Origin of the sequence: Spirillospora albida, from assembly GCF_000718255.1 — a bacterium.
In the GTDB taxonomy this organism is placed as follows: Bacteria; Actinomycetota; Actinomycetes; order Streptosporangiales; family Streptosporangiaceae; genus Spirillospora; species Spirillospora albida.
On sequence record NZ_JOFJ01000018.1, the window covers coordinates 112,274 to 166,336 of the forward strand.

A 54,063-nucleotide genomic window follows, 5' to 3' on the forward strand; every position below is an offset into this window, starting at 1 on the left:
GCTGGCTTCCGCTGGCCGAGGCCGCCACGAGGGAGCCGGTCTCGGTGACGGCGGCGACACTGCCCACGATGACATCGGGGGTGGACATCAGCCGCCAGATCTCGCGCATCCGGGTGGTGCGGTCCATGGCCAGGCCGCGTGGCTTGACGGCGTCGTAGCGCCCGCTGGAGTTGATGTCCTCCTCGATGCCGGACAGGCGGAGGGTCTCGCTGGCCCCGGTGAACACGCTGGCCCCCTCGGGTATGAGCTGTTCGACGCGGGTACGCGCGGCGGCGGCGTCGTCGAGGATCTCCACGGTGAAGCCGTGTTCCGTCAACGCGGCGGCCGCCCGCTCCAGTCGCTGCGGGGATGCCGGGCCGGTGAAGGGTGATGCCGGCATTGCGGTGGTCATGATGCCTCCGAGTTCCTGTTCGCTGATGATGCGTCCATCTCGGCAGTACGACGACACAGCCCTTCCGGATGTGAGGTGGCGTGCCGACCTCACAGTTCGGCGTGCTGTCTCGTCTAACAGGTGAGGGCAGATGCGACCAAGGGAGCCGCCGACACCATGACCACCCGATCCGAGCCCGGGCAGCCCGATCCCGGCCTGAGCGCGATCATGAGCGAGCGGCGTCGGTTGCTCGATCTCGCCTACCGGCTGCTGGGCTCCACGGCTGAGGCCGAGGATGTCGTCCAGGAGACCTGCGCCCGCTGGTACGCCATGTCCGAGCGGCAGCAGGACGCCATCGAGTCCCCCGGCGCCTGGCTGACGAGGGTCGCCGGCCGCATCTGCCTGGACGTGCTCGGCTCGGCACGCGCGAGGCGGGAGCGGTATGTGGGCGAGTGGATCCCCGAGCCGCTGCCCGAGTCCACGGAATGGAACGGCGGGCGGCCGGGCGGCGCGGCCGCCGACCCCGCAGACCGGATCACCCTGGACGAGTCGGTCAGCATGGCGTTCCTGGTCGTGCTCGAATCGATGACCCCGGCCGAGCGCGTCGCGTTCATCCTGCACGATGTCTTCTGCCACCCCTTCGCCGAAGTGGCCGAGATCGTGGGCCGGACTCCGGAGGCATGCCGCCAGCTCGCCTCCTCGGCCCGCCGCCGCGTTCGCGATTCGCGGGGTCGCGCGCGTCCGACGACCCGGCAGGCCGCCATCGTCAGGGACTTCAAGCGGGCCTGGGAGGCCAAGGACATCGACGCCCTGATCGGCCTGCTCGACCCCGGCGCCACGGCGGTCGCCGACGGCGGCGGCCTCGCCGCCACCTTCCCGGCCCCCATCGAAGGCGGCGAGCAGATCGCGCGCGCCTGGGTCGAGCTCGCCGACCGGAGGTCCGCCGACATGACGGTCGTGGAGTGCAAGGTCAACGGCCGGCCCGGTCTGGTGGCCCAGCAGGACGGCGTCACCGTGACGGTGTTCGCGTTCGAGGTCGCGGGCGACCGGATCGAACGCATCTGGGTCGTGCGCAACCCGCAGAAACTCCGTCGTTGGACGACGGGCTGATACGCGCCCTCGCAGCGATAGTTCGCGGCCCGAACTATGGACGCTAGTCTGGCCGTGTGGATGAGCATGAGGACGGCCCCTTGGGGGTTGTGGCCGCTCTGGTGCGGTCGGCTTTTCTGGTGAACGCCGTGTACGCGGAATCGGCGCGGGAGCACGGGCTGACCTCGCAGCAGGGGCAGTTGCTGTGCGTCCTGATGGGGCGTCCGTACGGGATGGGCGAGCTGGGCGCGACGCTGGGGCTGGCCAAGTCGAGCCTCACCGGGCTGGTGGACCGGACCGAGCGCAACGGCCTGATCGGGCGTGAGCCGGACCCGCGGGACACCCGGGCCGTGCGGGTCTCGCTGACCGGCGAGGGGGCCCGTCTGGCGGAGGGGTTCTACGCCGAGACGTGCCGGCGGATCGGGGAGCTGCCGTCCGGGCTGGGGGCCGACGAGCGGGCCGCGCTCGCCCGTCTGCTGGGACGCGTCGTCCTGGACAACGAGGTCCCCGTGGTCTTTCCGGAAGGTTGAAGTTCGTACTACGAACTAATATGGTTCGTGGAACGAACTAACTTTCTGGAGGGTGGAACATGAGCCTTGCCGACGTCGTCTTCGGATTCGGGGCGCACACCGGGCTCGGCGAGATACCCGAACTGCTGCGCATGGCCCGACAGGCCGACCGGGAGGGGCTCGACCTCTTCTCGCTGTCGGACCACCCCTACATCGGCGGACGCGTCGACGCCTACGCCGCCCTCGGGTTCGTCCTCGGCGGCACCGAGCGCCTCGCCGGCCTCGCCAACGTCACGAACCTGCCGACGCGGCCCGCCGCGATGCTGGCCCGCACCGTCACCTCACTGTCGGCCCTGTCCGGCGGACGCGTCGTCCTCGGCATGGGGGCGGGCGGCCTGTGGGACCGGATCGCCGACATGGGGGTGCCGCCGCTGGCGCCGGGCGCCGCCGTCGAGGCGTTCGAGGAGGCCATCACGCTGGTGAGGCTGCTGTCGGGCGGGGGAGAGCCGGTCACGTTCGAGGGGCGGTACTACCGCGTCGAGGCGATCGAGCCCGCGCCGGTCCCCGCTCCGCCCGTCTGGACCGGCTCGGTCGGCCCGCGCTCCCTGCGCGCCACCGGCCGGGTCGCCGACGGCTGGATCCCCGGGCACGCGGCGGACTGGCTGAGCGAGCGGTACCGGACGTCCCGTCCCCTCATCGACGCGGCGGCGGAGTCGGCGGGACGCGACCCGCGCGACGTCCGCACCGTCTACAACCTGCCCGGACGCATCACCGACCGCCCCCTGCCCGCGACCCGCGATCGTGACGGCCGCTGGATCGGCGGCTCCGTGGCGCAGTGGGCGGAGGAGCTGACCTCGGCGGTCGTGGAGCACGGCGCGTCGGGGTTCATCCTGTTCCCGCCCGGCCACGCCGCGCACGACGACGTCTCCCTGGGCCGCTGGGCCGCCGAGATCGCGCCGGCCGTCCGTGAGGGCGTTAGGCGGTGCGGGGTTGGTGTTGGAGGGTGATGAGGGTGTCGATGTCTTGGGGTGGGAGGGGTTTGGCGAAGTGGTAACCCTGGGCGAGGCGGTAGCCCATTTGGTAGAGGCGGTGGGCTTGGGGGGCGGTTTCGACGCCTTCGGCGACGGTGGTGAGGTTGAGGGCGTGGGCGATTTGGGCGATGGAGGTGGCGATGGCGGCTTGGAGGGCGAGGCCGTCGTCGAAGACGGCGGTTTCGGTGATTTCGATGAGTAGGTGGTGGGGGTGGAGGCCGGTTTGGGTGAGGGTGTCGGCGACGGTTTGGGCGAATGAGGGTTCGCGGAGTTGGCGGGCGGAGACGTTGACGGCGAGGTGGCCGGGTGCGGCGGTGCCGTGGGTGTGTTGCCAGTGGACCATCTGGTGGCACGCTTCCCGCAGGACCCAGGCGCCGATTTGGACGATGGTGCCGTTGCGTTCGGCGAGGGGGATGAATTCGGCGGGTGAGATGAGTCCTCGTTCGGGGTGGGTCCAGCGGATGAGGGTTTCCACGCCGTACAGGTCGCCGTCGGGGAGTGTGACGACGGGTTGGTAGACCAGGAACAGTTCACCGCGGGTGAAGCCGTGTTGGAGGTCGGCGCCGAGGCGGGCGCGTTCGTCGGCGCGGGCGTCCATGTCGGGGTTATACGGCCGGTGGCCGCCCTTGCCGTTCTCTTTCACGGTGTACATGGCGACGTCGGCGCGGCGCAGGAGCTCGGTGGCGTCGGCGCTGCCCGATGCTTGGGCCAGGCCGATGCTGGCGTGGACGAGGAGGTCGTGGCCGTGGGCGTTGACGATGCCGGTGAGGGCGGTGGAGATGCGGTCGAGGATGGTGTGGATCTGGTCGGTGGAGAGGTCGTGGAGGAGGATGGCGAATTCGTCGCCGCCCAGGCGGGCGACCATGTCGCCGGGGCGTACGCAGTTGCGCAGGCGGCCTGCGATGGCGATGAGGAGGGCGTCGCCGACGGCGTGGCCGAGGCGGTCGTTGATGGTTTTGAAGTCGTCCAGGTCGATCAGGGCCAGGGCGACCCGGTGGCCGCCGGGGCCGGCCAGGGCGTGCTGGGTGTGCTCGACCAGCAGCGCCCGGTTCGCCAGCTCGGTCAGCGCGTCATGGCCCGCCTGGTGCGCCAGTTCCTCCTGCACACGATGAATCTCGGTGATGTCGCGGATGTTGCTGACGATGCCGTTCACGGCGGGATCGGCGTAGGAGTTGGTGGCGTACAGCTCGGTCAGCCGCCATGATCCGTCGCCGTGCCGCATGCGGACCTGGCAGGTGTACGTGCCGCCGGGGTCGGCCAGCAGCCGTGCGGAATGGTCCGCCATGATCGGGATGTCGTCGGGGTGGACGGCCTCCATGAAGTGGCGGCCGATCCAGTCCTCGGGCTTCTCGCCAAGGACACGTTCGATGCCGGGACTGATGTAGAGGATCTTGCCGCCCTCGCCGACGATCGTCGTGACGTCGGAGGAGTAGCGCTGCAGCGCGCGGAAGCGGCGCTCGTAGCGGGCCAGCTCGCCCATGCTCGCGTCCAGGCGGTCCAGCAGGCTCCCGATGAGGCTGTAGGACCGGCGGCGGGGCCGCTCGCGTACCGGTGCGGAGGCCGACCGGCGCTGGCGGTCGGCGCCCAGCAGGATGAAGAGCACCACCACGGGCATCGAGAGCTGGGGGTTGGCGAGATACGGCCGGGTCTCCATGAAGGGGACGAGGAGGCCGCCGGTGGCGGGGGCGAAGAAGGCCGCGCCCGCGAGCAGGCCCAGGGCGCGGTGGTCCAGCGGCCCGATGCCGGTGAGGGCGACCTTGGCGACGGCAACGGCGGTGATGGAGCTCAGCCCGATCACCACGAGCATGCCGCCCTTGGCCTCGATGATCGCCGCGCCCTGCCGGTTGAGGTCGTACCAGACGAACAGGCTGGCGCCGAGGAAGGTGATGCCCGCGTCCAGCCCGAGCGCCAGCCACTCCTTCCGCGTCCGCGGGCCGATCGGGATCATCAGCAGCGCCCACGTGACCATCAGAAGGCAGCCCAGGTAGACGCTCATGGCGAGGGCGCCGATGTGCGGTCCGGGGACGCCCCGCCCGGGGAGCGAGTCGGCCGCGTCCAGGACGATGCCCGCGGTGGCGACCCCCACCGCCAGGCCGATCCGCCACCAGAACAGCCGCGTCGCGCCGGTCATCTCCCGGCGGCTCCGCAGGCAGGCGTACGTGCCGATCATCGAGGCCAGGACGGCCGGCGCCCACGCGAGGACGGGGGTCGCGGTGTCGTGCACCGGCCCGAGGAGCAGCGGCAGGCTGACGGCGGTGAGCATGACGACCAGCAGGATCGGCGTGCGGCCGCTCGAGGCGGTCTCCGCCCGCGCGGTGGCTTTCGCCTCGGCCATCGTCGAAATCCGCTTCGTCGGAGAGAACATCGTGTGTTGGACCATCGGCGTCCGGGACACCGACCTGAGAGTCAGGCGATGCGTGGTTCGCACTGGCGGAGGATGAGCGCGTCGATCTCCTCGGGCGGGAGGGGCTTGGCGAAGTGGTAGCCCTGCGCGAGGCGGTAGCCCATCTGGTAGAGGCGGTGGGCCTGGGCGGCGGTCTCGACGCCCTCCGCGACGGTGTGCAGGTCGAGTGCCTGCGCGATCTGGGCGATGGAGGTGGCGATGGCGGCCTGCCCGACGGTGCCGGTGACCTCGTCGACGAACAGCTTGTCGACTTTCAGGACGTCGACGGGGCAGGTGCGCAGCAGGCCGAGGGAGGAGTGGCCGGTGCCGAAGTCGTCCAGGGCGATCTTCACTCCGAGGGCCTGCACCGCCCTGACGGTCTCGACCGCGAGGCCGCCGTCGAACACGGCGGTCTCGGTGATCTCCATGAGGAGCTCGGCGGGGTCGAGACCCGTCTCGGCGAGGGCGTCGGCCACCGTCTGGGCGAACGACGGCTCGCGCAGCTGCCGGGCCGACACGTTCACCGCGAGGTGGCGCGGGGCCGCCGCGCCGTGAGCCTCCTGCCAGCGGACCATCTGCCGGCACGCCTCCCGCAGCACCCACGCCCCGATCTGGACGATGGTGCCGTTGCGTTCGGCGACCGGGACGAACTCCACCGGTGACACCAGGCCGCGTTCGGGGTGCCGCCATCGGATGAGGGTCTCGACACCGTAGAGGCCCCCGTCGGGGAGCGTCACGACGGGCTGGTAGGCGAGGAACAGTTCGCCGCGCGCGAACCCGTGCTGGAGGTCGGCGCCGAGGCGGGCGCGCTCGTCGGCGCGGGCGTCCATGTCCGCGGTGTAGCGCAGGTGGCCCCGCTTGCCGCCCTCCTTCACCATGTACATGGCGACGTCGGCGCGGCGGAGGAGCTCGGTGGCGTCGGTGCCGTCGGACGCCTCGACCAGGCCGATGCTGGCGTGCACGAGCAGGTCGTGCCCGAGCGCGTTGACGATGCCGCTGAGGGCGGTGGAGATCCGGTCCAGGACGCCGTCGATCTCGTCGGAGCCGATGTCGCGGAGCAGGACGGCGAACTCGTCGCCGCCCAGCCGCGCGACCGTGTCGCCCGGCCGCACGCAGTTGCGCAGCCGGCCCGCGATCGCGACCAGCAGGGCGTCGCCGACGGTGTGGCCGAGCCGGTCGTTGATGGCCTTGAAGTCGTCCAGATCGATCATGGCGAGCGCGACGCCGCGTCCGCGGCTGTCCACGACCGCCGCCTCGGCGCGCTCGACGAGCAGCGCCCGGTTCGCGAGCTGCGTCAGCGCGTCGTGGCCCGCCTGGTGGGCGAGCTCCTCCTGGACGCGGCGGATCTCAGTGATGTCGCGGACGTTGCTGACGATGCCGTCCACGGCGGGGTCGCCGATGGAGTTGGTGGCGTGCAGCTCCGTCCACCGCCACGACCCGTCGGCGTGCCGCATGCGGACCTGGCAGACGTAGGTCCCGCCGGGGTCGGCCAGCAGTTTCCCGATGTGGTCGTTCATGATCTGGCCGTCGCCGGGGTGGATCGCTTCCAGGAAGTTCCGGCCGACCCACTCCTCGGCCGTCCTGCCCGTGACCTGCACGACGTTCGGGCTGACGTAGGTGAGCGTCCCGTCGGCGGCGACGATCGCCGTGACGTCGGACGAGTAGCGCAGCAGCGCCCGGAACCGGCGCTCGTAGCGCGAGCGGTCGAGCAGCAGGCTGGAGACCTCGCGGAACGCGACGACCTGCCGCACCACGATCAGCGCCGCCATCAGCATCACCCCGATGGCGATGGCCGGCTCGCCGGGATTGCCCGTCGCCCGCGCGACGATCACCAGGAGGTTGGCGGCACCGAACATGATGTAGGGCAGTCGGCTGTAGGACCGGCGTCGGCGCTCCGGCGCCGGGTCCGCGGCGGCCCTGAGCTGGCGGTCGGCGCCCAAAGCGACGAGGAGGGCCACCAGCGGGACCGCGAGCTGAGGGCCGGCGAGATGCGGCCGGGTCTCGGCGAGGGGGGTGATGAGGCTGCCGATGGCCGCGCCGAGGAAGGCCGCGGCTCCGAGCCAGCCCAGGGCGCGGCGGTCCAGCGGCCCGGTGCCGGTGAGCGCGATCTTGACGGCGGCCACGGCGACGATGCCGCCCATCGAGATCACCGAGAGCGCGGCGAGCCGGGTGTCGGTGGCGGAGACCAGCCCCCCGCCCTGCCTGCCGAGGTGGTATCCGAGGAACAGCGTGCCGCCGAGGACGGTGATGCCCGCGTCCAGCGCGAGCGTCACCCATTCGCGCCGCGACCGGCTGCCGGCCGGGATCATCAGCAGCGCCCAGACCACCATCAGGAGGCAGCACACGTAGACGGCCATGGCGAGGGGACCGATCTCGGCCCGGGGAGCGCCCGGCCCGAGGAGCGTGTCGCACGCGTCCGCGAACACGCCGACGGCGGCCATGCCCAGCAGCAGGCCGATCCGCCGCCAGAACAGACGCGTCGGCCCGGTCATGTCCCGGGCGCTCCGCAGGCAGCCGCAGGCGGCGATCGCGGGGGACAGGACCGCCGGCGCCCACGCGACGGCGGGCACGCCCGTGCCGTCGATCGTCCAGAGGAACCAGAGGGCGCCGGCGACGGCGAGCAGGCCGAGCGGCAGGAGCGGCGCGTGCCCGGAGCGGCGCCGGTGCGCGGCCGGCGGCCGGTCGGGCGTCGTCGTGGCCGTCTCGTCGGAGGTCGCTGGAAACATGGTGCTCTCCCATCGGCGGCGGGACCGCGAACCTGAGGGGCCCGCCGAGGTGGGAGACCTCACGCCGATCGGGGCATGTTCGGCGGCTCCGGGACGCTGATATCTGGAGACGGAACCGACCACCCCGGGGAGACCGAATGCCGATCAAGCGCCCGTCGTTCCTGCCGTCCCGGGAGGCTCTCGAGCAGCAGGCACTGGACCGCTCCACCAGCAAGACCCGGCCCGGTTCCCAGTTCGATCACCCGACGGCGAAGTACCTGTTCATCGTCGCCTTCGCCGTGACCGTCGCGGCGCACGTGGTCGGCGGCGTGCTGTTCGCCCTGATCAAGTTCTGAGCCCGGGTCAGACCGGCCGGTGCGCGGCCTCGCGGAGGATGAGGGCGTCGATCTCCTCCGGCGACAGGGGCTTGGCGAAGTAGTAGCCCTGCGCCAGGCGGTAGCCCATCTGGTAGAGGCGGCGCGACTGCGCGGCGGTCTCCACGCCCTCCGCGACCGTCGTGAGGTCGAGCGCCTGCGCGATCTGGGCGATGGAGGTGGCGATGGCGGCCTGCCCGACGGTGCCGGTGACCTCGTCGACGAACAGCTTGTCGACCTTCAGGACGTCGACGGGGCAGGTGCGCAGCAGGCCGAGGGAGGAGTGGCCGGTGCCGAAGTCGTCCAGCGCGATCTTCACTCCGAGGGCCTGCACCGCCCTGACGGTCTCGACCGCCAGGCCGCCGTCGAACACCGCGGTCTCGGTGATCTCCACGAGCAGGTCGGCCGGCTCCATGCCCGTCTCGGCCAGGACGTCCGCGACCGTGTCCACGAGCGACGGGTCGCGCAGCTGCCGGGCCGACACGTTCACCGCGAGGTGGCGCGGGGCCGCCGCGCCGTGCGCCTCGCGCCAGCGGACCATCTGCCGGCACGCCTCCCGCAGCACCCACGCCCCGATCTGGACGATCGTGCCGTTGCGTTCGGCGACCGGGACGAACTCCACCGGTGACACCAGCCCCCGCTCGGGGTGCCGCCACCGGATGAGGGTCTCCACGCCGTAGAGGCCGCCGTCCGGGAGCGTCACCACCGGCTGGTAGACCAGGAAAAGCTCACCGCGTGCGAAGCCGCGCTGCAGGTCCGCGCCGAGGCGGGCGCGCTCGTCGGCGCGGGCGTCCATGGTCGCGGCGTAGCGCCGGTACCCGCTCTTGCCGCCCTCCTTCACCGCGTACATCGCGACGTCCGCGCGGCGCATCAGCTCGGTGGCGTCGGTGCCGCCGGACGCCTCGGCCAGCCCGATGCTGGCGTGCACGAGCAGGTCGTGCCCGAGCGCGTTGACGATGCCGCTCAGCGCGCACGAGATCCGGTCCAGGACGCCGTCGATCTCGTCGGCGGAGACGTCCCACAGCAGGACGGCGAACTCGTCGCCGCCCAGCCGCGCGACCGTGTCGCCCGGCCGCACGCAGTTGCGCAGCCGGCCCGCGATCGCCACGAGCAGCGCGTCGCCGACCGCGTGGCCCAGCCGGTCGTTGATCGCCTTGAAGTCGTCCAGATCGATCAGGGCGACCGCGATGCCGTCCCCGCCGGTTCCGGCGAGGGCGCTCTCGATGCGCTCCACGAGCAGCGCCCGGTTCGCCAGGTGCGTCAGCGCGTCGTGCCCCGCCTGGTGGACCAGCTCCTCCTGGACACGGACGATGTCGGTGATGTCACGAAGGTTGCTGACGATCCCGCCGACGCTGGAGTCGCCGTAAGAGTTGGTGGAATGGACCTCCATGCACCGGTACGTCCCGTCCGTTCGGGCCATGCGGACCTGGAAGGTGTAGGTGCCGCCCGGGTCCTTCAGCATCATCGCGACGTTGTCGTTCATGATCTGGACGTCGTCCGGGTGGAGGCGGTTCATGTAGTGCGTGCCGACCCACTCCTCGGCCGGGCCGCCCAGCACGCGCTCGATGTTCGGGCTGACGTACGTGATCCTCGCGTCCGGGCCGACGATCGTCGTGATGTCGGACGAGTAGCGCTGGAGCGCGCGGAACCGGCGCTCGTAGCGCCCCAGCTCCGCCATGCTCGCGTCCAGGCGGGCCAGCAGGCTGCCGATGTCGCAGAACGCGATGATCTGCCGCATCACGACCAGGCCCGTCAGCAGGATCACCCCGATGGTGACGGCCCGGTGCGGGCCCTCCCCGGACCACTCCGAGATCACCAGCAGCACATGGACGCCGCCGACCGCGATGTAGGGCAGCCAGCTGTACGCGTGGCGGCGGCGGCGCCGGCCGGCCGGCGCCGCAGCCATCTGGCGCCGCAGCCCCACGGCGACGAGCAGGCACGCCACCGGCAGCGCGAGATGGGTGGACGCGAGGTGCGGACGGCCGTCGATGACGGGGGCGAGGACGCCGCCGGTGATGGAGGCGAGCAGGACGCCGATGCCCAGCGCCCAGAGGGCGCCGCGGTCCATCGGCCCGGCGCCGGTGAGCGCGAGCTTGATGGTGATCAAGACGACGGCCCAGCTCAGCGCGACGACGGAGGCCGAGGAGCCCACCGCCCCCGTCGTCTCGGCCATCTGCGCGCCCTTGAGGCTGAGGTAGTACCAGACGTACAGGCCGGCGCCCACGATGAAGATCCCCGCGTCCAGCCCGAGCGTGAGCCACTCGTTCCGCGACCGCCGCGGAACGGGGATCATCAGCAGCGCCCCGACGAGCAGCAGGATGCAGACGATGTAGACGCCCATGGTGAGCGGGCCGATGTAGGCGCGGGGAGCGCCCGGACCGAACAGGGTGTCGCCGGCGTCGGAGACGACGCCGAGGGCGACCAGGCCCAGCACCAGGCCGATGCGCCGCCAGAAGAGCCGGACGGGCCGGCTCAGCCCCGGCGCGCGGGCGCATTGCAGGCAGCCGTGCGAGACGAGGAGCGTGCACACGACGGGCGGGATCCACGCCACGAACGGCATGGACGTGCCGTCGACCGTCCAGAGGAACCACAGCGCGCTGAAGGCGGTGAGCAGCGCGATCGGCAGGATGGGCGCGCGCAGGGCAGGACCGGTCGCCGGCCCGGTGGCCTCACCCAGATCCTTCGCCATGGCCGCCCTTCCAGAGGCATCGCGAACCCATCGGCCGCCGCCAGGCGATCCTGAGGTTCCCGGCGCTACGGCCGGACGGATCCGTCGATGAGCAGCCGGAGGGCGCCGCGGACGATGTCCTCGCGGTCCCTGCCGTCCGGGGTGTCGGAGAGCTTCCCGCAGGAGGCCGTGACGGTGCGCAGGACCATCCAGGCCCGCAGCTGGTCCTGGAGGCGGGTGGAGCGTCCGGCGAGCGCGTCCAGTAGGTGCTCGCGCTGGCCGTGGGTGGGGATGAACGGTGCGGTGCCGACGGCGTCCGCCAGCTCCGTGAGCAGCAGCGCGACCTCCCGCCGGTAGCGCAGGGCGAGGTCGACGAACCCGGTGACGGCCGCCTCGGCGACCCGGTCGTCGGGCAGGTCGGCGAGCCGCTCGGCCAGCGCGTTGCCCGCCTCGATCGCCGGGTCCAGCGCCTCGGCGAGGAGCCCGCCCTTGGAGCCGAAGTGGAACAGCAGGGTCTGCTTCGCGCAGCCCGCCTCGACGGCGATGTCCTGCAGCGAGGTGTTCCGGTAGCCGCGCTCGGCGAACAGGCGCAGCGCCTCCTCCAGGAGGCGGTCGCGCAGCGCGTCGCCGATGCGGGTCATCTCGTCGTCCGTCACGGCGCCCCATTCGGCACCCGCCCGCCCCGGCTGAGCGAAAGCCCCCCGGTGCCCGGAGATCATCCGCCGGCCGGCACCCCGGCGACCGTCACTGTGACGCCTGGCGGCGCTGTTCCCACAGGGCGGCGACGGCGTTGAGTTCGTGCTGGAAGCGGTCGAGGCCCGCGAAGGCGCGCTCGTCCAGGAACACCAGGATCCTGCGGCGGCGCTGCGGGCCGATGGAGACGGTCACCACGTAGCGCGAACCGACCTGTATGCCGTAGGCCGTATTGACGACCTTCCGGTCGGTCAGCTCGAACTCGTGGACGTCCGACCACAAGTGGTGGCGGCGGACGAGAAAGCCCTGACGCGTGATCCCGTCCTCGGCCACGACCGTCCCCACGCGCAGGATCCGGACGACCACGAGGGCGATGACCGCCAGCCACGCGACCGTGACCATGGTCGCCGTCGATTCGGCCAGCCCGATGCCGAGGGGGAGCCCGTAGGCCAGCACACCGTTCACGGACGCCGCCATGAGCGTGTACAAGGTCAGGCTCTTCGGAATCCGGTACCTCCTCGGTAGCTCCATCGATGCGGACCCCGCCTTCTTCTCCCAGGTGTCCCCCGCGTCGCCATCGGTCCGATACTCCAACGGCTACGGCGATCCGCAAAGGGGGCGTTGTTCGGCGTCCGAGAGCCGGGCACGGGCTTGCTTATAGGAAGCTATCTTCCTATTCTTGGTCCATGCCACGACGCAAACCGGGGGCCCTGGTCCCCCTGGAGACCGAGATCCTCGAGGCGGCGCTGTCGATGCAGCGGTCGGGGCAGGCCGCCTTCCACGGGTTCGGTCTCGCCCAGACCATGCGGGAGCAGAGTTCCTCCCGCTCGCTGACCAGCCACGGAACCCTCTACAAGGCCCTGGGCCGGCTGGAGGAGTTCGGCCTGCTCACCTCCCACTGGGAGGATGCCGCGGCGGTCGAGGGGCGGCCCCGCCGCCGCCTGTACGAACTCACCGGCGAGGGCGTCCGAGTGGCCGCCGCCGCGGCCCGTCCGGTTCCGGGACGCCTCCCGCGCGCCGCAGGGGAGCCCGCATGACACCCGAACGCATGGCCTGGCTGGTGACCCGGTGGGTGCGGTTCTACACGCGGGATCTGCCCGCGCCGATCGCCGAGCGCCGCGTCGACGAGATCGCCGCCGATCTGCACGACCACATCGCCCACGAACGCGACCGGGGGACCGGGGAGCGGCGCATCGCCCTCGCTCTCGCGTCCCGCATGGTCCGCGGCCTGGCCGCCGACGCCACGTGGCGCGGACGGCACGCCGGGGCGGCCGCCGGCCGCACCGCACCACCGGAGGTGGCAATGAGGAACAAGGTCGCGTACCGGCTCGCCGTCGGTGCCACGATCATGGCGATGCTCTTCCTCGTCTGGCTGATGGGCGCCGTCGGCGTCATCGGCGTCGAGGGCGACCGCGCCGACCTGATGTACTTCGGGGTGATCGCCCTCGGCTTCGTCGGCGCCGCCATCGCGCGGTTCCGCCCGCGCGGAATGGTGTTCGTCCTGCTCGCGATGGCCGCGGGACAGGCGCTGGTCGCCGTGGCGGCGCTCCTCGCCGGGAAGCACCGCTCGCCGGTCACGTCCGTCTACGAGCTTCTCGGGCTGAACGGGATGTTCATCGTGCTCTTCGCCGGCGCGGCCTGGCTCTTCCACCGCGCCACCCCCGACCGCCCCCGCCGCGAGGCAACGAAACCGGGTTCGTGAGCCGAGCTCAGACGATGGACGAACCCGCCGCCTGTTCGCTTCTTGGGAGCCCGGAAGCTCAGAGGTCGTGGTCGCTTGCGCGGATGTCGCGAGTGAGCGCGCCGAACACGGCCCGTCCGAGGATGAGCATGGGGCCGTCCGGGTCCTTGGAGTCGCGCACCGCCACGGTCGAGGCGATCCCCGCCACCTCGACACAGTCACCCCCTTGACCGGTGCTGTGGCTGCTCTTGCGCCACCGGGCGATCGTCAGGTCCGGGATGCTCATTTGTAGTCCTCCTGGATCTTCCTGATCAACGCGAGAGACTCGTCCTTGGGAAGGGCCTCCCCCATTACCAGGTCGAAGCGTACTCGGAATTCCGCGACCGTTGCCAGGTCCTCGATCACCTGGCTGATTTCAGGACCCTCGTGATAGGCGATGTCCCCACCGCCGGGAAGCGTCAGGACGGTGAATGAGCCGTCGAGTCCCGCATAGGTCACCGAAGTAAAGGGCAGCACCCGAATCTCGGTGCGCGGATCGGTGGTGGCGATCTCTTGCAGCAGCTCGAGCTGCTCTTTCATGACGGCCGGTCCGCCCACAGCCCGTCGTAGGGCGGCCTCATCGAGCACGAACCACTTTCGTGGATTCTTGTTCTGGGTGAGATGTTTCTGTCGCGCCATCCGTGCGGCCACGTATCCGTCCAGGGCGTCCAGAGATTGTGCGGTGGTCAGAGTCCCACGTGCGTAAGCCGGTGTTTGAAGCAATCCGGGCACCACCTGGGGGTCGAACTTCCGGATGCCGTCGGCTTCGGCTTCCAGCCCTGCGTACCTCGAGAATCCGGGAGGTGTGGCGAGGTGCTTGCCTTCGCGCTTGATCTCGCGCCACATCGTCCAGAAGATTTGGGCAGGGCCGGTCTCGAAGAAGACGTCGAGGTCGTTCGCGGTCGCTTCCGACGGCGGTTTTTGTGCCGTCTCCAGTTTCTCTATCCAACCGGGTCTGCAGCCGAGTGCCTCGGCGAGCCGCGGGCGGGACAGGCCGGACGCCTCGCGGTGGGCGCGCAGGACCGCGCCGAAGTTCCGGAGCAGCGGGTCGCGGGTGTAGGTGCCGTCCTCCAGAGCCATCGGGGGGCGTCCCTTCGGTCTTGGGGGGGCCGTCTGGAATGTGACGGGCTCATGGCTGAGCGTAGCCACTCGCTGGGAAGGTGGTCCGGTGCTTCCCGAACACGCGATGGGCGGGGCTCGAGATGACCACATGGAGGTGATGGCGTCATGCGTGCTACATCGAATGGGAACGGCTGGCCGCCCAGGCATACGACATGCTCGATCCAGACGCCCAGGCGGCGATCGCCAGAGCGGTGGTACGGCTCGCCCGCCAAGGCATCCCCGACGACGCGGTGCCCGGTGACGACGGCCGATGGACCCTACGGGCAGGTGGCCACATCATCGTCTTCACCGAAAGCGATCTGGACCTCTACCTCATCGTGATCGAGCGCGACTGAGCCGGTTTCGGTATGAGCATGGCGCCGCCTCCTGGACGACGTCCGTCCCCGCGTCGAAGCACCGCCAGGTCAGTTAGCGCCAGCCGTGGGGGTTGGAGAAGGACTCGCGGGAGATGCGCGAGCCGGTGTCGGGGAAGTCTCCGAACCGCTCGCTGTGCAGGTGGGCGAAGAGATAGGGCATCCGCTCGCACCAGGCGTCCGGTACCGCCATCCGAGGGTCGCGGGTGACGGCGGTGTAGAAGTCGCGGCCCAGCGCGACGATGAAGCCGCGCGCGTAGAGGAAGCCGTCGTCGGAACCGCCCGTCACCTGGTGGACGTCGGCGCGGTCGATGTCGTGGAGCAGGCGTTCCACCGTCCGGTCGAGTGCGGTCAGTTCCTCGGGCGGCAGGTCACGGGCGGTGGTGGACAGGTTCGCCAGGAAGCCCTCGAGGGCGCCTTCGACGGTGGCCAGCTGCTCGGCGTACAGGTCTTCCTCCGGCGTCGGCGCGCGGTGCGCCAGGGCGTGGCGCGCCTGGTTCGTCTCCGGGCCCAGAGGCTCCCATGCCTTCTCCACCAGCGCCCACAGGTGCTCGACCTCATCCATACGGTGACCTCCTTGTTCGATGCGGGCCACCTAACCAGCCGGCACCGACATCGCGCGGCGGCCGGCTGGTCGGGTGAGGCGTCAGGGGTGGACGGGCAGGGGGTCGGGGGTCGCGGCGGGGGAGGGGGCGGCCTCGCGGTCGGGACGCGGGGTGTTCATCAGGACGGCGACGAGCAGCGCGCCGGTCAGGAGGATCCCCGCGCCCCAGGCGCTCGCCGTCGCGAAGCCCTCGACCATGGCGGCGGCCGGGCTCGCGGGGTGCGCGGCCAGGTGGTCGGCGGCGGCGGTGGTGGCGATGGTGTTGAGCAGCGCGGTGCCGAGCGAGCCGCCGATCTGCTGCGCGGTGTTGACGGTGGCCGAGGCCACGCCCGAGTCGTCGGTGCCGACGCCGTGGGTGGCGTAGTCGAGCGCCGTCGGCATGATCAGGCCGGCGCCGAGGCCGAGCAGGAGCTGCGTGACGAGGACGCCGCGGGCGTAGCCGGTGCCGGTGTCCAGGGTGAGCATCCACAGCAGGCCGGACGCGCCGAGCAGCATGCCCGGGACGATCAGCATCCGCGGCGGGACCCTGGGCAGCAGCCGCGCGGCGAGCCCGCCGGCCGACACCAGGACCGCCATGACCATCGGGAGGAAGGCCACACCCGTCCTGACCGGCGAGTACCCCTGGACGACCTGCATGTAGTAGGTCATGAAGAGGAACGCCCCGAACATGCCGATGACCGCCAGGCCGATGGCGAGGTAGGCGCCGCCGCGGGTGCGGTCGGCGATCACGTGCGGCGGCAGCAGCGGCTGCGGTGCCCGGCGCTCGACGGCGGCGAACGCGGCGAGCAGCGCCGCGCCGGCGGCCAGCAGGCCCGCGACCCGCGCCGAGCCCCAGCCGTCGGACTCGGCGCGGCCGGTGGCGTACACGATGGCGACGAGCCCGCCGGTCACCAGCAGCACGCCGGGGATGTCGAAGCGGGCCCTGGCCGAGCGGCGCGATTCGGTGAGCACCGCGTACCCGCCGGCCGCCGCGATCAGGGCGATCGGGACGTTGATGTACAGGCACCAGCGCCAGTCCAGGTACTCGGTCAGCGCCCCGCCGGCCAGCAGCCCGACCGCGCCGCCCGCGGCGGAGACGGCGCCCCAGATCCCGAACGCCTTGGCCCGGTCGCGCGGCTCGGTGAACGTCACCGTCAGCAGTGCCAGCGCGGACGGCCCGAGCAGCGCGCCGAACGCGCCCTGCAGCGCGCGGGCGAGCAGCAGCATCTCGGTGTTCGCCGCCGCGCCGCCGAGCGCGGACGCGGCGGCGAAGCCGAGCAGCGCGACCAGGAACGTCCGCCGGCGGCCGGCGTGGTCGGCGATCCGGCCGCCGAGCAGCAGCAGGCCGCCGAACGCCAGCATGTACGCCGTGATGATCCACTGCCGGTCGCCGTCGGAGATCCCCAGATCCCGCTGGACGGACGGCAGCGCGATGCTGACGACGGTGCCGTCCAGAACGATCATCAGCTGGGCCAGTGCGATGCAGAGCAGTGTGGCCCGGCGGCGCGGCGAGCCCGCCGGGGCCTTGGTGGTCGCCATGGCGTCGTCCTCCCTCGTGGAGTCGGGTGCCGCGCGGATCGTCCGCGCGGCGTCTGACGAACACGAGATGCCGGCGGCCCGGCCCGTGTGACGGCGTCGTCGTGTGACCTGCGCCACCGGCCGCGGGTGTCACAAAGCGGCGGGGACCGGCGTCTCGTGGACGAGGGCGAAGGGAAGGGAGCCGGTCATGAGCGAGGACGTCGAACGCGCGGACGCCGCCACCGAGGCGTTCGTGGCCCACCGCAACCTGCTGTTCACGGTCGCCTACGAGATGCTCGGCTCGGCCGCCGACGCCGAGGACGTGCTGCAGGAGACGTGGCTGCGGTGGGCGGGCGTCGATCTCGCCGCGGTCCGGGACCGGCGCGCGTACCTGGTGCGGATCGTCACCCGGCAGGCGCTGACCCGGCTGCGGACGCTCGGCCGGCGCAGGGAGTCCTACGTCGGCCCCTGGCTGCCGGAGCCGCTGCTGACCGCGCCCGATGTGGCCGAGGACGTCGAGCTGGCCGACAGCCTCTCGATGGCGATGCTGCTGGTGCTGGAGACGCTCGCGCCGACCGAGCGGGCGGTGTTCGTGCTGCGCGAGGTGTTCGAGGTGTCCTATGACGAGGTCGCCGAAGCGGTCGGGAAGAGCCCGGCCGCGGTCCGCCAGATCGCCCACCGGGCGCGGGCGCACGTCGCGGCGCGCCGGCCGCGCGACGCCGTCTCCCCGGCCGACACGCGGGCCGCGCTCAGGGCGTTCCAGCACGCGGTGGAGACCGGCGACCTGCGGGACCTGCTCGACATCCTCGCGCCGGACGTCGTCCTGCTGAGCGACGGCGGCGGGCTCAAGCGGTCCGTGCCGCGGCCCATCGTGGGGGCCGGCAAGGTGGCCCGCCTGCTGACCGCCGGGCTGAGCGGGTTCGACGCGGAGGTCTCGACCGAGCCGGTCCAGGTCAACGGCCACCCCGGCCTGCTCCTGCGGCTGGACGGGGAGCTCGACGGTGTCGTGGCGATGCGGATCGAGGACGGCCTGATCACCGGGTTCTACGTCGTCCGCAATCCCGAGAAGCTGTCGCGGGTGCGGCGGGAGACCGCGGTGAGCCGCTGACGCCCGGTCGCGGGCCGGCGCACCGCCGGACGTCCGGTCAGGGGGAGTGCGGGGGGTCGGTGGGGAGGCAGACGGTGAAGACCGTACCGCCCTCTTCGCGGGGGGCGGCGGTGATGGTGCCGCCGTGGGCGGTGACGATCGCCTTGGTGATGGCGAGGCCGAGGCCGGTGCCGCCGATGCCGGCGGCGCGGGCGCTGGTGGCGCGGAAGAACCGGGAGAACAGGTGCTCGTACTCATCGGCAGGGATGCCGATGCCGGTGTCGGCGACGCTGACGGTCACGCGGGGGCCCGCGTCGTCGCGGTCCTCGCCGGACGGGCCGGTGCTGACGGTGACGGTGCCGCCCTCGGGCGTGTACTTGATGGCGTTGGACAGGAGGTTGTCGAGGACCTGGCGCAGCCGCAGCGGGTCCGCGTAGACGCGCACGTAGGGGGCCAGTTCGGTGACGAGGTCGAGGTTCTTGGCCGCCGCGGCGGCCCGCTGGTCGTCGACGGTCTGCTGGATCAGCCGGGTCAGCCACACGGTGCGCCGGTCGATGGTCATCCGGCCGGTCTCCAGCCGGGTCAGGTCGAGCAGATCGTCGACCAGGTGCTGCAGGTGGCCGCTCTTGCGGTCGATGACCTCGATGAAGGCGCAGTACTCGGCGGGCAGGTCGGACGCCTCGCGGAGCATCTCGGCGTAGCCGCGGATGACGCCGATGGGGTTGCGCAGCTCGTGGCTGACCATCGCCATCAGCTCGTCCTTGAGCCGGTCCAGCCGCTGCAGGCGGCGCACCTGCCGCTGCTCGTCGGCCAGCAGGATCTCGCGTTTCTCGGCGAGGTCATGGCGTTCGGTGATGTCGCTGGAGATGGTGTCCATGAACAGGTGGTTGCCTTCGCGGCGCGGTGCGGCCCGGGTCCAGATCCAGCGGGTGACGCCGTCGAGCCCGATGACGCGGAACTCGGCCTGGGCGGGCTCACCGGCCAGCATCGCGGCCTGGAGTCCCATGAGGATCTCCCGGTCGTCGGGGTGGATGTGGCGGGCCACGAGGGCGTCCATGTCGGCGCCGTCGGGGATCCGCCGGCCGAGGAGCCCGGTGGTGCTCGGGCTGGCGTAGACGGCCTGGAAATGGCCGTCCGGTGTGATCTCCCATGTCGAGACGTAGTCGTCGATCTGGGCGACGACCTGGTCGAAGTGGCGGCGTGTGGCCCGCAGGGAGTGGGCCAGTTCCTCGGCGCGGTGCCGCTGCATGTAGCGGCCCACGTAGGCGCCGATGGCCTCCAGGGTGCCGACCAGGTCCACCTGCGGTTCGACGGGGGTGTCGGCGAAGAAGAGCAGCACGCCCAGGAGGCGCCGCCCGTCGGACACCGGCATGCCGATCGCGGCGCGCAGGCCCGCCCGGCGGGCCTCCCGGTCACGGACCAGCACCTCCGGGTCGGCCGAGAGGTCGGCCACCCACACGTGGTCGCCGGAGTCCCATACCGCGCCGGGCAGGCCCTGGCCGCGCGCGAAGTCGAGCGGCTCCGGGCCGGTGAAGGCGGACAGGTCGCGGTCGGGCGCGCTCCACGAGCCGGCGCGGACGATGCGGTCGTCCTCCTCGTCGAGCCGCCAGAACTCCCCGCAGGGCCACTCCAGCGCTCCGCACACCGCGGCGATCACCCTCCTGACGGCGGTGAGCGGATCGCCGCCCTCGGCGAGCGCGCCGACCGCGGCGTGGTGGGCCGCCCGCAGCGCCTCGAGGCGGTGCGCCTCGGTGATGTCGTGCCCGACGCACATCGCGCCCAGGCGGCGGCCGCCGGGCGTCTCGACGGGACCGCCGTTGACCGAGAACCGGTAGGCGGGCCGGCCCGGGGCGTGCACCACCATCTCCATGCCGTCGAAGTGCTCCCCGGCCAGCGCCCGCGCCAGCGGCGTCTCGTGGGGGGCCAGCAGGCGGCGCCCGTCCGCGGCGAACAGCCCGTAGGCGGCAGGCCACTGGGAGAGGCCCACCTTTTTCGGATCGGTCCCCAGTACCTGGCGCAGCGGTTCGTTGAACCGCATCACCTCGCCGGTGTTGTCGCAGGCGACCACGCCGGCGTTCAGGTTGTCGAGCAGCGCTGCCAGGAAGGTGCGCTCCTCCTCCAGTTCGTTCTGGGTCGTCTGCCGGTCACCGAGGTCGTGGACGAGCACCGGCCACACGGTCCCGCCGTCCCGCCGCTGGGAGGGCCTCGCGATGAGTTCGGCCGGGAACCGCGCCCCCGAGCGATCGGCGCAGGTCAGATCATGCCGCTGGACGGTGTCATCGCCCTGCCGCAGCAGGGCGATGACGCGCACGCACTCCCGCCGTCCGTCCGGCGGGCCGATCAGCTCCTCCACCGGCCGGTGCAGGGCCTCGCCGGCCGTCCAGCCGAACCGCCGCTCCGCCGCGGCGTTCCACGCGATGACGGCCCCGGTGTCGTCGAGCCCGAGGAAGGGTTCGGGGACGTCGTCGAGCATCTCCTCCAGGGCGGCCTGCGCCGCGCGTGCCAGCCGCAGCGCGATCTCCGCCTCCACCACCGCCGCCAGGTCCGCCAGAACCCCGAGCAGGTCCGCGTCCCATGACCGGGCCGCGTCGTTGATCACGCACAGCGTGCCGAGGACGTGGCCCGCGGGCGCGCGCAGCGGCATCCCGGCATAGGCGCCCATCTCGCCGCGGCGGGCGTCGTCGATACGGCTCCAGCGCTCGTCGGCGCGCACGTCCGGCACGATCAGCGGCACGCCGGTGACGACGACGTGCAGGCACATCGACTGCGACAGGGGGCTCTCCCGGGACGCCTCGACCGCCGCCGAGCCCGCCGCGGCGACCACCACCTGCCGGTCGGCGTCGATCATCGACACCATCGCGCCGGGCGTCTCCAGCCAGCGCATCGCCAGGCCGGTCACCCGGTCCAGCAGCGGCACCGGCTCCGGCGTCAGCAGTCCCGTGGCGTGCAGCGTCCGCACCCGGCCGGCGTCCTCGACCTGATCGCCTGCGTCCATGATTCACTCCCCTGCGCTGCATACCCACTGAACGGCCGCTCACCGGGCACCGACGTAAGGGGTATGACTCTGCTATACCTATTACGTGGAGATTCCCGTGGACGACTACGCCTGGGGCGTGGCGGTCGCGAACGACCTGGTCGCCACCTCGCCCACGGTGCGGGCCGGCGAGGACGCGCTGCCCGGCCCGGCCGCGCTGGCGGAGTTCCTCGCCGCCCACCGGCTGCACCGGGACGGCCCGCCCGCCGGCGAGGACGTCCGGCAGGTGCGCTTCCTGCGCCGCGAGGTGCGGGGGATCATCGAGACCGAGACCGCCGAGCAGGCCGTCGCGGGTGCGCGCGTGCTGATCCGGCGCGCCGGGCTGCCCCCCGCCCTGGCCCCGCGGGGCGACGGCCGGTGGGAATGGGTGGTGCCCACCGCGCCGGGCGCCGGCCTCGCCGACGAGCTGGCGGCGCTCGCCGCCGTGGGTGTCCTCGGCGTCGTGCGGACGCTGGGGCACGAGCGGTTCCGGCCCTGCGCGGCGCCCGGATGCCGGGGGGTCTTCGCCGACATCAGCCGCGCCGGACGGCGCCGCTACTGCATGCCCGATGTGTGCGGCAACCGCGTCAACGTCGCCAACCATCGCGCCCGCCGACGTGAAGGGGTCCGATGAGCACCTCGCCGCTCCTGCTGCCCGACGGCGTCCGCGTCCGCGGACGGGGCCTGCGCCGTCCGCTGCCCGAGGGGCCGGCGCCCGACGTCGGCCTCTACCTCGGGTCCGGCCGGTTGCGCCGCCGCCACGACGACGCCCTGACCTGGCCCCACACCTGGATCGACTGGCCCGACTTCCTGCTGCCCCGCGACCCGGAGGAGGCCGTCCGGCAGATCCGCCGCCTGCACGAGCGCGCGCGGTCGGGCGCGCTGGCCGAGGTCGCGTGCGGCGGCGGGGTCGGCCGGACGGGCACGGTCATCGCCTGCCTGGCCGTCCTGTCCGGCGTGGACCCCGCCGACGCGGTCGCCTGGACCCGCGCGCACCACCATCCGAAGGCCGTGGAGACCCCGTGGCAGCGCCGCTGGGTGGCCCGCTTCCCGCCGCCCTGACACGGCGGCGGGACGCCCTTCTCGCGGCTCAGTGCAGGATGCGGTCCACCACGGCGGACGCTCCCGCGCCGGTGGGGGCGTAGGCCGCGGTGAAGGCGCCGTAGGCGGGCTCGGGCGTGTCGCGGATCGCCTCGATGAGGTCGGCGGAGGTCCGCAGGACCGGGCCGGGGCCCTCCTTCTCCAGATCGAGGTAGAGGCCGCGGCCGCTGCCGCGGTAGACGTCCAGATCGGGAGTGAACAGCAGGATCGGACGGCCCGTCCGGGCGAAGTCGGCCATCGCCGAGGAGTAGTCGGTGACGAGGAGGTCGGCCGCCAGGTAGAGGTCGGCGATCTCCGGCCGGTTCGCCACGTCGAACGCGAAACCGTCACCGCCGATTCGGGGACGGTCCGTCGTGGACGGGTGGGGCCGCACCAGCACGATGTGGTCGTCGCCGAGGGCGGCCCGAGCCTCGCGGAGGTCCCATTCGAGAGGGAAGATCCGGCGCCCGCCGCGGATGAGGTGGTCGTCGCGGATGGTCGGCGCGTAGAGGATCACCCGTTTCCCCGGCGGGAGGCCGAGCCGCGCCCGCGCGGCGGCCCGGTCGGCGGACGGGTCGTCCAGCACCGCCGTCGCGGGGGAGCCGCACTCCAGGATCTCCCCGGTGTGGCCGAGGGCGCGGCGGAACACCTCCGACGCGAACGGGCCGGGCGACAGCAGGACGTCGGTGCCGGCCGCGAGTTCGTGCCCCGGGTAGGGGACGCGTCCCGGCGGGACGTCGGCGCCCAGGCGTTTCAGCGGGGTTCCCGGCCACGCCTGCATCCAGATCCGCCAGTTGTGGGCGCCGATCCAGCGGGGCGGCGTGCCGTCGCTGACGACGACGTTCGCCCAGGCGAGCGCCCGGTAGTGCTCCTCCGACCCGGCGAGGACGGACTGCGCGCCCGGCGGCGGCTCCATCCCCTTCCGCGTCACCCACACGCACGTGAACCGGCTGTCGCGGCGGCGGAGCTCCTCGTAGACGGCGCGCGGATGCCCGCTGTAGGGGTGCCCGACGGTCGTCTCGAACACGACGGTGTCGGTCTTCGGCCACGAGCCCCGCACCAGGTCGCGGACGCGTTCCTGCATGCGGCGCTGCGCGTACCGGCCGCGTTCACCGATGGGCAGCCGCTGCCGCATGTCCAGGCGCAGCGCGTCGCCGCCGCCGCGCACCGGCGTGACCTCCAGCAGCCCCGCCGTGTGCGGGCCGGGCGGGAGGGTGCAGCCGAGGACGGGCTCGTCGGACGCGAACAGGTGCCAGGACCCCTCCACGTACGCGCCCGGGACCGGGATCCGCGCGGTGAACCGGTCACCGTGCCAGGTGAGGGGGACGGTGTGCTCCTCGTGCGTCCGGGCGCGGCGCAGCTCGAGCCCGTCGGGGCGGGTGCCGGGGTCGGCGCAGTCACCGGCCACGGCGAGCGCGTCGCCGTCCCAGTGCAGGTCGTCCACGACGAGGCGGGCGGTGCGCTCGAGGAGGCCGAGGTTGCCCCAGCGGGTCCGGACGAGGGCGATCTCGCGGCTGTCCCGCGCGTGCCGCGCCTCCGGGACGTCCGGTCCGACGGCGAGAGGCCACTGCCGGTCGGCGGTCTCGACCCGGACCGTCCACGGCGCCTCCTTCGGGCGGGGCAGCCAGTTCTCGACGGTGTCCTGCGCGCTGTCGGGGACGCGCAGGTCGGTGTCCCGCAGCCGGACCCGGAAGCCCCCGCCGCCCGTCATCGTCATCGGGACGCGGATCGGCGGGCCGCCCTCCGGGGTGATGACGAGGTCCGCCGCGTCGACGGGGGAGGTGAGCCGCCCGGACAGCTCGACGCCGTCGTCGGTGCGGCTCGCGGCGCTCACCCACGCGGACGGGCGCGCCACCCGGACGGTGAGTCCGCCGCCCGCCTGGAGCCCCGTCTGGATCCGCACGCCGTCGGCGACGTGGTGCGCGGCGGGCCACACGAGGTTCGGCGAGGCCCCCTTGATGACGCCGGTGCGGCGCTCCCCGGACGAGGAGACCTCCGCCTTCAGCTGCCACGACATCGGCCGCCAGCCGCCGGTGTCCAGCGCGGCCGGGTCGATGTCGACGCTGAACCCGGAGCCGTCCAGGCAGATCAGGGACTGGTCCGACCAGGCCGTGACGTCGGGCCGGTCGACCCGGGTGACGTCGAGGTCGACGCGGCGGCGCGGGGACCCGCCGTCCAGCCACAGCCGCAGCCCGTGCTCGGCCGTCATCGGCAGGTTCCTGATGTGCGCGTGGCCCTCGACGCGCAGCCGCCCGTCCCGCCATTCGAGGGCGTCGACGGTGCCGGTGACGGTCAGCTCGCGGGTGACGTCGTAGACGCGCTGGGGGATGCCGCGCGTCCGGTCGTCGTGGAACGGGTAGGCGGCGTACCAGCGGCGCAGCAGACCGCGGCGGTGGACGCCCGCGTCGGAGATCCCGGCCCGCTGGAACGCCAGCACCTCCAGCAGTTCGGGCACCATCTCGCGGCGCAGCAGGTGGTAGCGGAGCCGGTCGATGGCGGTGAGGTCGCGGAACACGCGCTCGTCGACGCCGGCGAGGTAGCGGGCGGCGGTGGCGGCGAGGCGTTCGCGGGTCGCGTCGTCGTGCCGCTCCAGCGAGTCGATGAGCGCGGCGACGTCGACCCTCAGCATGTTGCGGTCGAAGACGGGCTTGAGGGCGGGCGCCCGCTCGCGCATGAACCCGGCGACGTCCAGGACGGACACCATGCGGTCGGTGAGGTTGTCGGCCTCCAGCGCCCGCTGCGTGATGGACAGCCCGCCGCGGTCGCGGAGCCGCCAGTAGTAGACCGGCTCCCGGACGACGTCGATGCCGTCCGCGAGGACGTACGCGCGGATCATGACCGGGAGGTCCTCGTAGAGGATGCCCGGGAAGGTGAGGCCGTGCCGGTCCCAGAACGTCCGGCGGAACGTCTTGAACACGACGCCGCGCTCGCGCATCAGCTCCGGATGCCGGGTGATGGAGACGCCCTGGCGGTCCTTGCGGAACGCCTCGTTGTGCGACCACGACTGCCATACCCGGTGGGAGTCGAACCGCTTGGCGTTCCCGCAGGCGAAGTCGGACCCCGACCGCTCGAGCGACCCTACCGTCAGCTCGTACGCGGCGGGCGGCAGGACGTCGTCGCTGTCGACGAACGCCAGGTACTCGCCGACGGCGTGCTTGATGCCGGTGTTGCGGGCGGGGCCGAGGCCCTGGTTGTCCTGCCGGACCAGCATGAAGCGGGGGTCGCTCTCGGCGTAGGACTCGGCGATGGCGGCGCTCCCGTCGGACGACCCGTCGTCCACCATGACGACCTCGATGTCCGAGAAGGTCTGCCGGGCGATCGACTCCAGGCACGCCGGGAGGTAGGGACGGACGTTGTGGAACGGCACCACGACGCTGAGGCGCGCCATACCGCCACCTTTCGTTTCTGTTCGCGGAGCGGCGCCGCGCGGCGCCCGGTTCATCGCGAGCCGGTTCAGAGCAGGGACCAGGACAGGGGCGTGCCCTTGGGGACGTCGCGGCGGAACGTCCGGCCGAGGACCTCGCCGAGCGCGTCCGGGGCGAGACCCCCCGCCGGCCGGATCGACCGGACGTTGCGCTCGGTCACCTCCTGCCCCGCGCGGACGTCGGTAACCACGTACAGTGACCGCCGGAACCGCAGCCCCTCCCGTTCGGCGGGGCGCGGCCCGATGCGGGCGGTGCCGAGCGCCTGCCAGGCGCGGCGCGTCTCGGTGACGAGCGCCGCGACCTCGTGCGGTTCGAGGGAGAACTCCGCGTCGACGCCGCCGTCGGCGCGGGCGAGCGTCACGTGCTTCTCGACGAGGGACGCGCCGAGCGCGACGGCCGCGACCGCGACGCCGACGCCCGGGGTGTGGTCGGAGTAGCCGACGACGGTGCCGAACAGGTCGGCGAGCAGCGGCAGCGCGCGCAGGTTCCCGTCCTGCGGCGACGCCGGGTAGGCGGCGGTGCAGCCGAGCACGGCGAGCTGCTCGCAGCCGGCCTCCCGCGCCGCCCGCACGGCCGCGTCGATCTCCGCGGCGGTCGCCATCCCGGTCGAGACGATGAGCGGCTTGCCGGTCGCGGCGGTGAGCCGGATCAGCGGCAGGTCGACGAGCTCCGACGAGGCGATCTTGTAGGCGGGGACGTCGAGGGACTCCAGCAGCCGCACCGCCGACGGGTCGAACGGCGACGAGAACGCGGCGAGCCCCCGCTCCCGCGCCCGCGCGAAGATCGGCTCATGCCATTCCCACGGCGTCTGCGCCCGCTCGTACAGGTCGTGCAGCGTCTCCCCGCCCCACAGTCGGTGCCCGTCCCCGACCCGGAACGCGGGCCCGTCGGCGTCGACGGTGATGGTGTCGGGCCGGTACGTCTGCAGCTTCACCGCCTGCGCGCCCGCGTCGGCGACCGCGTCGACGATCGCGAGCGCGCGCCCGAGGTCGCCGTTGTGGTTGCCGGACAGCTCGGCCACGATGAACGGCTCGTGGCCCGGCCCGACCCGGTGCCCGCCGATCTCCAGCACCCGGGGGCCGTCATGCGCGCCGGGGGGTTGTCCGTTGGTCGTCATGTCTGTCCTTTCTGGGGGTGGACGAGGACGCGGCGGGCGTAGCGGAGCGGGGCGACCACCAGGCGGCCGGGGCCCGAGCGGCCGTGCCGGCCGGAGCGCATCTCGGCGCGCTGCTCGCGCAGGCGGCCCTTCAGCTCCTTGACCTCCAGCTCGCGGGCGGTGAGCGCCTCGTCCGCCCAGTCGGCGCGCTGACGGAGCAGCCGCACCTCGTCCTGGAGGCGGGCGTGCGCGGACACCAGCTCGCGGTGGCCGCGGACCGCGCCGGGCGCCTCCGCCGCGTGCCGGAGGCGCTGCACCAGGTCGGCGACGGGACGTCCGGTCATGGACGCGGCGACCTCGGCCTCCAGCAGCAGGCCCGCGTCCAGCAGCGGCCGGCCGGCAGGGCGCCCGGCCATGGCGTGCAGGGTGGTGCAGATGTCGTCCGGGGACATCGACGCCGGCCACGGGTGGCGCTGCCCGCTCTGCAGCATCCGGGCCAGGAAGCGGCGCAGCGTCCGGGCGAGGACGTGCTCGGCGGGCAGCGGCTCCGCCCATTCCCAGCTCGGGTCGAGCGCCGCGAACCCCGATGGCACGGCCGCCAGGTTGTCGAGGGTGGCGAACGCCAGGCGGCCCGGGACGAGCCCGTTCTCGGCCTGCTTGAACAGCCATTCGGCGTACGCGCCGAGCAGGTCGCGGACGGCGGGCAGGTCGTGCCGGTCGCACGCGGCGCGCAGCAGCGTCTCGGCGTCCCGGCCGCCCCGGACGGGGCCGCGCAGCCGGGCCGGGTCGCGGATGATGCGGCCCGCGACGCGGGGCGCGGCGGTGCCGCAGAGCTCCCAGGCCGGGCCCTCCGCGTGCAGCTCGCGGACGACCGTCCACGGGGCGGCGCCGTCGGCGGCGAGCGCCCACGGCAGCGTCTCCGGCGACGGGTCGCCGTAGGGGCGGGCGACCGCGACCCAGCCCGGCGCGAGCGCCCCGGCGAGGCCGCGGGCGAGCGCGGCCCGCAGGATCCAGCGCGGGTCGCTGAGGACGGGGCGTCCGCCGAACCCGTCGGCGCACGCGGCGGCGAGCAGCGGCTCGGTGGCCTCCGCGAGGAGGCCCTCCTCCAGCAGCTCGTGGTCGATGAGCAGGGACGGCGCGGCGGGGCCGGCGTAGGCGGCGTAGCAGCGGTCCGGCGCCATGCCGAGGCCGTCCAGGACGTGGCACAGCCCGGCCGGGTCGGTGGGGCGGCCGGGGCCGAGCGGCGGCCGCCAGTTGCCGTCGCCGCGCCGCGTGTCGGGCGCCGCGACGTCGCAGAGCCGGTGCACGCCGATCTCGTTCTCGACGCCGAGGAGCAGGACGCCGCCGGGGGTGAGCGCCCCGGCGAGCCGCCGCGCGATCTCCGTCCAGGCCAGGTCGGGGCTGTCGCTGGACAGCAGCCGCTCCAGCCCGCCGAGCGCGACGACGACGTCGTAGCGCTCGTCGCCGGGCAGCTTCTCGATGCCGCCGCAGCACACCCGCGTGGTGGTGCGGTCGGCGTTGGCGCGGGCCAGGGCGCGGGCGTCCGGCAGCGACCGCAGGACGAACGTGACCCGGGCGTCGCGTCCGGCGAGCAGGTCGGGCAGGCCGCGCGGGTGCGGGCCGGCGACGAGGATGCGGTCGCCGGGCTGGACGACGCGGGCGGCGAGTTCGCCGAGCAGCGCCCCCGCGGCGGCCGGGGCGACGCTCACGACCCCGGGGTCGTCGTCGTCCGACCAGAGCAGCATCTCGCCGCCGAGGAGGCGGACGCCCCACGGGTCCGGCACGTCGAGCGGCGCGTCGACCGGCGACATGGTGGACGGGTCGGTCATGTCAGGACTTCCTCACGATCGGATGGAGCAGGCCAGCCGAACAGCCGGCGGATCTCCTCGGGCGGCGCGACCCACCGGTGGCCGAGCTCCTCCTCGGCCACCGCCCGCGCCACGGCCGGATCGATCTCCGCGCCGCGCAGCTCGGGCCGCATCCGGTTGCCCCGCCCGGGATCGCCGTACACCGGGCTGCCGCCCGCCAGCGTCATGGGATCGCCGTACAGCGCCGGCGCGCAGCCGGCGAGCGTGCCGTACAGCAGCGCGCTGGACAGCCGGTTCGACGCGACCCGCCGATGCCGGCGCAGCTCCGCGAGCTGCCCGTACAGGAACCGCGGTTCCACGCCGCGCCCCCGCCACCCCCGGTAGCCGTGGCAGATGACGCGGAACCCGGCGTCCTCGTACCGGGCCCGGACGCGCGGGTCGCGGTGTTCCAGCCAGTACAGACAGACGGTCACCGGCCCCGGCTCCGTCGCCCTGATCTCCGCGATGAGCCGGTCGTGGTCGCCGGCCACCTTGTTGTACTCCCAGCCGTGGAACGGGTACCAGATGGTGCCGCGCCGCTCCCCGTCCGGCACCCGGCCGAGGTCGGGCTCCATCGCCAGGAGGTAGTTCCAGGGCGCGCCGATGACGTAGCAGTCCCGCCAGCCGATCGACCACGCCCGCCGCCGCACGATGTCGGACCACACGAACTTCGGATAGCCGTGCGGGACCTTGTGCATGACCCCGAACCCGTGGACGGGGTTCCAGCCGTGCTGGAGCGTTCCCCGTATCCGCGGCGGGGCGGTGTCGTCCAGGCCGCAGTACCGCGCGAACAGGTGCGCGTGCCCGTAGAAGAGATTCGAATGATGCATGGCGCGCCTCAGATGAGGATGCCCCGCAGCGCGTCCACGACCTGGTCCTGATCGCTGTCGCTCAGGCCGGGGAACAGCGGGAGCGACAGCTGCTCGTCGTAGAACTCCTCCGCGGCCGGGCAGAGGCCGCGCCGGTAGCCGAGGTCCTCGAACACCGGGTGCAGGTACACCGGCAGGTAGTTCACCTGGACGCCGACGCCCGCGGCCCGCATCCGGTCGTAGACCTCGCGGCGCCTGCCGTCCAGCACCCGCACCGCGTACAGGTGCCACATCGGGTCGGCGCCCGGACGGACGTGCGGCAGCCGCAGGCCCGGCACGTCCGCGAGCAGCTCGTCGTACCGTTCCACAAGCCGCGCGCGGCGCCGCTTGAACGCCTCCAGCCGTTCGAGCTGGCTCATCCCGAGCGCGCACAGCACGTCCGGCAGCCGGTAGTTCAGCCCGAACGCGTGCACCTCCTGATGCCAGCCGCCCTCGTCGGGGCGCCGCATCCGGCCGGTGTCGCGGACGAGCCCATGGCAGCGGAACGCCCGCGCCCGCTCCAGCAGGTCCGGGTCGGACACCGCGACCGCGCCGCCCTCCGCCGTCGTCACGTTCTTCGTCGGGAAGAACGAGAACGTCGTCAGGTCGGCCAGCGCCCCGACCGGCACGCCGTGCCAGGACGACCCCAGCGCGTGCGCCGCGTCCGAGAGCAGGAGCTGGCCGCCCCGGTCGGTGATCTTGCGGAGCGCGTCGTAGTCGGCGGGATGGCCCGCGTAGTCGACCGCCGTCACCGCCCTGGTCCGGGACGTCACCGCGGCCTCCGCCGCCCCCGGGTCGAGGACGGGCACGTCGTCGGACACGTCCGCGAACACGACCCGCGCGCCGAGCTGCGCCGCCGTCGCCGCCGTCGCGACGAACGTCATCGGCGACATCACGACCTCATCGCCCGCGCCGACCCCCGCCGCCGCGTACGCGACGTGCAGCGCGGCCGTCCCGGAGCTGACGCTCACGCACGGGACGCCGCCCGTCCGGCGCGCCAGCTCCGCCTCGAACGCCGCGACCGCCGGGCCCGTCGTCAGCCAGTCGCCCCGCAGGACCGCGGTGACCGCCTCGACGTCGAGGTCTCCGACGGACTGCCGCCCGTACGGGATCACGTACCGCTCCCCGCGAGGAGTTCGCGCAGGTCGTCGTGGTCGAGCCACAGGTCGTTGGTGTCGGAGCGGCAGGAGAACCCCTCGTGCACGGGCTCGCCGTCCGCCGGCGGGGTGTACCCCCACGTCGCGATCGTCGGCATCACCACGTACCGGTCGCGCAGCCGCAGGGTGCGGCGCGCGTCGTCGGGGGAGATCATCTCCTCGTGCAGCTTCTCGCCCGGCCGCACCCCGATCTCGTGGACGACGCAGTCCGGCGCGATCGCCTCCGCGAGGTCGACCAGCCGCATGCTCGGGATGCGCGGCACGTACAGCTCGCCGCCGTCCATCATCGCGAACGAGTCGACGACGAACCTGACGGCCTGGTCCAGCGTGATCCAGAACCGCGTCATCCGCTTGTCGGTGATCGGCAGGCTCTCGCCCCGCTCCGCCAGCCGCCGGAAGAACGGGATGACCGACCCCCGGCTGCCCATCACGTTCCCGTACCGCACGACGCAGAACCGGGTCTCGTGCGCGGCCGCGTAGTGGTTCGCCGACACGAACAGCTTGTCGGCCACCAGCTTCGTCGCGCCGTACAGGTTGATCGGGCTGGACGCCTTGTCCGTCGACAGCGCCACGACCCGCTTCACGCCGCAGTCGATCGCCGCGTCCACGACGTTGTGCGACCCGACCACGTTCGTCTGGACGTACTCGAACGGGTTGTACTCGGCGGTGTCGACCTGCTTCAGCGCCGCCACGTGCACGACGTGGTCGACGCCGTGCATCGCGCGCCGCAGCCGCACGGGATCGCGGATGTCGCCGATGAACCACCGCAGGCGCGGGTCGTCGTCGAACTTCTGCCGCATCTCGTACTGCTTCAGTTCGTCCCGGGAGAAGACCACGATCCGTCGCGGGTCGAGGTGGTCGAGGGCGTGCCGGACGAACGCCTTCCCGAACGACCCCGTCCCCCCCGTGATCAGGATCGACGAGCCCACGAGATCCATTGCCGGCCCCCTCCGCGCAGTTGGTTACTCATGGTGATGTTGCGGTAGCGTAGCGTGTCATGTCGCCGCCAGGAGCGAGATTCGGGAAGTGTCCGTCGGTCGGCATCTACTGCGACGCGGGGCCGGGGATCGGCGTCGGCCACCTGATGCGCTGCCTGGCCCTGGCGGAGGAGCTGCTGTCGCGCGGTGCGTCCGTGCGGGTCATGGCGCCGACCTCGGGGATCGAGTGGATCCCGGCGCTGTTCGGCCCGGTACCGCTGGAGGAACCGCCGCCCGACCTGGTCGCATCCGCCGCCCGCTTCGACGCCCTCGTCCTCGACTCCTACCTGCTGCCGCCGGCGGTCTCGGGGGAGCTGCGCCGCGCCGGGCTGCCCGTCCTGGCCATCGTGGACGGGACGACCCGCGGCCAGGACGCCGACATCTTCGTCGACCAGAACCTCGGCGCCGAGGACGTCGCCGTCGACCTGCCGCCCGCCTCGACCCACCTGGCCGGGCTCCGGTACGCGCTGCTGCGCGACGACGTCCGCGCCCACGCACGGCCCCGCCCCCGACGCCCGCTGGACGGACCGCCCCGCGTCCTGTGCGTCTTCGGCGGAACGGATCCGTACGGCGCGGCCCCCGCCGTCCTGCGCCTGGCCGCCGGAACCGGGGCGCCCTTCGACGCCACGGTCATCGCCGCGCGTCCGCCGCTGCTGGCGGAGCTGGAGAGCGTCACGCTGGCGCCGGGCCAGACCGCGCGGGTGATTCCCCCCGTCGCCGACCTGCCCGCCCTGGCCGCCGCGTCCGACGTGGTCGTGACGGCCTCGGGCACCTCGATCTGGGACATGCTGCACCTGGGCGTCCCGACCGCGCTGACCTGGGTCGTCGACCATCAGCGCGACGGCTACACCGCCACCGTGTCCCGGGGCCTGGCCGCCGGTCTCGGCCACGTGCGGGAGTTCGGACCGGAGGCGTCCAGAACGCTCTTCCGGCTGCTCACCGACCCGTCCGTCCGAGCCGCCCTGGCAGGCCACGGCGCCACGGCGGTCGACGGCCAGGGCCGCGAACGCGTAGCCGACGCCCTCTTCGCCGCTCTGCGGGACGGCGCGGCCGAACCGACTCCCGGCAGCCGCACGGCCTGAGCCTGCGGCTCGTCCCGTGAAAGGATCAGGCTCTGGAAGCGGCGCGCGAGGACGGGAAGCAGGGATTGAAAACGGCGGATTCGCGAAGAGTGCGCGACCTCGTCTATGACGCGCCACGCAGATTCCGGCCATCACCGCCTCGAACTGCGGGGCGTCCCCGCGCTGCCCCGCCGTCACCACCAAAGACAGTGGTTTCTGGCCCTGCTCGCAGGCCAGATGCACTTTGGTCGACAGCCCGCCGCGGGAGCGGCCCAGGGCGTGATCGCCGGGCTCGATGGCCGTGCCGCCGGGGGACTCGCGTTGCAGGTCGCCGTGGCGGCGGGCCCCGGCGGCGTGCTGGTGGGCCCGCATGATGGTGGAGTCGATGTTCACCTCCCAGCCGATCAGCCCGGCCACATCCGCCCGGGCCTGCAGGCCGGCCAGGATCCGCGCCCACACACCCTCACGCTGCCACCGGCGGAACAGCCCGTAGACCGCCTGCCAGGAGCCGTAACACTCGGGCACGTCCCGCCACGGCGCCCCCGTCCGCACCCGCCAGCGGATCCCATCAATCAGCTGCCGCTTGGTCCATTTCGACGGTCGACCAGACCGCCTGGGGACGGGCAGCAGCGGCCCCAGGATCGCCCATTGCGCGTCGGTCAGATCGAACCGCCTCGTCACCGCTAAGGTGGCCACGAGGTCTCCGGTTTCAGGTTCTTCTTGGTCGATGAACCATCTACCGGAGACCTCACTGCGTCCGGCTCACAACACGCCGACACTCAACCCACTTCGAAACACGCCCTAGTTCTAGAAGCTGATCCAAGATATCGAGCAGCGCCGCCCGAGCTGCCTCGGTGAACGCGGATCCGCCCTGCTCAAAGGCTGGCCGGTGTTGCCGTTGGCCATCAAGTGCTCATCCCTCGCCGTCGCGGCCGTCCCCCCACGCCGCACCGCACCCATCTGTCCTCGGGATACAGCCCACGGTGGATAGGCTGCGGCGTGTTCGTGGCTGGCTCTCTCCCTGGGCGCGGTCGCCAACGGCTTCGGCCCGCCCCGCGGCTGACTTGCTTTCCGGGGACTACGTCCCGGTGGAACCGGGCGCTCATCGAGGGGCCTGATGTCGTGCATGACCGTCGGCGGTGAGTGTTCCTGCGTCGAGTTCGGCTCGCAGGACGTCGGCGATCGGGTTGGGCTTGAGGTTGATCGCGGCCACGGCCTGGGGTGTGGCGGGGATCTGTTCGAGCCGGTACTCGCCGCGGTCGGTTCGGGTGAACTCCGGGCCGGTTCGGGCGGTGAAGTTCCAGTTCGTGATGGCGGCGAGGTAGAAGTCCTCGCGGCCGCCGCCGGGACTCTCCAGGGTGTGCAGGTGCCGGACGATGTCGGCGCTTCCTGCGATCTCCTCCCTGATCTCGCGGTGCAGTGCGTCGAGGGGGCCGGCATCGGTGTCCTCAACGCCACCGCCGATGACGACCCAGTAAGGCTCGACACCGGGCCGGATCCGCTTCATCAGCAGCAGGTTCCCCTCCGGAGTGAGCAGCACGGCGCGGACCCGGTGACGGCCCGGCTCGTTCGTGGGCTTGACGAAGCCGGGCTGCGGGGTCGGGTGCATCGGTGTTCCTCCCAGGTAGTCGGCGGTCAGTGCAGGATCCAGCCTCCATCGACGTGGAGAGTCTGCCCGGTGATGAACGCGGCGGCGGGCGTGGCGAGGAATAGCGCGGCGGCGGCGACGTCGTCGGGGCGGCCACGGCGTGGGATGCACTGGCGGCCGAGTTGCTCGGCGATGCTGCGGCGGTGCTCGGTCGGGAGCGCGGTTTCGGCGTCGACGGCGATCGCGCCCCCCTCCCGGCAGACCTCCGTAATGATCGTTGAGGATGCGGTCCAGGCGGGCGACCGCCGGTCCAGAGCCGCCAGAACACCACGTTCCAGCAGGTCGAGACCTATGTGCGCGGACACGTGCGCACCATACCCGGTGCTGGTCAACGAACTTGGCGACCTATATCTGGAGCTTCGGCTACAGCACTCACGAGACCCGCCCGTCCAGGCTCAGGCCGCGGGGATGGCCTCGATGGTCTTCATGTGCTTCTCGCCCCACTCGCCCAACGGGATCAGGGCTTGGTTGAGCGAGGTGCCGAGGTCGGTCAGCGAGTACTCCACCTTCGGCGGGACCTGGTGGTACACCTCCCGGTGCACCAGGCCGCAGTGCTCCATCTCGCGCAACTGGATGATCAGCGACTTCTCGCTGATGCCCGGTACGCCCCGCCTCAGCTCACCGAAGCGCCGCGGACCGTCGTGCAGAGCCCACAGGATCAGGGCCTTCCACTTGCCGCCCACCACGTCCACGGCGGCATCGAGCCCGCACGAGTAGCTTCGCTTCTTCACTTCGCCCTCCGATACTGAAGAAAAGGTAGGTACCTGAAAAAATAGTAGGTACTTGGAGGAAGTGCCGCAAGCAAGCACGATCGGAGTCGCCGGGGGAGGGGCCCATCCCGCGGCACCGCACATCACTTCCACAAGCACGGAGTCCACGTGAACAACGGGCGCATCACCGCCAACGGCATCGACTTCTCCTACGTCGAGGAGGGGGAAGGCCCGCTGGCCCTGCTGCTGCACGGCTTCCCCGAGTCCGGGGACGTCACCTACCGCCATCTGATCCCGGCGCTGGCCGCGGCCGGTTACCGGGCCGTCGCCCCCAACATGCGCGCCTTCGCCCCCACCGCGCTCCCGGCCGACGGCAGCATGCTCCTCCGCGACCTCGTCGACGACGTCAACGCCCTGCACCAGGAGTTGGGCGGTGACGGCGACGCGGTCCTGGTCGGGCACGACTGGGGCGGGGGCGTGGCCTGGTCCGCCGCCGTCACGGCCCCCGAGCGGTGGTCGCGGGTGGTGGTCAGCGACGTCCCGCCGCTGCGGTTCTTCGCCGCCTACGCCGGCACCTTCGAGGGCATCGAGAACCTGAACCACTTCTGGTTCATCCAGATGGACATGGCCACCGAGGTCCTGGCCGCCGACGACATGGCCTGGCTGCGCCAGGGCCTGCAGGACAAGTGGACCTCCCCCGGGTTCGACGCCACCGAGGAGATCGACGGGATGCGCAAGGCCCTGGGCGAGCCGGCCCGGCTCCGGGCCGCCCTGGACCTCTACCGGACCAACTTCGGCTCCACGCAGATGGGCACGCCGGAGTGGGCGGCCGAACACGACCGCCTCTGGGGCGCCCTGCCCAGCCAGCCGGCCCTGTACCTGCACGGCACCGAAGACAAGAGCGTCGTGCTGGACCAGGAGACCCTGACCTCCATCGGCGCAGCCCTCGCCGAGAGCAACAAGGACTCGGAGGCCGCCTTCGTCGAGGGAGCCGGGCACATCGTCCCGGCCGAACAGCCCGACCGCTACAACGAACTCGTCCTCCGCTTCCTCAACAAGAGGAGCTGACCAGCCGGACGCCGACACCGCGTACCTCTACTCCGGAATCCCACCGGAGTAGAGGTACGCGGTGCCGCCGGTGATACTGCGAAATGAGGACACCTTCAGTCCCTCTCTGACCCGCCAGGATTGCAGACGGGGGCTCAGTGCAGTTGCCGCGGCTGGGTGAATCGGAGCATGTTCCCGGAGGGATCGAGGAAGGCGCAGTCGCGGACGTCACCGGGCCGGTCGATCGGTTCCTGCATCACCTCGGCGCCCGCGGCCTCGATGCGTTCGAAGGTGGCGTCGCAGTCGTCGGTCACGAAGACGAGACAGCCCAGCAGGCTCTTGGCCATCAGGTCGACGATCGCATGCCGGTCGGCCGGCGAGACGACCGCGTCCGCGCCGGGGGAGCGGAGGAGGATCCGCACGTCCGGCTGCGAAGGCGGGCCCACGCTCACCTGCCGCGACTCCTCGGCGCGCACCTCGAAACCGAGCACGTCACGGTAGAAGGCGAGCGCCTCGCCCAGGTCGTGGACGGCCAGAGCGCACGACGAGAGCCTGAGATCCGCGCGGGTCAACGCCGCTCCCTGTCGTCGGCGGGAAGAATGACGATGTCGAGCTCCCGGATCCGATCCGGATCGGTGTCGACGTCGATACGGGTGATCCTGTCGTGGTCGACGGTGAAGGTGATGACCGCCTTGGGCCGGCCCAGGTGCGACCACACGGCCGCCGGGACGCCGTCCACCAGCGCGAGCCGCGCGGCCTGGGCCCGTCCGGCGAAGAAGGCCGCCACCTCCGGTCCGCCGCGGAGCTCGCCGACCACGGCGCCCGGATCGAGCAGCTCCAGCAGGGCGGCGAAGTCCCCGCCACGGGAGGCCGCAAGGAAGGCTTCGACGATCTCCCGCTTCGCCGATCGCGCGGCATCGGACGCGTCCGCCGCTCCCTGCACCCGGCGCCGGGCCCGGCTGGCGAGCTGCCGCGCCGCCGTCGGGGAGCGGTCGATGATGGCCCCGATCTCGGCGAAGGACACGGCGAACACGTCGTGCAGGACGAACGCGAGCCGCTCGGCCGGAGTCAGCGCGTCCAGCACCACCATCAGCGCGACGCCGACCGAATCGGCCAGCAGCGCCTCGTCCTCGGGGCCGCCCTGTTCGGCCGGGCGGATGCTCGCGTGCTGCGCGTGCGGCTCGGCCGGCACCGTCCCGGCCGACTCCTCACGCCGGTTCCGGCGTGCCTCCAGCATGTTCAGGCAGACCCGGCTGACGATCGTGGTCAGCCACCCTCCCGGGTTCTCCACCTGGCCGGTGTCGGCACGGCTGACCCGCAGCCACGCCTCCTGCACCGCGTCCTCGGCCTCGCCGGGCGAGCCGAGCATCCGGTAGGCCACCGCGTGCAAGCGTTCCTGATGCTCGGCGAACCGCTCGCGCACCCAATCCTGCTCGACCATCTGTCACATTCCTCCGCCTAGCCGGTCATCAGTGATTGACCGGCGAACCCGCGCCGATGTGACGGCCGGGCCCCGCCCCGGCTGTCCGGCCTGACGGTTCCGCCGGCGCGAACACCTCGATTCACCAAGGAGACAGACCATGAAAGCGCACGTCAGTTCGATCCTCCTCGGCGTCAAGGACATGGAGGCGTCCAAGCGGTTCTACACCGAAGGGCTCGGCTGGAAGATCAAGGACGACTACGGCATCTCGGTGTTCTTCGAATCGGACGGGGCCTCGCCCGTCGGCTTCTACGGCCGCGACGGCCTGGCCGACCAGGTGGGCACCAGCCCGGAGGGCAGCGGCTTCAGTGGACTGGTCCTCACCTACGTCGTCCGCAGCGAGGCGCGGGTCGACGAGATCATCGCCGAGGCGCAGAAGGCCGGCGCCACGATCCTCAAGCCCGCCGGCGCCCTGCCCTGGGGCGGGTACGGCGGTACCTTCGCCGACCCGGACGGCTACATCTGGAGCCTCGGCTACAGCGCCCGGGGAACCGACCAGCTCTACGCGGAGTAGCCGCCCGAAAAAGGTGGACGGCCATTGCCGGTCACAACCGGCGTGACCGAAGTGCATGACCGGGGTTCGGCGTCGGCACGGGATCGTGCCGACGCCGAACCCTCACACGTTTGCCGGACGAGTCTTGCGCCACTCCGTCCGGCCCTCAGAAGCGGAACGCCTGGACGAACCGGTGGAGGAGCGCGGGATCGCCCTCCACCCGCACGGTGCCGTCGGCGAGTGCTTGGTCGGGAGTCTTGGCGCCGGTCATCAGGGCGTGGATTCCCTGCTCGTTCATCCTTTCGATGACCAGGTCAGGGGCCGGATGCGGGCCGACGCCGACCGCCAGGGCCCCAGCGGTGATCTGAAGGCGGAGGGTGAACCCGCCCATGCGGACCTCATAGCCGACGGTGGCGTCCCGGGCCGCCTCCGGCCGGTAGGTGGTGCGGAAGGCCATGGCCACCGATTCGGCGGTGATGGCCTCCCCCGGACGGGGCTCGGTCATCGTCCGGGCGGGGCGGCGGCCTCCCGCATCGTTCCGCTGGCGGTCCTGGCCGGTTTCGCCGGCTCCGCCGCCAGCGTGCTCATCTTCTTCGCGGGGGCGGCGCTGGGCCTGGTCTGGCTCACCGCGACGACCGCGCGACTCGCCACCGAACGCTGACCACCCAAGAACGGAGCCAGATCATGACCGCACCGACCGGGGGCAATCCCGCCAGCTACTTCCCCGCCATCGAGGCCAAGTACGGCCGCCCCGTCCAGGAATGGATCGACCTCATCAACTCCTCGCTCTTGACCAGGCACATGGACCTCGTCGGGTGGCTCAAGACCGAACACGGTCTCGGCCACGGCCACGCCAACGCCCTGGTCGCCCACACCCTCGCCGACAGGAAATAGACCGCCCCCACCGGCCCCAGGGGCGGCCGTCGGCGCAATCTCCCAGCGCGTCCGACCGTCCGCTGTCTCGGCGCCTCTATCTGTCGGGGTGCGGGGGTGTCGCGGGGAGTTCCACGGTGACGCGGAGCCCGCCCGCGGGGCGGGGGGTGAGGGTGAGGGTCCCGTCGTGTGCCTGGGTGATGGTCTTGACGATCGCCAGGCCGAGGCCGACGCCTGCCTGGTCGGTGTGTATGCGCTCCGTCCCGCGCTGGAACGGTTCGGTGATCGTGGAGATGAGCTGTGGAGTCAGCTTCTCCCCGGTGTTCTCGACGGTGAGCACCACGGTCTCCGCGCGGACGCTGGTATCCACCCGCACGGTGCCCTGTTCGGGCAGGTTGTGGACGATCGCGTTCTGCATGAGGTTCATGGTCAGCTGCAGCAGGAGCGCTTGCGATCCGATGGTCACAGTGATGCCACCGGACGTTTCGATGGTGACGCCGCGCTTCTCCGCCAGGGGGAGGAGCGTCTCGGCGGCTTCTTCCGCCAGGAGGGACAGGTCGACGCGTTCCCGGGTGAAGGACCGCTGTTCGGCGCGGCTGAGCAGGAGCAGCGCTTCGGCGAGGTCGATCGCCCGGGTGTTGACGGAGTGCAGGCGTTCGATGACCTCGCCGGTGTCGCGGTCCGGATCGGTGCGGGCCACGTCGATGAGCGCCTTCGAGATCGCCAGCGGCGTGCGCAGCTCGTGCGAGGCGTTGGCCGCGAACCTCCGCTGTTCGGCGACGTGCTCCTCGAGCCGTGCGAGCATGCCGTCGAAGGCGTCGGCGAGTTCGCGGAACTCGTCCGCGCGGCCCGGCAGCCGGATCCGGTGGGAGAGCGACCCGCTCGTGGCCAGGCGCGTGGCGTCCGTGATGCGGGTCAGCGGGGCGAGCATCCGGCCAGCGAGGATCCATCCACCGACGAGGCCGAACATCAGCAGGAAGAACAGCAGCGCGGCCGCGGCCTCCGCGAAGTCGTGCATGAGGGTCTGGCGGACCAGCACGCCGCCGGTGACGGGCGTGTAGGCGGGCAGGTGGCGCAGGATGAGGACCCAGACCGCCGCGAGCAGCAGGACGCCGGCGAGCATGAGGAACCCGGCGTAGCTGAGGGTGAGCTTGAGGCGGACGCTCAGCCCGGGTGCCCTATCCACCGTCTCCTCCGTCGATGCGGCAGCCGGCGGCGAGGACGGCCTCCGCGAGAAAGGGCTCGTCCTCGACGATCGAAACGCGCATGCGATCGATGCTACGGGACGGCGCATATCGTCGGCATATCGAAGACTCCATACGTGCCGGCAACGTCATGCTGCCTTGACTGGAGGCATGTATCGAATACCCGCCTCGACGCGAAAGGCGTCCCGCAAGACATGTGTGTTTCTCGCCGTCGGCCTTATCGTCGTCATTGCGACAGTCGGCGCCGCCCTGGTTAGTCGGTCCCCGGACTCCTCGCCCTCCTCAACCGAATCGCGGTCAGTCCCCGTCTCGAAGTTGCCACGCAATGCGCAGGGTGACGCACACATCGAGAGCCGTGGTCCGCTCGACGAGGCCGATGGCGCCGTACCCGACGGTGTCACCGTCTTCGACGAGGCGATCCCGGCCGTGACCAACCTCGACCCCGATCTCCTCGCTGCCCTCCGCCGGGCCGCGACGGACGCCGCGAATGCCGGAATAGAATTCAACGTCAATAGCGGCTGGCGCTCCCCGGCATACCAGAGCCGGCTCCTTCGCGAAGCGGTCTCCAAGTACGGCTCCGAAAAAGAGGCCGCCCGATGGGTGGCCACCCCGGACACCTCGCCTCACGCGAAAGGAGAAGCGGTCGACATCGGGCCTTCCGATGCCACGATGTGGCTGTCGGAAAACGGCGCCGAGTACGGGCTGTGCCAGATCTACAGGAACGAAGCCTGGCACTACGAACTGCGCCCGGAAGCCATCGATCACGGCTGCCCGCGCATGTACGCCGATCCCACCCACGACCCCAGGATGCGAAGTGGTCGACGGTGAGCCGGGCAGGGCGACGCCGTCCGCCGGGCGATCCTGCTCGCCTCCGGCCGGAACCGGCGTTCAGGTGCGCGCAACGATGGCGTTTCTCAGCGAAGCCAGAAGGAAGGAGATGTGCCCGTGGTGAGCGGAGGCATGATGAACGAACCGGGAAGCAAGGTCGTGGCCGCCGGCGTCGGGCGGGTGGCGCTTCGTTCCGCCATCGCGGTTCTCGGGGTCGCGGTCGTCCTCCTCTTTCCCCAGGCGCTGGCCGTTGTGGCCGGACTGGCGCTCGTCTTCTTCTTCTTGAGATTCGACCGGCTGCACTGACAGACCGGCATGAAGACAGGCCGGTGCCGACCAGCGGCCCTCTAACACCCGGCGGGCAGGAGGGGTGACGACGGATGACGGCACTGTAAGGACCGAAGCCACACGACACCCCGGTTTCGGCGCGGTGGCGAAGTGGCGGGTACGGACGCCGCCGAAGACGACGCTCGGCATCACATGCCCGTCCTCGTCGTCGCGACGGGGACGCTCATCAGGGGAGCGGACGGCAGGGTGGCGTGGGTTACGTGGTTTCCCGGATAGCGCCCCTGACCAGCGGCAATGCATTCTGTAGCTGTCCGATCGCAGACAGTCGCAGGAGGATTCATGAAGATCAGGAAGGCCGCGCTCGCGGTCGCGATCGCCGGTTCGTCGCTGGCGGTCCCCGTCACCGCCTCGCCCGCGTTCGCCGACTCGTGGCACAACACGGGGCAGACCTTCTACTGGTACTCGAGCTGCGCCGCCGCCGGCAGGGCCGGCGTGCGGTCCGGCTGGCAGAGCTACGACTGCAAGGGCAGCTCCGCGCCGTGGTCCACCTACGAGCTGTGGGGCCTTTACTGACCCGACCGTGCTCGCCGCCCCGCCGACCGGCGGGGCGGCTTCGGCCGTCCGGCGGCACCGGATCGTCGATCAGGTCGCCGACCATTCCACCGCGTCCGCGATGAACCGGTCGTAGAACCATGCGTCGCCGGCACATGCCGCTTTGTCATATGACGTAGAAGCACGATTCGCTCCACGCCTCTGTCGCCGGGTCGCTCAATCGCCCCGGTGACTCGAGGCGGTCGCGTCCGCTTGGGACGCGGAGCCGCGGCGGGCGCGACGGGCCCCGGCGAGCAGGAGGACGGTCGCGACCAGGAGGATCGGCCAGGGGGTGGTCACGAGGACCACGGCGTCGACCACGGTCCAGATCCCCAGCGTCCAGGCGATGAACGACGGCGGAGTGATGCCGCGGCGGTCCAGCCACAGCACCATCAGGCCGACCAGGATCAGCGGCACGCCGAAGCTCGCCACGCTGAACCAGTACGCGCTGTGCGCCGGGCTCATCGCGGTGAATTCCTCGCCCCACAGGTCCCCGCTGAACCACGTCCCGGCGTGTGTCGCGGCCTTTTCGAGCGTCAGGGAGAGAAGGGTGTGCGCGGCCCCGAACAGTGTGATGAGCCAGCCGGCCCACTTGATCATTGGACTCCCCATTCCCACCGCGGAACCGTGTGATCCCGCCTGAATATACGGTGGCGTATAGATTGAAAATAGACCTGTTATACGGCTCCGTACAACTGAGAGGGAGAGTGAGGTGGGCCACAGGGGCGCTCATTCCTCGACGCTGGGCGCGGTCGTGGTCCGTGTCAGGTTGAACGGGGTGGCGTTGCGCGGGAGGGTCACGCGCGGGCGCGCTCTTCCCGCCGCCGGATCAGCTCCTCGACCGCGCTCGGCAGCGTCGTCTCGAAGTCGATCAGCTTCGCCCACGTCGGCGTCACGACGATCCGGACCATGCCGTCGTAGAGCGAGCGGACGCCCGCCTCCCACTCGGCCCGCTGCTCGGGCGTCATCCGGTAGCTGCCGTTCATCTGCAGGTACTCCTCCGGGATGCCCTCGACGAGGTCCAGCTCGGCCCGTCCGCGGATGAGCAGGATCTTGGGCGGGTGCACCTCGGTGTCGATGGTCAGCGCGACCATCGGGTTCGCGCGCAGGGAGCGCAGCTTCGGGGCGTTCACGGCGGTGCACATGACGATCTCCGAGCCGTTCCAGGTGAACGCGATCGGAATGCTGCGCGGAGTGCCGTCCCCGGCGACGTAGGCCAGGCGGGTCAGGTCGCGGGCCAGCAGCTCCCGGCTGAGCGGCCGGTTCAGGATCTCGGTGATCTCGTTCTGGTTCACGGTTGTTCCTCCGTCGGCGGAGCGGCCCCGTCGTGGTCGCTGTACCCCTGGGACGGAGCCCGCCGGTCGTTCTCGACATCCCGAGCGCGCTGATCTCGGACGGCCTGCGGGTGAGGCCGCGCCGCCGACGATCGCATCTTTCGATCTCCGAAAACCTATGTCGATCAAAGTAGATTTTCGCGCCGGAGTGGTGTAGTGTTCCTGTCATCGAAGCGGAACAAGTCCATGAGACGCGGCAGAGGACGAACTGCCCGGTGAGATGGATGGCGCGGGCCGGGCGTGCCGGGGTCAACGCAGTGGAAGGGACTCCGGCAGCGGTCCGCGCTCCCGGTGGCCAACGGGCCGCCGACAGCATGAAGGCAAGTGGCAACAAAGCAGGAAGTGAAGATACGGAAGGAGGGTCTCGGCACCATCGGATCGCCCGTTTGCAGGCTCCGGTCATGCCTGCGCGGGTACCGCAGCCCCACAGATTGGACGGTGGTCTACGGTCACGCATCCGCGATCCCCGCGCCCCCGCCTCTGGCGGCCCGCGCGGAAGTCAACCGGCCACAGTGCCGAATAGATGGTGTTGTACCTCATGGCCCCGGCGCCGCTCTTCGGCGCCGGGGCCTCGTCGCTTCCCCTGAACACATCAGGCGTCCACCTCGACGCACCGACACTCGACAGCAGCACGGAAGGTTCTGTGAGCGCACTCCATCCGGATCGGACCGGAACCCACTCGGCGCACCGCGACCCGGCGCCGGACGGCGGCCTGGACGACAAGCTGGACGATGAGGACTACCCGGCCTACAGCATGGGCCGGGCCGCCGAGATCCTCGGCGTGACCCCGGGGTTCCTCCGCGGCCTGGACGCCGCCAAGCTGTTCGTCCCTCAACGCTCGGCCGGCGGCCACCGCCGCTACTCCCGCTACCAGCTGCGCCTGGCCCAGCGCGCCCGCGACCTGGTCGACCAGGGCACCGCGCTGGAGGCGGCCTGCCGCATCATCATCCTGGAAGACCAGCTCGCCGAGGCCCGGCGCATCAACGCCCGGCTCCAGCGTCGCATCGACACGAGCCCCTGACGGACTGACCGGCCAGGGGCTCCGCCCCCTGAACCCGTACGCCGACACGGACCGGACCGCCCGGCGTCACTGCGTCCGCGACCGGGGACGTCACCGCCTGGCGTCGTTCACGGACCCGAGGGCGATCAGATCCTCCCGCGGCGCCGGCCGCCCGCGCTCGATCGGGCGGCCCGGGTTCTGCGCCGGAGTCATGACCGAGCCGGCGTGGGGGCGGTGGCGTGGATGAAGGAGCGGATCAGGGCGGCGGTCCGGTCGGGCTGGTCGATCATGACCAGGGTGCGGCTGTCGTCGATGCGCTCCACCCGGGCGTCCGGGAGGATGGCGGCGAGCAGCTCGGCGTGCGCGAAGGGGAAGAGCCGGTCCTCGGGGGCGAAGGCGAGCAGCGTCGGCTTGTCGAACGCCGCGAGGCGGAGCGCGGCCTCGCGGGTGACGTCCGGGACGAGGCCCCGGGTGACCTTGACGCAGTCGCGGCGCACGCCCCGGTCGCCGCGGAACGCCTTCGACCACTCGTCGATCAGGTGGTGGGGCAGCGGGCCCTTGGTCAGCAGCCCGAAGGTGAACGGCAGCCGGCGCAGGGGCCGGAAGCGCTGCGACCGGAGCCCGGTGGTGACGATCATCGGGACCCTGGCGGCGGGCACCAGCGGCTTGAACAGGGTCGGCGGGCAGTTGTCGAAGCAGTCGCCCGGGGTGAGGACGAGCCGTGCGAGCCGCTCGGGGTGCCATGCCGCGACGACCTGGGCGATGGCATCGCCGCTGTCGTTGCCGACCAGTGTGACGTCACGCAGGTCGAGCGCGGTGAGCGCGTCCGCGACGAGCGCGCCGAGGCCGCGCAGGCCGAGGTCGGCGTCCGGCTCCATGGGGATCCGGTGGGCGCCCGACGGCAGGTCCAGGCTGATGCAGCGGAACTCGCCCGCGAGCCGCTCGACCACGCCGTCCCAGAGCCGGCCGTCCATGAAGTAGCCGTGCAGGAACACGATCGGCGCCCCGGTGCCGGCCTCGCGGTAGTGGATCGTGCCCTGGCGCAGCTTGATCAGCGGCATCTCGACCTCCGACTAGAATCCGTACAGGTTGTACGGATATTTACATACAAGCAGTCTGTATTCAAGAAGGGACCGGTGAGAAGCGTTGGGCGGCACGCATGCGGAGCGCTCCCAGGCGACCCGGACGGCGTTGATCGCCGCAGGTAGGAGGCTGTTCGGGGAGCGTGGGTACGCCGCGGTCGGCACCGAGGAGATCGTCCGCGCGGCCGGGGTGACGCGCGGCGCGCTCTACCACCAGTTCCGCGACAAGCAGGCACTGTTCGACGCGGTCGCCGAGACGGTGGAGGCCGAGCTGACCGAGAAGATCACCGAGGACGCGCTGGCCGTCGCGGACCCGGCGGAGGCGCTCAAGGCCGGCGCGCGCGCCTTCCTCGACGCCTGCGCCGCTCCCGAGGTCGAACGCATCCTCCTGCTGGACGCCCCCGGCGTCCTCGGCTGGCAGCGCTGGCGCGAGATCGGCGAACGGCACGGCCTCGGCACGATCCAGGCCGCCCTCCAGGCGGCCATCGACGCGGACGTCCTGCCGCGGCAGCCGGTCCGGCCGCTCGCCCATCTGCTGCTCGGCGCCCTTGACGAGGCCGCCCTGGCGGTCGCCCGCGCCGCCGACCCCCCGACCGCCCGCGAGGAGATGCTGACCGCCCTGGAACGCCTCCTCTTCGGTGCCGCGGCGGATTCCTCCGGAAAGTAGCGCCGGGGCGCGGCCGCCTTGGCAGAGGGGCGCTCACGCCTTCCGAATCGAGTTGGGAGCGTCCTCTGGGAAGCGGGACGCGCGGCGCCACCAGGAGCTGCGGCCCCAGCGCCGCTCGCACGGCGAAGTGCGCGGATCGTGGTGATTGAGTACATCGCTGAGTAGATGCGCTCAGGTGCGGACCGCCCGGGTCGGACAGCATGGTCGTCATGAGCGACGGTTCCGGTATTCGCGTGGCCGGCTGGGTGGCGGCCTCCTACGCGGTGGTGGTGCTCACGGCCGGGATCCTGACCTGGACCGACCCCGGGAGCGCAGAGGGCGACTACATCCCCCTGCTTCTCCTGGTCGACCTTCCGCTCGGCTGGATGGTGCCCGAGCTGCCCTTCACCGATCTCTCACCTCGGGGATGGATCATCGGGCCGACCCTCGGCGGGCTGGTTCAGGCCGCCGCCCTGTGGATTCTCATCCGGACGATCTCGCACCTCGGCAAGCGCGGGCGGCGCATTATCAAGGCGCGGCAGAAGCGATGACCATTTCGGCAATACCGCTGGCGGCTACGAGCATGGTGCCGTTCACCACTTCGATCTCCGCACTGGTGGACTGGAGCCATGAATACATCGGGCCCGATGGAATGGGCGGGATGGCCGCGTCCATGGTGCTGGTCGTCTCGGGATCGGTGGTCGCCTTTTTCGGCGGCCTTGTGGCCCAGGTCGGTGCCGCCCCGGACAGTTCACCGTCGGGCGCACCTCACGGAAGCCCGACCTGACAGGTCTGCGAGTCTCGGGGCCGTGTGATCGATTCGCGGATACTCCGGTCGGAGTAGAGCGGTTTACGCCGAGCGGCGGTCGACGTGTCGGAAGCGGTTTCCGAGGATGGCGTCACGGCTGTCGACACGGTGGTGAGATCGTGGATGTGGTGAGTACGGTCCAGGCCCCGGTCAAAGACCGGTTCGATTTCTGGCGCGAGGTGACCTCAAAGACATGGGTGCCTCTGGACGTGGTTTGTGAACCGCCTTTGGAAGGGGAATTTCAGGCCCAGGTCGGTATCAGGGACCTCGGGTCGGTGCAGATGACGTTGATGACCACGACGCCTCATTCGGTACGCCGGACACCTGCGTTGATCCGCCGATCCGACCCCGAGGTGCTCCTGCTGACCTGCGCCGTGTGCGGTCCCGGCATGATGGGGGAGCAAGACGGCCGGCGCACCGACTGCGTGGTCGGAGACTTGAGCCTTTATGACAGTTCACGTCCCTACGTGGCCGGGCTGGCGCCGCGATCCCCCGTGAGCCGGCTGCTGGTCTTGCAGTTCCCGCGCCACCTGCTGCCGTTGCCCGAGCGGGCCCTGCGCCGCCTCACCGCGGTCCGCATCCCCGGCGACCACGGAGTGGGCGCGCTGTCTTCACAGTTCCTGCTGCAACTCGCCCGCCGCGTGGGCGAATTGACCCCATCCGACGGTGCCAGGGTGTCGAGCCTCGCGCTCGACGTACTGACCACCGCCCTCGCCGGTGAGCTGGACGCCCAGAGCACGGTGCCGTCCCACGTCAGGCAGCGGGCACTGACGGCCCAGATCCAGGTCTTCATCAGGGAGAACCTCAGCGACGCGCGGCTGACCCCGGGTGCGATCGCCGCGGCGCACCACATCTCCGTGCGCTACCTGCACCGGCTCTTCCAGGCCGAGGGGCACACGGTCGCCGGCTATGTGCGCGAGCTCCGCCTGGAACAGTGCCGCCGCGACCTGGCCGACTCCCGGCTGTCCTCCCGCTCCGTCACCGAGATCGCCGCCCGGTGGGGGTTCACCAATCCCTCGCACTTCAGCCAGTCCTTCCGAAGCGCCTTCGGCATTCCGCCGCGCGAATTCCGCAGGCGGAGCACTCACCCCGGCTGAACGCCGAACGGTGCGTTCGCTCCCGGCGGGCCTGGGCCGTCTTCATCGCCCGCGCTGCGCGGCTCAGCCCTTCAGGCGGGGGCCCTTCCAGATGGTGATGTCGAAGGAGACGTAGCGGGTGGACCCGCTGTGGACGCCCCTGACGACGAACAGGCCGACCGCGCCCTTGTCGGTGCTGACGCAGAACCGGCGCCCCCGCGCCAGCTGCCCGCTTCGCAGGGACGCGGTGTAGCGGGTGTTGTTCCGGCAGGCGGTGTAGCCGCCGCGCTCGCTGCGGCCGAGCATCGCGATGCGCTTGTCGCGTGCGATCAGGACTCCGCCGCTGTTGCCGAGGTCGCCGTCGTGGACGCCCTCGTCCGGACTGCCGGCGTCCGGCAGGAGGGCCAGGCTGTAGCCGTCGGTCAGCTCGACGCTCTTGTACGAGCCGAGCTGTGCGCCCACCGCGGCGTCGGCGTGCTTGCCCTTGTAGGGATCGCGGCTCGGGTCGTCGGGCTTGACCATCTGCCAGATGACCCAGGTGATCAGCACGATCAGGACGAGGGAGCCGCAGCCGATCCGCGGCATCTGCGCGCGGAACCGCCGTCGCGGCGCGTGCTGCCGGGGCGGCTTGCGGCGTTCGCGTCGCGGGCGCTCGGGAGCCTGCCGCCGGGGCTTCGGCGCCGTCCCGTTGCCGCCCGCCAGCTGCCTGACGACCGCGGCCTGGGAGTTCGCGCCGGCCAGCCGCAGGAGTTCCGCCATGTCGGTGAGAGCCTGCTGGGTCTCCGCCGGCTCGAAGGCGGCCGTCCCGAAATTGTGGCCGAACTTGTTGCCGACCTCTCTCAGCCGCGACGCCAGGTTCAGCCCGGGATAGGGCAGCGCCTTCCGGAAGACGTCCCGCTCCTCGGTGACGACCCGCAGCAGATAGCGGCCGTCGTTCTTGTCGTAACTCCTGGCGTGGCCGAACTTCTCGGCGTCCCGCTGCTCCAGCCGGCTGAGCCAGCCCTTGCCGAGCGCGGCGGTCATGTGCCGGTCGACGAACGGCGCGAGCCCGATGGTCAACTGGTCGATCCCTCTGCCGATCAACTCTTTGTTGGTCAGCGCACCCATCGCACCCCCGCCGCCGCTCATCCCGGGGGATCATAGCTGATCTTCATTCGCATAATGGGGCGAACCCGGATGCCCGGCGAAGGCGTCCTCGGCGTGCCCCACGGGAAGAGGCCGTGCCCTGCTCCTCGTGCGGCCGGACGCTCAGCTCAGGCGGGCCCTGAGGAGGCAGAATTCGTTGCCTTCGGGGTCGGCCAGGACGTGCCAGGACTCCTCGCCGGTCTGGCCGACGTCGGCCGGACGCGCCCCGAGCTCCAGGAGCCGCGCGAGCTCGGCGTCCTGGTCGCGGTCGGTGGCGTTGACGTCGAAGTGCAGCCGCGGGCCGCCCGCCTCGGGCTCGGCGGCGGGGCTGAAGACCAGAGTCGGCTGGAGCCCGCCGAACCCTTCCCGCGGTCCGATCTCCACCGCGCCGTCGTCGTCGGTGTCGAGCACGACGAAGCCCAGCACCTCGCACCAGAAGGACGCCAGCAGTTGCGGGTCCCGGCAGTCGATCACCAGCTCGGAAATGCGGCACGCCATGATCGACACCATACGCGGCCGTCGCGTTTCGGGCGCGGTCCGCCGGTGATGTCCCTCAGGCCCGGGGGCGGCGCGCCGCCAGGGTCTGGACGCGTAGCGCCAGCTCGCGGGGGCTGAACGGCTTGACCATGTAGTCGTCCACTCCGGCCCGGAAGCCGGCCTCGACGTCGGTCTCCTGCGCCTTCGACGTCAGCATGAGGACGGCGACGTCTTCCATGTCGGGCAGGAGCCGCAGCCGCCGGCACACGTCCGGTCCGGGCAGTCCGGGCAGCATCCAGTCCAGCACCACCACATCGGGCTTCCACGAAGCCAGCATGTCCAGCGCCTGCAACCCGTCATCGGCCAGCCGCACCTCGAACCCGGACTGCTGCAACCGAAAGGTCGCCAGATCCCGGATGTCGGTGTCGTCCTCCACGATGAGCACATTGGTCATCGGCCACCTCGCCGTCGGTCACCCGGGCTCTTTCCCCCACGTCGCCAAAATGATCACCATCTTCCGGCAAAGAAGGCGGCATGTCGGGAGGCGGGGAGAGGGACGGCGGCCCACGCGGCGGGCCGTCCCCGTCCAGCGGTGGTTAGCCGGGCGGCGAGCGGACAGACCGACCTCCGGGCGGGTGGTTCGTGTCGGCGCGCCCTTCGGCGACGGCGGAACGGGGGAGCCTTCATGCGCGGAGTGGTCCTGGACGGTCCCGGCGACGTCCGGGTGGTGGATCGCGAGGATCCGCGGATCATCGAGCCGACCGATGCGGTCATCAGGGTGGCCGCCGCGTGCGTGTGCGGGTCGGATCTGTGGCCCTACCGCGGTGTCGACAAGTCGGGCGGCCGGGCGCCGATGGGCCATGAGTACGTCGGGGTGGTCGAGCGGACCGGCCCGGACGTGGCGAACGTCAAGGCCGGGGACTTCGTCGTCGGGTCGTTCTTCGCGTCCGACAACACCTGCGAGATCTGCAGGGCCGGTTACCAGTCCCGTTGCGTGGACGCCGTGCCGATGGGCGCCATCGGCACCCAGGCGCAGTACGCCCGCGTCCCCCTCGCCGACGGCACCCTGGTCGCCACCCCCGGCATCCCGGACGCGGACCTGGTCCCGTCGCTGCTGGCGGCGTCCGACGTGCTGGGGACCGGCTGGTTCGCCGCGGTCGCCGCCGACGCGGGACCGGGCAGGACGGTCGCGGTCGTCGGGGACGGCGCCGTGGGCCTGCTCGGAGTGCTGGCGGCACGGCGGCTGGGCGCCGAGAAGATCATCATCTTCAGCCGGCACGCCGACCGGCAGAGGCTCGCCGCGGAGTTCGGCGCCACCGGCGTCATCGCCGAACGCGGCGACGAGGGCGTGGCCGCGCTCAAGGAGCTGACCGGCGGGCTGGGCGCGCACGGCGTCATCGAGGCGGTCGGCACCCAGGAGTCGATGATGCAGGCCGTCCGCTCCACCCGGCCCGGCGGGTACGTCGGATATGTGGGCGTCGCCCACGACGTGCGGATCCCGGGCGACGAGCTGTTCTTCTCCGGCGTCCACCTGCACGGCGGCCCCGCCCCCGTCCGCCGCTTCCTCCCCGAGCTGATCGACCTGATCTGGAACCGGCGGATCGACCCCGGCAGGGTCTTCGACCTCACCCTGCCCTTGGAGCAGGCCGCCGAGGGCTACGCGGCCATGGACGAACGCCGGGCCATCAAGGCTCTGCTCATCCCCTGAGGACCGCCCGGTCATCGCAGCGGACGGGCCGCGGCCTCAGTCGAGGCAGAACTCGTTGCCCTCGGGGTCGGCCATCACGATGTGGCCGGCGCTCAGCGGCGGCTCGGGCTCGTGGCGGCGGATCCGCTTCGCTCCCAGGGCGACGAGGCGGTCGCACTCGGTCTCCAGGGCCGCCATCCGCTCCTCGCCCTGGAGACCGGGGGCGGCGCGGACGTCGAGGTGGACGCGGTTCTTGGCGACCTTGTCCTCCGGGACCTGCTGGAAGAAGATCCGCGGGCCGTGGCCGTCCGGGTCCTCGATGGCCGACCGCGTGTTGCGCTGCTCCTCCGGCACACCGGCCCGCGCGAGGAAGTCGTCCCACGCGGCCAGGGGGTCGGCGCCCTCGGGCAGTTCCACTCCGGGTGGGGCGGGATGGACGTAGTGCAGGACGTCCCGCCAGAAGGACGACAGCGTCCGCGGGTCGCGCGCGTCGAAGGTGACCTGGATGTGACGGCTCATGACGCTCCACTCGTCGAGGGCGGCCCGTGCCCGGCCGCATGCGGCGATCCTCTCAGCGCCGTCCGACATTCAGGACGGCGTCCCGCCGAGGGCGCCGAGCTGCGTCATCATGCCCATGACGTCGGAGACGACCCAGTATTCGGCGAAGCGGTCGCCCTCCGCGCGGAAGATGTCGTGGCCGCGGAAGGCGACCCGGGTGCCGGGTTCGGCGGTGGCACCGGGGACGCCGCCGCGGTAGGAGCCGTGGAACGTCCATCCGGCGGCGACCATGCCGTCGGCGATGACGGGCCCGGCGTCCAGGCTCGTCCGGACGTCGGTGAAGTACTCGTGCGAGCGGCGCACCTGCTCGGCGGCCTCCCGCGGCCCGTGCACCTCGATGCCGGGCCAGTGCCCGACGAATCCGGGGGTGAGGATCTCCTCGGCGACGTCCGGCCCGCCCTGCCAGACCTTGAACAGCCAGCGCCGGTACAGCGTGTCCAGAGTGTCCATGGTGGTGATGATTGGCCGGGCGGCGCCGAGGCAAACCGCCAGAACGCCCGAAGCTGGACGAAGCCCGGCAGGGCCGTCAGACCTGGCGGTCTGGCGGCCCTGGGGGAGGGGGAGGTCACGCCTTGTCGAAGGTGCGCTTGGCCCACAGGTAGGAGAGGGCGGTGATGCCGGCGCACCAGGCGGTGGCGATGGCGGCGCTGTCGCCGATCGCGGTGCCGAGGAGGAGGCCGCGGACGGTCTCCATGATCGGGGTGAAGGGCTGGTACTCGGCGAACCAGCGCAGGACGGTGGGCATGGAGTCGGTGGGGACGAAGCCGCTGCCGAGGAAGGGCAGCAGGATCAGGGGCATGGGGGCGTTGCTGGCGGCCTCGGGGGTCGGGGAGCGCAGGCCGAGGGCGACGGCCAGCCAGGTGACGGCCAGGGCGAACAGGGTGAGCAGGCCGGTGACGGCCAGCCATTCGGCGGCGGTGGCGTTCGGGCGGAAGCCGATCGCCAGGGCGATGCCGATGAGGACGGCCATGCCGAGCAGCTGCTGGACGACGGCGCCGACGACATGGCCGGTGAGGACCGACGCCCGGGAGATCCGCATGGTGCGGAAGCGGGCGACGATGCCCTCGGTCATGTCGGTGGCGACCATGACGGCGGTTCCGGTCGCGGCGGTGGCCGCCGCCATGAGCAGGATGCCGGGGACGATGTAGGCGACGTAGGCGTCGCGTCCGCCGCCGATCCCGGCGCCGAGGGTGCCGCCGAGGACGTAGACGAACAGCAGCAGAATGATGACGGGCGTGATGACCAGCTGCACGGTCATGGACGGGTAGCGGAGCAGGCGCTTGAGCTGGCGCCGGGTCATGGTGGCGGAGTCGCGCAGGGCGAGGGCGGGGCTGTTCATCGGGTGGCCTCCCGGCCGGTGAGGGTGAGGAAGACGTCGTCGAGGTCGGGGGTGTGGACGCTCATCTCGGCCACGTCGATCCCGCGCTCGTCCAGCAGGACGAGCAGTTCGCGGACCGCGCGGACGCCGCCGTCGCTCGGCACGCGCAGGGTGAGCGCGTCGGGGTCGGCGACGCCCTCGTCGAGGACGCGGCGCGCGGCGTCGAGCAGGTGCGCGCCGGCGAACGTGAGCCGGATGTGGCCGCCGGGGATGCGCCGCTTGAGCTCGTCGGCGGTGCCCTCGGCGATCAGCCGTCCGCGGTCGAGGAGGGCGATGCGGTCGGCGAGCTCGTCGGCCTCCTCCAGGTACTGGGTGGTGAGGAAGATGGTGACGCCGCCCGCGACGAGCTCCCGGACGATCTGCCACATGGAGCGGCGGCTGCGCGGGTCGAGGCCGGTCGTGGGCTCGTCCAGGAAGATCAGGCGCGGGTCGCCGACCAGGGTCATCGCCAGGTCGAGGCGGCGCTGCATGCCGCCGGAGTAGGCGGAGGCGGGCTTGCGGGCCGCGTCGGCCAGGTCGAAGCGGTCGAGCAGCTCGGCGGCCCTGCGCCTGCCGTCCCGGCGGGACAGGTGGTGCAGGTCGGCCATGAGGAGGAGGTTCTCCTCGCCGGTGAGCAGCTTGTCGACGGCCGAGTACTGGCCGGTGACGCCGATCGCGCCGCGCACGTCGTCCGGGCTGCGGGCGAGGTCGTGGCCGGCGACCCGGACGGTGCCGCCGTCGGCCGGGATCAGGGTGGACAGGATCTGGACGGCGGTGGTCTTGCCTGCGCCGTTCGGGCCGAGCAGGGAGAAGACCGTTCCTTCGGGGACGGTGAGGTCGATGCCGTCGAGCACGACCTTGTCGCCGCCCTTGCCGGGATAGGACTTGCGCAGCCCGTTCGCCGCGATCGCCGGGGTGGTCATGAGTGGGTGCTCCTAGAGGCTGCGGGCGGCGATGTCGCCGTGGGCGGTGGTGGCGCGGACGTCGAGTGCGGCGGTGCCGTCGTTCTTGAGGGCGTTGGTGATGCGGCCGTGGCCGGTG

The 54,063-nt window shown here is 71.9% G+C and carries 59 protein-coding genes and 1 pseudogene (2 of these 60 only partly in view); 23 read left to right on the forward strand and 37 right to left on the reverse strand.

Annotation, left to right across the window (positions count from 1 at the left end):
• Positions 1-391: the 5' portion of an LUD domain-containing protein gene (locus IE99_RS0122475; RefSeq protein ID WP_030174298.1), read on the reverse strand. It extends 239 nt beyond the left edge of the window; the window shows 391 of its 630 coding nt (coding positions 1-391); its start codon is at positions 389-391; the stop codon falls past the left edge of the window.
• 156 nt (positions 392-547) lie between these two features.
• On the opposite strand from IE99_RS0122475, the gene sigJ reads away from it, so the two are divergent.
• From sigJ to IE99_RS0122490, 3 genes are read left to right on the forward strand one after another with little or no spacing between them, the layout of a single operon-like run.
• Positions 548-1,480, forward strand: coding sequence for an RNA polymerase sigma factor SigJ (gene sigJ, locus IE99_RS0122480; RefSeq protein ID WP_030174300.1), 933 nt, complete (start codon positions 548-550; stop codon positions 1,478-1,480).
• 56 nt (positions 1,481-1,536) lie between these two features.
• Positions 1,537-1,989, forward strand: coding sequence for a MarR family winged helix-turn-helix transcriptional regulator (locus tag IE99_RS0122485; RefSeq protein WP_245623308.1), 453 nt, complete (start codon positions 1,537-1,539; stop codon positions 1,987-1,989).
• A 59-nt stretch (positions 1,990-2,048) separates the two neighbouring features.
• Positions 2,049-2,975: an LLM class flavin-dependent oxidoreductase gene (locus tag IE99_RS0122490; RefSeq protein ID WP_030174303.1), complete on the forward strand. Its 927-nt coding sequence runs from the start codon at positions 2,049-2,051 to the stop codon at positions 2,973-2,975.
• Here the strand turns inward: IE99_RS0122490 and IE99_RS30620 are convergent.
• On the reverse strand, positions 2,944-5,334 hold the full coding sequence (locus IE99_RS30620; RefSeq protein WP_051713027.1) for a putative bifunctional diguanylate cyclase/phosphodiesterase: 2,391 nt from the start codon (positions 5,332-5,334) through the stop codon (positions 2,944-2,946). The two genes, IE99_RS0122490 and IE99_RS30620, sit on opposite strands and share 32 nt — an antisense overlap.
• A 71-nt stretch (positions 5,335-5,405) precedes the next feature.
• Positions 5,406-8,108, reverse strand: a complete 2,703-nt coding sequence (locus IE99_RS30625; protein ID WP_051713029.1) for a putative bifunctional diguanylate cyclase/phosphodiesterase — start codon at positions 8,106-8,108, stop codon at positions 5,406-5,408.
• A gap of 137 nt (positions 8,109-8,245) precedes the next feature.
• Here IE99_RS30625 and IE99_RS0122505 point away from each other — a divergent pair, with 137 nt between their 5' ends.
• Positions 8,246-8,443: a hypothetical protein gene (locus IE99_RS0122505; RefSeq protein WP_030174312.1), complete on the forward strand. Its 198-nt coding sequence runs from the start codon at positions 8,246-8,248 to the stop codon at positions 8,441-8,443.
• A gap of 7 nt (positions 8,444-8,450) precedes the next feature.
• Here IE99_RS0122505 and IE99_RS30630 read toward each other — a convergent pair whose 3' ends face one another.
• The 3 genes from IE99_RS30630 to IE99_RS0122520 form a co-directional block, all read right to left on the reverse strand.
• A complete protein-coding gene (locus IE99_RS30630; protein WP_051713031.1) occupies positions 8,451-11,150 on the reverse strand; it encodes an EAL domain-containing protein in 2,700 nt (899 codons plus the stop codon).
• 65 nt (positions 11,151-11,215) lie between these two features.
• Positions 11,216-11,785, reverse strand: a complete 570-nt coding sequence (locus IE99_RS0122515) for a TetR/AcrR family transcriptional regulator (RefSeq protein WP_169744470.1) — start codon at positions 11,783-11,785, stop codon at positions 11,216-11,218.
• An 88-nt stretch (positions 11,786-11,873) separates the two neighbouring features.
• Positions 11,874-12,311, reverse strand: a complete 438-nt coding sequence (locus tag IE99_RS0122520; RefSeq protein ID WP_030174323.1) for a hypothetical protein — start codon at positions 12,309-12,311, stop codon at positions 11,874-11,876.
• Positions 12,312-12,508: 197 nt separating this feature from the next.
• Between IE99_RS0122520 and IE99_RS30635 the strand changes: the two genes are divergently transcribed.
• Complete coding sequence (locus IE99_RS30635; RefSeq protein WP_051713032.1) at positions 12,509-12,859, forward strand: PadR family transcriptional regulator; 351 nt, start codon at positions 12,509-12,511, stop codon at positions 12,857-12,859.
• Entirely contained in the window at positions 12,856-13,524 is a 669-nt protein-coding gene (locus tag IE99_RS30640) for a hypothetical protein (RefSeq protein ID WP_157610443.1), read from the forward strand. Before IE99_RS30635 ends, IE99_RS30640 begins: the two co-directional genes overlap by 4 nt.
• A gap of 58 nt (positions 13,525-13,582) precedes the next feature.
• Here the strand turns inward: IE99_RS30640 and IE99_RS0122535 are convergent, their stop codons facing one another.
• Together IE99_RS0122535 and IE99_RS0122540 are read right to left on the reverse strand one after the other, a co-directional pair.
• The gene (locus tag IE99_RS0122535; protein WP_030174330.1) at positions 13,583-13,789 is read right to left on the reverse strand and encodes a DUF397 domain-containing protein; all 207 of its coding nucleotides are present in this window, start codon (positions 13,787-13,789) and stop codon (positions 13,583-13,585) included.
• Positions 13,786-14,622 (reverse strand): helix-turn-helix domain-containing protein, encoded by an 837-nt coding sequence (locus IE99_RS0122540; protein WP_030174332.1) that lies wholly within the window; start codon positions 14,620-14,622, stop codon positions 13,786-13,788. The genes IE99_RS0122535 and IE99_RS0122540 overlap by 4 nt, the downstream gene beginning before the upstream one ends.
• A gap of 194 nt (positions 14,623-14,816) precedes the next feature.
• Here IE99_RS0122540 and IE99_RS0122545 point away from each other — a divergent pair, with 194 nt between their 5' ends.
• A complete protein-coding gene (locus tag IE99_RS0122545; protein ID WP_030174334.1) occupies positions 14,817-14,999 on the forward strand; it encodes a hypothetical protein in 183 nt (60 codons plus the stop codon).
• A gap of 73 nt (positions 15,000-15,072) precedes the next feature.
• Here IE99_RS0122545 and IE99_RS0122550 read toward each other — a convergent pair whose 3' ends face one another.
• Positions 15,073-15,582, reverse strand: a complete 510-nt coding sequence (locus IE99_RS0122550; protein WP_037559927.1) for a DUF4240 domain-containing protein — start codon at positions 15,580-15,582, stop codon at positions 15,073-15,075.
• Positions 15,583-15,663: 81 nt separating this feature from the next.
• Positions 15,664-17,139, reverse strand: a complete 1,476-nt coding sequence (locus IE99_RS0122555; RefSeq protein ID WP_030174341.1) for an MFS transporter — start codon at positions 17,137-17,139, stop codon at positions 15,664-15,666.
• A 187-nt stretch (positions 17,140-17,326) separates the two neighbouring features.
• Here IE99_RS0122555 and IE99_RS0122560 point away from each other — a divergent pair, with 187 nt between their 5' ends.
• The gene (locus IE99_RS0122560) at positions 17,327-18,226 is read left to right on the forward strand and encodes an RNA polymerase sigma-70 factor (RefSeq protein ID WP_030174349.1); all 900 of its coding nucleotides are present in this window, start codon (positions 17,327-17,329) and stop codon (positions 18,224-18,226) included.
• Positions 18,227-18,263: 37 nt separating this feature from the next.
• Here the strand turns inward: IE99_RS0122560 and IE99_RS29640 are convergent, their stop codons facing one another.
• Positions 18,264-21,200, reverse strand: a complete 2,937-nt coding sequence (locus tag IE99_RS29640; protein WP_037559928.1) for an ATP-binding protein — start codon at positions 21,198-21,200, stop codon at positions 18,264-18,266.
• An 85-nt stretch (positions 21,201-21,285) separates the two neighbouring features.
• Between IE99_RS29640 and IE99_RS0122570 the strand changes: the two genes are divergently transcribed.
• Positions 21,286-21,852: a CGNR zinc finger domain-containing protein gene (locus tag IE99_RS0122570; RefSeq protein ID WP_030174353.1), complete on the forward strand. Its 567-nt coding sequence runs from the start codon at positions 21,286-21,288 to the stop codon at positions 21,850-21,852.
• The gene (locus IE99_RS0122575) at positions 21,849-22,280 is read left to right on the forward strand and encodes a protein-tyrosine phosphatase family protein (protein WP_030174356.1); all 432 of its coding nucleotides are present in this window, start codon (positions 21,849-21,851) and stop codon (positions 22,278-22,280) included. The genes IE99_RS0122570 and IE99_RS0122575 overlap by 4 nt, the downstream gene beginning before the upstream one ends.
• Positions 22,281-22,308: 28 nt before the next feature.
• Here the strand turns inward: IE99_RS0122575 and IE99_RS0122580 are convergent, their stop codons facing one another.
• The 6 genes from IE99_RS0122580 to pseB form a co-directional block, all read right to left on the reverse strand.
• The gene (locus IE99_RS0122580) at positions 22,309-25,686 is read right to left on the reverse strand and encodes a bifunctional glycosyltransferase/CDP-glycerol:glycerophosphate glycerophosphotransferase (RefSeq protein WP_030174359.1); all 3,378 of its coding nucleotides are present in this window, start codon (positions 25,684-25,686) and stop codon (positions 22,309-22,311) included.
• A gap of 65 nt (positions 25,687-25,751) precedes the next feature.
• Positions 25,752-26,840: a pseudaminic acid synthase gene (gene pseI / locus IE99_RS0122585; RefSeq protein ID WP_051713036.1), complete on the reverse strand. Its 1,089-nt coding sequence runs from the start codon at positions 26,838-26,840 to the stop codon at positions 25,752-25,754.
• A complete protein-coding gene (locus IE99_RS0122590) occupies positions 26,837-28,648 on the reverse strand; it encodes a class I SAM-dependent methyltransferase (RefSeq protein WP_051713038.1) in 1,812 nt (603 codons plus the stop codon). Before IE99_RS0122590 ends, pseI begins: the two co-directional genes overlap by 4 nt.
• Positions 28,645-29,496, reverse strand: a complete 852-nt coding sequence (locus tag IE99_RS0122595; protein ID WP_030174375.1) for a hypothetical protein — start codon at positions 29,494-29,496, stop codon at positions 28,645-28,647. Before IE99_RS0122595 ends, IE99_RS0122590 begins: the two co-directional genes overlap by 4 nt.
• 8 nt (positions 29,497-29,504) lie before the next feature.
• Entirely contained in the window at positions 29,505-30,629 is a 1,125-nt protein-coding gene (locus IE99_RS0122600; protein WP_030174377.1) for a DegT/DnrJ/EryC1/StrS family aminotransferase, read from the reverse strand.
• A complete protein-coding gene (gene pseB / locus IE99_RS32780) occupies positions 30,626-31,609 on the reverse strand; it encodes a UDP-N-acetylglucosamine 4,6-dehydratase (inverting) (RefSeq protein WP_030174380.1) in 984 nt (327 codons plus the stop codon). The genes IE99_RS0122600 and pseB overlap by 4 nt, the downstream gene beginning before the upstream one ends.
• A 59-nt stretch (positions 31,610-31,668) precedes the next feature.
• Between pseB and IE99_RS33220 the strand changes: the two genes are divergently transcribed.
• Positions 31,669-32,730, forward strand: coding sequence for a PseG/SpsG family protein (locus IE99_RS33220; RefSeq protein ID WP_051713040.1), 1,062 nt, complete (start codon positions 31,669-31,671; stop codon positions 32,728-32,730).
• 93 nt (positions 32,731-32,823) lie between these two features.
• Here the strand turns inward: IE99_RS33220 and IE99_RS33725 are convergent.
• The 4 genes and pseudogenes from IE99_RS33725 to IE99_RS0122625 form a co-directional block, all read right to left on the reverse strand.
• Positions 32,824-33,405, reverse strand: a pseudogene (locus tag IE99_RS33725) (IS5 family transposase); the annotation flags it as partial.
• Between the two features lie 406 nt (positions 33,406-33,811).
• The gene (locus IE99_RS0122615) at positions 33,812-34,318 is read right to left on the reverse strand and encodes an NUDIX hydrolase (RefSeq protein ID WP_084219811.1); all 507 of its coding nucleotides are present in this window, start codon (positions 34,316-34,318) and stop codon (positions 33,812-33,814) included.
• A gap of 26 nt (positions 34,319-34,344) precedes the next feature.
• Positions 34,345-34,662 carry an SDR family oxidoreductase gene (locus tag IE99_RS33580; RefSeq protein ID WP_051713043.1) on the reverse strand — a complete coding sequence of 106 codons (318 nt, stop codon included), beginning with the start codon at positions 34,660-34,662 and terminating at the stop codon, positions 34,345-34,347.
• A 90-nt stretch (positions 34,663-34,752) separates the two neighbouring features.
• Complete coding sequence (locus IE99_RS0122625) at positions 34,753-35,088, reverse strand: winged helix-turn-helix transcriptional regulator (RefSeq protein ID WP_030174391.1); 336 nt, start codon at positions 35,086-35,088, stop codon at positions 34,753-34,755.
• A 147-nt stretch (positions 35,089-35,235) separates the two neighbouring features.
• On the opposite strand from IE99_RS0122625, the gene IE99_RS0122630 reads away from it, so the two are divergent.
• Positions 35,236-36,135, forward strand: a complete 900-nt coding sequence (locus IE99_RS0122630; RefSeq protein ID WP_030174393.1) for an alpha/beta fold hydrolase — start codon at positions 35,236-35,238, stop codon at positions 36,133-36,135.
• 134 nt (positions 36,136-36,269) lie between these two features.
• On the opposite strand, the gene IE99_RS0122635 is transcribed toward IE99_RS0122630, so the two are convergent.
• Positions 36,270-36,686, reverse strand: a complete 417-nt coding sequence (locus tag IE99_RS0122635) for a VOC family protein (RefSeq protein WP_030174395.1) — start codon at positions 36,684-36,686, stop codon at positions 36,270-36,272.
• Positions 36,683-37,555 carry a sigma-70 family RNA polymerase sigma factor gene (locus IE99_RS0122640; RefSeq protein ID WP_030174398.1) on the reverse strand — a complete coding sequence of 291 codons (873 nt, stop codon included), beginning with the start codon at positions 37,553-37,555 and terminating at the stop codon, positions 36,683-36,685. The genes IE99_RS0122635 and IE99_RS0122640 overlap by 4 nt, the downstream gene beginning before the upstream one ends.
• Positions 37,556-37,694: 139 nt before the next feature.
• Between IE99_RS0122640 and IE99_RS0122645 the strand changes: the two genes are divergently transcribed.
• Positions 37,695-38,108, forward strand: a complete 414-nt coding sequence (locus IE99_RS0122645) for a VOC family protein (protein ID WP_030174407.1) — start codon at positions 37,695-37,697, stop codon at positions 38,106-38,108.
• Between the two features lie 145 nt (positions 38,109-38,253).
• Here the strand turns inward: IE99_RS0122645 and IE99_RS0122650 are convergent, their stop codons facing one another.
• Entirely contained in the window at positions 38,254-38,592 is a 339-nt protein-coding gene (locus IE99_RS0122650) for an SCP2 sterol-binding domain-containing protein (protein ID WP_051713045.1), read from the reverse strand.
• Entirely contained in the window at positions 38,589-38,738 is a 150-nt protein-coding gene (locus IE99_RS32790) for a hypothetical protein (RefSeq protein WP_157610444.1), read from the reverse strand. Before IE99_RS32790 ends, IE99_RS0122650 begins: the two co-directional genes overlap by 4 nt.
• 33 nt (positions 38,739-38,771) lie before the next feature.
• On the opposite strand from IE99_RS32790, the gene IE99_RS0122660 reads away from it, so the two are divergent.
• Positions 38,772-38,981, forward strand: a complete 210-nt coding sequence (locus IE99_RS0122660; protein WP_030174413.1) for a DUF4287 domain-containing protein — start codon at positions 38,772-38,774, stop codon at positions 38,979-38,981.
• Positions 38,982-39,057: 76 nt separating this feature from the next.
• On the opposite strand, the gene IE99_RS0122665 is transcribed toward IE99_RS0122660, so the two are convergent.
• Positions 39,058-40,146 carry a sensor histidine kinase gene (locus tag IE99_RS0122665; protein ID WP_030174416.1) on the reverse strand — a complete coding sequence of 363 codons (1,089 nt, stop codon included), beginning with the start codon at positions 40,144-40,146 and terminating at the stop codon, positions 39,058-39,060.
• Between the two features lie 334 nt (positions 40,147-40,480).
• Between IE99_RS0122665 and IE99_RS0122675 the strand changes: the two genes are divergently transcribed.
• The 3 genes from IE99_RS0122675 (at position 40,481) to IE99_RS0122685 (ending at position 41,854) form a co-directional block, all read left to right on the forward strand.
• Complete coding sequence (locus tag IE99_RS0122675; protein WP_245623309.1) at positions 40,481-40,993, forward strand: M15 family metallopeptidase; 513 nt, start codon at positions 40,481-40,483, stop codon at positions 40,991-40,993.
• Between the two features lie 111 nt (positions 40,994-41,104).
• The gene (locus IE99_RS0122680) at positions 41,105-41,299 is read left to right on the forward strand and encodes a hypothetical protein (RefSeq protein WP_030174422.1); all 195 of its coding nucleotides are present in this window, start codon (positions 41,105-41,107) and stop codon (positions 41,297-41,299) included.
• A gap of 321 nt (positions 41,300-41,620) precedes the next feature.
• Positions 41,621-41,854 carry a hypothetical protein gene (locus IE99_RS0122685; RefSeq protein WP_030174432.1) on the forward strand — a complete coding sequence of 78 codons (234 nt, stop codon included), beginning with the start codon at positions 41,621-41,623 and terminating at the stop codon, positions 41,852-41,854.
• A gap of 195 nt (positions 41,855-42,049) precedes the next feature.
• On the opposite strand, the gene IE99_RS0122695 is transcribed toward IE99_RS0122685, so the two are convergent.
• Positions 42,050-42,472: a DUF6463 family protein gene (locus IE99_RS0122695; RefSeq protein ID WP_051713047.1), complete on the reverse strand. Its 423-nt coding sequence runs from the start codon at positions 42,470-42,472 to the stop codon at positions 42,050-42,052.
• A 197-nt stretch (positions 42,473-42,669) separates the two neighbouring features.
• Positions 42,670-43,167: a pyridoxamine 5'-phosphate oxidase family protein gene (locus tag IE99_RS0122700; RefSeq protein ID WP_030174438.1), complete on the reverse strand. Its 498-nt coding sequence runs from the start codon at positions 43,165-43,167 to the stop codon at positions 42,670-42,672.
• A gap of 793 nt (positions 43,168-43,960) precedes the next feature.
• Between IE99_RS0122700 and IE99_RS0122705 the strand changes: the two genes are divergently transcribed.
• Positions 43,961-44,227, forward strand: a complete 267-nt coding sequence (locus IE99_RS0122705; RefSeq protein WP_084219817.1) for a MerR family transcriptional regulator — start codon at positions 43,961-43,963, stop codon at positions 44,225-44,227.
• A 188-nt stretch (positions 44,228-44,415) separates the two neighbouring features.
• Here IE99_RS0122705 and IE99_RS0122710 read toward each other — a convergent pair whose 3' ends face one another.
• On the reverse strand, positions 44,416-45,267 hold the full coding sequence (locus IE99_RS0122710; RefSeq protein ID WP_030174445.1) for an alpha/beta fold hydrolase: 852 nt from the start codon (positions 45,265-45,267) through the stop codon (positions 44,416-44,418).
• An 85-nt stretch (positions 45,268-45,352) separates the two neighbouring features.
• Here IE99_RS0122710 and IE99_RS0122715 point away from each other — a divergent pair, with 85 nt between their 5' ends.
• The 4 genes from IE99_RS0122715 to IE99_RS0122730 all read left to right on the forward strand — a co-directional run bounded on the left by IE99_RS0122715 (position 45,353) and on the right by IE99_RS0122730 (position 47,839).
• Complete coding sequence (locus IE99_RS0122715) at positions 45,353-45,955, forward strand: TetR/AcrR family transcriptional regulator (RefSeq protein WP_030174447.1); 603 nt, start codon at positions 45,353-45,355, stop codon at positions 45,953-45,955.
• 209 nt (positions 45,956-46,164) lie between these two features.
• Positions 46,165-46,485: a hypothetical protein gene (locus tag IE99_RS0122720; RefSeq protein WP_157610445.1), complete on the forward strand. Its 321-nt coding sequence runs from the start codon at positions 46,165-46,167 to the stop codon at positions 46,483-46,485.
• Positions 46,482-46,721 carry a hypothetical protein gene (locus tag IE99_RS0122725; protein WP_157610446.1) on the forward strand — a complete coding sequence of 80 codons (240 nt, stop codon included), beginning with the start codon at positions 46,482-46,484 and terminating at the stop codon, positions 46,719-46,721. Before IE99_RS0122720 ends, IE99_RS0122725 begins: the two co-directional genes overlap by 4 nt.
• Before the next feature lie 149 nt (positions 46,722-46,870).
• A complete protein-coding gene (locus IE99_RS0122730; protein WP_211258888.1) occupies positions 46,871-47,839 on the forward strand; it encodes a helix-turn-helix domain-containing protein in 969 nt (322 codons plus the stop codon).
• Positions 47,840-47,902: 63 nt separating this feature from the next.
• Here IE99_RS0122730 and IE99_RS0122735 read toward each other — a convergent pair whose 3' ends face one another.
• From IE99_RS0122735 to IE99_RS0122745, 3 genes are all read right to left on the reverse strand, one after another.
• The gene (locus tag IE99_RS0122735) at positions 47,903-48,946 is read right to left on the reverse strand and encodes a Swt1 family HEPN domain-containing protein (RefSeq protein WP_342666241.1); all 1,044 of its coding nucleotides are present in this window, start codon (positions 48,944-48,946) and stop codon (positions 47,903-47,905) included.
• Positions 48,947-49,066: 120 nt separating this feature from the next.
• Positions 49,067-49,441, reverse strand: a complete 375-nt coding sequence (locus IE99_RS0122740; protein ID WP_030174463.1) for a VOC family protein — start codon at positions 49,439-49,441, stop codon at positions 49,067-49,069.
• A gap of 55 nt (positions 49,442-49,496) precedes the next feature.
• Entirely contained in the window at positions 49,497-49,874 is a 378-nt protein-coding gene (locus tag IE99_RS0122745) for a response regulator transcription factor (RefSeq protein ID WP_030174465.1), read from the reverse strand.
• A gap of 231 nt (positions 49,875-50,105) precedes the next feature.
• Here IE99_RS0122745 and IE99_RS0122750 point away from each other — a divergent pair, with 231 nt between their 5' ends.
• The gene (locus IE99_RS0122750; RefSeq protein ID WP_030174467.1) at positions 50,106-51,128 is read left to right on the forward strand and encodes a zinc-dependent alcohol dehydrogenase family protein; all 1,023 of its coding nucleotides are present in this window, start codon (positions 50,106-50,108) and stop codon (positions 51,126-51,128) included.
• A 36-nt stretch (positions 51,129-51,164) separates the two neighbouring features.
• On the opposite strand, the gene IE99_RS0122755 is transcribed toward IE99_RS0122750, so the two are convergent.
• The 5 genes from IE99_RS0122755 to IE99_RS0122775 form a co-directional block, all read right to left on the reverse strand.
• A complete protein-coding gene (locus IE99_RS0122755; RefSeq protein ID WP_030174470.1) occupies positions 51,165-51,626 on the reverse strand; it encodes a VOC family protein in 462 nt (153 codons plus the stop codon).
• Between the two features lie 69 nt (positions 51,627-51,695).
• Entirely contained in the window at positions 51,696-52,115 is a 420-nt protein-coding gene (locus IE99_RS0122760; RefSeq protein ID WP_030174474.1) for an ester cyclase, read from the reverse strand.
• 115 nt (positions 52,116-52,230) lie between these two features.
• Positions 52,231-53,004, reverse strand: a complete 774-nt coding sequence (locus IE99_RS0122765; RefSeq protein WP_030174477.1) for an ABC transporter permease — start codon at positions 53,002-53,004, stop codon at positions 52,231-52,233.
• Entirely contained in the window at positions 53,001-53,945 is a 945-nt protein-coding gene (locus tag IE99_RS0122770) for a daunorubicin resistance protein DrrA family ABC transporter ATP-binding protein (protein ID WP_030174486.1), read from the reverse strand. Before IE99_RS0122770 ends, IE99_RS0122765 begins: the two co-directional genes overlap by 4 nt.
• Before the next feature lie 12 nt (positions 53,946-53,957).
• Positions 53,958-54,063, reverse strand: the 3' end of a protein-coding gene (locus tag IE99_RS0122775; RefSeq protein WP_030174489.1) for a DUF4097 family beta strand repeat-containing protein. 557 nt of this gene lie beyond the right edge of the window; the window shows 106 of its 663 coding nt (coding positions 558-663); its start codon lies beyond the right edge, outside the window; the stop codon is at positions 53,958-53,960.

Excerpts from the sequence above, each read along its gene's own strand:
- IE99_RS30630 (WP_051713031.1), bottom strand. The coding sequence starts at position 11,150 with ATGGCGAAGGATCTGGGTGAGGCCACCGGGCCGGCGACCGGTCCTGCC.
- IE99_RS30635 (WP_051713032.1), top strand. The coding sequence starts at position 12,509 with ATGCCACGACGCAAACCGGGGGCCCTGGTCCCCCTGGAGACCGAGATC.
- IE99_RS0122560 (WP_030174349.1), top strand. The coding sequence starts at position 17,327 with ATGAGCGAGGACGTCGAACGCGCGGACGCCGCCACCGAGGCGTTCGTG.
- IE99_RS0122490 (WP_030174303.1), top strand. The coding sequence starts at position 2,049 with ATGAGCCTTGCCGACGTCGTCTTCGGATTCGGGGCGCACACCGGGCTC.
- IE99_RS0122765 (WP_030174477.1), bottom strand. The coding sequence starts at position 53,004 with ATGAACAGCCCCGCCCTCGCCCTGCGCGACTCCGCCACCATGACCCGG.
- IE99_RS0122750 (WP_030174467.1), top strand. The coding sequence starts at position 50,106 with ATGCGCGGAGTGGTCCTGGACGGTCCCGGCGACGTCCGGGTGGTGGAT.
- IE99_RS0122710 (WP_030174445.1), bottom strand. The coding sequence starts at position 45,267 with ATGCCGCTGATCAAGCTGCGCCAGGGCACGATCCACTACCGCGAGGCC.
- IE99_RS0122550 (WP_037559927.1), bottom strand. The coding sequence starts at position 15,582 with ATGGATGAGGTCGAGCACCTGTGGGCGCTGGTGGAGAAGGCATGGGAG.
- IE99_RS0122740 (WP_030174463.1), bottom strand. The coding sequence starts at position 49,441 with ATGGCGTGCCGCATTTCCGAGCTGGTGATCGACTGCCGGGACCCGCAA.
- IE99_RS0122645 (WP_030174407.1), top strand. The coding sequence starts at position 37,695 with ATGAAAGCGCACGTCAGTTCGATCCTCCTCGGCGTCAAGGACATGGAG.
- IE99_RS0122725 (WP_157610446.1), top strand. The coding sequence starts at position 46,482 with ATGACCATTTCGGCAATACCGCTGGCGGCTACGAGCATGGTGCCGTTC.
- IE99_RS0122615 (WP_084219811.1), bottom strand. The coding sequence starts at position 34,318 with ATGCACCCGACCCCGCAGCCCGGCTTCGTCAAGCCCACGAACGAGCCG.
- IE99_RS30620 (WP_051713027.1), bottom strand. The coding sequence starts at position 5,334 with ATGGCCGAGGCGAAAGCCACCGCGCGGGCGGAGACCGCCTCGAGCGGC.
- IE99_RS0122735 (WP_342666241.1), bottom strand. The coding sequence starts at position 48,946 with ATGAGCGGCGGCGGGGGTGCGATGGGTGCGCTGACCAACAAAGAGTTG.
- pseB (WP_030174380.1), bottom strand. The coding sequence starts at position 31,609 with ATGGATCTCGTGGGCTCGTCGATCCTGATCACGGGGGGGACGGGGTCG.
- IE99_RS30625 (WP_051713029.1), bottom strand. The coding sequence starts at position 8,108 with ATGTTTCCAGCGACCTCCGACGAGACGGCCACGACGACGCCCGACCGG.
- IE99_RS0122575 (WP_030174356.1), top strand. The coding sequence starts at position 21,849 with ATGAGCACCTCGCCGCTCCTGCTGCCCGACGGCGTCCGCGTCCGCGGA.
- IE99_RS0122660 (WP_030174413.1), top strand. The coding sequence starts at position 38,772 with ATGACCGCACCGACCGGGGGCAATCCCGCCAGCTACTTCCCCGCCATC.
- IE99_RS33220 (WP_051713040.1), top strand. The coding sequence starts at position 31,669 with ATGTCGCCGCCAGGAGCGAGATTCGGGAAGTGTCCGTCGGTCGGCATC.
- IE99_RS0122705 (WP_084219817.1), top strand. The coding sequence starts at position 43,961 with ATGGGCCGGGCCGCCGAGATCCTCGGCGTGACCCCGGGGTTCCTCCGC.
- IE99_RS0122540 (WP_030174332.1), bottom strand. The coding sequence starts at position 14,622 with ATGGCTCTGGAGGACGGCACCTACACCCGCGACCCGCTGCTCCGGAAC.
- IE99_RS0122755 (WP_030174470.1), bottom strand. The coding sequence starts at position 51,626 with ATGAGCCGTCACATCCAGGTCACCTTCGACGCGCGCGACCCGCGGACG.
- IE99_RS30640 (WP_157610443.1), top strand. The coding sequence starts at position 12,856 with ATGACACCCGAACGCATGGCCTGGCTGGTGACCCGGTGGGTGCGGTTC.
- IE99_RS0122505 (WP_030174312.1), top strand. The coding sequence starts at position 8,246 with ATGCCGATCAAGCGCCCGTCGTTCCTGCCGTCCCGGGAGGCTCTCGAG.
- IE99_RS0122650 (WP_051713045.1), bottom strand. The coding sequence starts at position 38,592 with ATGACCGAGCCCCGTCCGGGGGAGGCCATCACCGCCGAATCGGTGGCC.
- IE99_RS0122535 (WP_030174330.1), bottom strand. The coding sequence starts at position 13,789 with ATGAGCATCCCGGACCTGACGATCGCCCGGTGGCGCAAGAGCAGCCAC.
- IE99_RS0122720 (WP_157610445.1), top strand. The coding sequence starts at position 46,165 with ATGAGCGACGGTTCCGGTATTCGCGTGGCCGGCTGGGTGGCGGCCTCC.
- IE99_RS0122555 (WP_030174341.1), bottom strand. The coding sequence starts at position 17,139 with ATGGCGACCACCAAGGCCCCGGCGGGCTCGCCGCGCCGCCGGGCCACA.
- IE99_RS0122770 (WP_030174486.1), bottom strand. The coding sequence starts at position 53,945 with ATGACCACCCCGGCGATCGCGGCGAACGGGCTGCGCAAGTCCTATCCC.
- IE99_RS29640 (WP_037559928.1), bottom strand. The coding sequence starts at position 21,200 with ATGGACGCAGGCGATCAGGTCGAGGACGCCGGCCGGGTGCGGACGCTG.
- IE99_RS0122640 (WP_030174398.1), bottom strand. The coding sequence starts at position 37,555 with ATGGTCGAGCAGGATTGGGTGCGCGAGCGGTTCGCCGAGCATCAGGAA.
- IE99_RS0122745 (WP_030174465.1), bottom strand. The coding sequence starts at position 49,874 with ATGACCAATGTGCTCATCGTGGAGGACGACACCGACATCCGGGATCTG.
- IE99_RS0122545 (WP_030174334.1), top strand. The coding sequence starts at position 14,817 with ATGCTCGATCCAGACGCCCAGGCGGCGATCGCCAGAGCGGTGGTACGG.
- IE99_RS0122760 (WP_030174474.1), bottom strand. The coding sequence starts at position 52,115 with ATGGACACTCTGGACACGCTGTACCGGCGCTGGCTGTTCAAGGTCTGG.
- IE99_RS0122590 (WP_051713038.1), bottom strand. The coding sequence starts at position 28,648 with ATGACCGACCCGTCCACCATGTCGCCGGTCGACGCGCCGCTCGACGTG.
- IE99_RS0122580 (WP_030174359.1), bottom strand. The coding sequence starts at position 25,686 with ATGGCGCGCCTCAGCGTCGTGGTGCCGTTCCACAACGTCCGTCCCTAC.
- IE99_RS0122685 (WP_030174432.1), top strand. The coding sequence starts at position 41,621 with ATGAAGATCAGGAAGGCCGCGCTCGCGGTCGCGATCGCCGGTTCGTCG.
- IE99_RS0122695 (WP_051713047.1), bottom strand. The coding sequence starts at position 42,472 with ATGATCAAGTGGGCCGGCTGGCTCATCACACTGTTCGGGGCCGCGCAC.
- sigJ (WP_030174300.1), top strand. The coding sequence starts at position 548 with ATGACCACCCGATCCGAGCCCGGGCAGCCCGATCCCGGCCTGAGCGCG.
- IE99_RS0122595 (WP_030174375.1), bottom strand. The coding sequence starts at position 29,496 with ATGCATCATTCGAATCTCTTCTACGGGCACGCGCACCTGTTCGCGCGG.
- pseI (WP_051713036.1), bottom strand. The coding sequence starts at position 26,840 with ATGACGACCAACGGACAACCCCCCGGCGCGCATGACGGCCCCCGGGTG.